The following is a 56,352-nucleotide window of genomic DNA, read 5'->3' as shown; positions in this document are numbered from 1 at the left end:
GGTGTCACGCCATGCAATTCGGCCAATGCCGCGCGCAGCTCCACGCTTTCTGAATCGCCGTATTTCCACATCTCGGTCTCAGCCATGGCTGCGATGGCGCGGGGCGAGGGGCCAAAGACGTTTTCATTGGCACCCAGCCGCGCTTTGAAGGGGCGGCCAAGGCTGCGCTCTTGTGCTTCGGGGCCCACGAAGGGGACGTTGGCGGGCAGGCTTTGGGCGAGGGGGGTGAGGCGTGCATATGTCATGCGCCAAGGTGTAGGGTTGCGCCGTTGAGAGGGCAAGGGTCGCAGCACCTGCCGCCACGTTTTGCTGGTGCCGCGCGTTGATCTGCGCTGAACTGCGCCAAACATTTAGGAGAACAGCCATGCCCCGCGTCACCACCCGGATCGAAGACCATATCGCCCATGTGACCCTCACCCGCGCCGACAAGATGAACGCCGTGGATGATAAGATGATCGAAGCGATTATTGCGGCAGGGCAGGAGGTTGCGGCCTCGGATGCCCGGGTGGTGGTGCTCTCAGGCGAGGGCAAAGGCTTTTGCGCCGGGATCGATATTGGCGGGTTGTCAGGGATGGTCGGTAAGGATCCTGAAGCGTTGATCATGCCGCGGACACATGGGGATGGGACGACGAACAAGTGGCAGGAGGTGTCGATGGTCTGGCACCGTTTGGAAATCCCGGTGATCGCGGCGCTTCACGGGGTGGTCTATGGCGCTGGGATGCAATTGGCGCTTGGCGCGGATATCCGCATAGCGGCGCCGGATAGCAAGCTTGCGGTGATGGAGATGAAATGGGGCATCGTGCCGGATATGGGCGGCATGGTTCTGTTGCCGCGTTTGGTGCGTTCGGATGTGTTGCGGCGGTTGACCTATACTGGGGCACCTGTGGAGGCCGCGCAGGCGGAGCGCTGGGGGCTGGTGACCGAGGTCGCCGATGACCCGCAGGCGGCGGCTTTGGAACTGGCGCGGGTGATTGCCGGGAAGGGGCCGAATGCCGTGCGGGCGGCCAAGCGGTTGATTGGATATGCGGAATCCGGGGCGTCGGATGCAGATGTACTCTTGTCCGAGTCGCGGGAACAGGCGGCGCTCTTGGGCAAGCCAGAGCAGATGGAGGTGATCGCGGCGGAGTTCGGCAAGCGGCCTGCGGTGTTTAAGTAGGGCTGGGGGCGTTCTGCGCAACAGCCCGGAATCAAGGCCGTAAGGCCGCCGGGCAGCGCCAGACCGCCCGGACGGGCTGGCGCTTTAGCTTTTGGAGTGCCGTCCCGGAAACCGATCGTATGCGCGGCAGGATAAACTGCCCAATTGAAATGTCGTGAGCGCCATCCCGCGGTCTGGCGCTGCCCGGCTTTCGTGAATGGCGTGGCAGCTAAACCGCCACGCCCTCAATCTCAGCCCAGTTCGGCCAGACGGTCCAGTGCGGCCTGCAACTGGTCCGCCTCTTCCTGACGCGCGGCCAGATTGGCCTGCGCTTCGGCGACAACCTCTTCCGGCGCTGAGGCCGCAAACTTGGGGTTGTTCAAACGCCCCTTCAGCCCACCGATCTCCTTGCCCAGTTTGTCGAGCGATTTTTGCAGGCGCGCCTTCTCGGCGTCGATGTCGATCAACCCGGCCAAGGGCAGGCCGAAGCTGGCCCCCGGTGCCGCGATGGACACGGTGCCTTTGGGGAAACTGTCGGCACGCTCAAGGCTCTCGACCCGCGCGAGGCGTTTGATCATCACCTCGTTGCGATCCCATGCGCCCTGTGCAGCCTCGTCCATCTCTGTCACCAGCATCGGCACCTTCAGCCCGGCGGGCACATGCATCTGCTGACGCGCAGAGCGGATGCTTTCGATCAGGCCGATCACCCAGTTCAGTTCCCGGTCCGCCTCCGCATCCAGCAGATCGGCGGTGGTGTAGGTCGGCCAATCGGTCAGGGCGAGCAATTGGTCGCGCTTGGTGGTGGTCTGCCACAGTTCTTCGGTGATGAAAGGCATGATCGGGTGCAGCAGCACCAAGCATTGCTCCAACACCCAAGCCATCGTCGCGCGGGTCTCTTCGGCCTCGGGCGCGTCGTCTTGCAACAGCGGCTTAGACAGTTCCACATACCAGTCGCAGACCTTCCCCCAGACAAAAGCGTAGAGCGCATTGGCCGCGTCGTTGAAGCGGAAGTTGCCAAGCGCCGCGTCAACCTCCTCGCGGATGCGCGCGGTCTCGCCAACGATCCATTTGTTCAGCGTGGCCTGCGGCTGCGGCATCGCGGCGGGCATGCTGGCAAAGACGTTGTTCATCTCGGCAAAGCGATGCGCGTTCCAGAGCTTGGTGCCGAAGTTGCGATAGCCCGCGATGCGCTGCGTGCTGAGTTTCAGGTCACGCCCCATCGCCGCCATCGAAGTAACGGTAAAGCGCACCGCATCCGCGCCAAACTCGTCGATCAACTCCAGCGGGTCGAGCACGTTGCCCAAAGACTTCGACATCTTCTTGCCCTTCTCGTCGCGCACCAGCGCGTGGACATAGACGGTGTCGAAGGGCTTTTGGTCGACCACGGCGTATTGCATCATCATCATCCGCGCGACCCAGAAAAAGATGATGTCGAAACCGGTGACCAGCACGGAGGTAGGGAAGTATTTCTCAAGCTCGGCGGTTTGCTCGGGCCAGCCCAGCGTGCCGATGGGCCAGAGGCCGGAGGAGAACCATGTGTCGAGAACGTCGGGGTCGCGCCAAACAAATACTTGAAGTGGATTATTGTTAGTGTCCCGTTTCGCGTTTCCAGTCCGCACAATCGCTTCATATTGACTTTCAACGACAATCACTTCGAGATCGCCGTAGCTATCGATCATATCTCCTTTTGCAGTTTCGTAGTCTGCGGCGCAGAATGCCTTCTTATCCAAGTAACTCAGCCAGACGGTCTGGTCTGTTCCTACTACGTAAGGCTCTTCAGATAGTTCTTTATTTATCTCCGGCCCATACCACACGGGGATCTGATGCCCCCACCACAGCTGACGCGAGATGCACCAGGGCTCGATGTTCTCCAGCCAATGGAAATACACCTTGCGGTCCTGCTCGGGCAGGATCGTGACTTCGCCAGAGCGCACCGCATCAATGGCGGGCTGCACGATCTTGTCGGTGGCGACGAACCACTGGTCGGTCAGCATCGGCTCGATCACCACCTTGGAGCGGTCGCCGAAGGGCTGCATGATCTTCTTGGCTTCGACCAGCGGCACGAGGTTCTCTTCTTCGGTGCGCATCTCGCCGCCTTCGCCGGGCTCGACGGGGGCCTTCTTGGCGGCGCGGCCAAGGCGCGGGTCGGTCGCCTCGGTCATCACGGCAAGGCCCTCGGCGGTCACGTCCTCGACCACGCGCTTGCGGGCCTCGAAACGATCCAAGCCGCGGTAGGCGTCCGGCACGAGGTTGATCTCGGTCGCGTCTTCGGGCGCGGCTTCGGAACCATCGGCGATGGCCTGAGCGCGGGCGGCTGCCTGATCGTAGGGCAGACCATCGGCGCGCATCCGGCCTTGGGTGTCCATCAGCGCGTAGAGCGGGATATTGTTGCGCTTGGCCACACCGTAGTCGTTGAAGTCATGCGCGCCGGTGATCTTCACCGCACCAGAGCCGAAGTTCTTGTCTGGGTATTCGTCGGTGATGATCGGGATGAGGCGGCGCTGTTCTTTCGGGCCGACCGGGATTTCGCAGAGTTTTCCGACGATTGAAGCGTAACGCTCATCTGATGGATGAACCGCGACCGCGCCGTCGCCAAGCATGGTTTCGGGCCGTGTAGTGGCGATGGAGATATAGTCGCGGGTCTCTTCGAAGAGCGTGTTCCCGTCTTCGTCTTTCTCGACGTAGGTATAGGTCTCGCCCCCGGCCAGCGGATATTTGAAGTGCCACATGTGGCCGTCGACTTCGGTGCTCTCGACCTCCAAATCCGAGATCGCCGTCTCGAAATGCGGGTCCCAGTTGACCAGCCGCTTGCCGCGGTAGATCAGCCCTTTGTTGTACATGTCCACAAAGACCTTGATCACGGCATCGTGGAAGTTGCCTTCCTCACCCTCGGGCGCACCGGGCGCGCCGGACATGGTGAAAGCGTTGCGCGACCAGTCGCAAGAGGCGCCCAAACGGCGCAGCTGGTCGATGATCGTGCCGCCGGATTTCTGCTTCTGCTCCCAGACCTTGGCGGTAAACGCCTCGCGGCCCAACTCGCGGCGGCCGGGCTGGCCGGTGGCGGCCAATTCGCGTTCCACCACCATCTGTGTGGCGATGCCCGCGTGGTCTTGGCCCGGCTGCCAGAGGGTGTCAAACCCCTGCATCCGGTGCCAGCGCACGAGGATATCTTGCAGCGTGTTGTTGAAGGCATGGCCCATGTGCAGCGAGCCGGTGACATTCGGCGGCGGGATCATCACCGAGAAATGCTCGTCGCGCTGCGCGTTCGCGCCCGCTTTGAACGCGCCTTTGGTCTCCCAATCGGCGTAGATGCGGCTTTCCGCCTCGGCGGCGTTGAAGGTCTTTTCGAGTGCCATGGTCAGTGATCCCTTTTGTTGCGCCCCGTTTAGCGGTCTGGCGCGGCGAGGGAAAGACCCCTGACAGGGCTTGGGTCATAGCTAGGGAGGGGTTAGCCGCGTCTGTCGATCTTGGTGCTCAGGTGGATCAGGCTTTCGCTGCCCTTCACGCCCCGCGTCTCGCCGATACGGTCGAGGGTCTCGTCCAGCTCCTGCGTGGTTTGGGCCGCGATCTGCACCAGCAGGTCAAAACGGCCCGAGGTGGTGTGCACGACCTGCACAGCGGGCAGGCTGCGCAGCCGGGCCAGCACGGCGGGGCCAGCGCGCAACTCAATATTAACCAGCGCCGTGGCATGAAGCGGGGCACGGGCTGCCTCGCCCAAGCGCAGAGTGTAGCCGGTGATGGCGCCGCTGCGTTCCAGCCGTTCCAGCCGCGCCTGAACGGTAGTGCGGGCAAGGCCCAGACTGCGCGCGAGATCAGCTACCGGCAATCGGGCATTGCCCTGTAGTGCCGCGATCAAAGCGCGGTCGGTGTCGTCAAGTTGTACTGCCATCTCGTCAATCCGCCGAAAGTTCGCGTCACTTTAGGCGGTTTGACACGGTGAATCGACTGAAATCGCGGGTTTACTGGAGAAAAGCAAACAAGAGGCCCCCATGCAGCATATCGCCCCCCTTTCCGACAGCCCCGCCGCCTATCTGGCGAAACACAGCCCCGACGCGCCGGTGCTGTTCCTCGCTCCTTCGGTGCTGCAAGCCACGGCGCGGCGCTTTCAGGCGGATTTCGACGGGTTGGTGACCTATGCGGTTAAAGCCAATGACCGGCCCGAGGTGCTCTCGAACCTTGTCGCGGCGGGGATCACCACCTTCGATGTGGCCTCTCCGGCGGAGATGGCGGCGGTCCGGGCGGTCTGCCCGCAGGCGGTGCTGCATTACAACAACCCTGTCCGCTCGGCGGCAGAGGTGCGGGCCGGGATCGCGGCGGGCGTCTATAGCTGGTCGATCGACGATATGTCGGAACTGGCCAAGCTGCGCGACGTGCCGCGCGACAATGAAGTGGCGGTGCGATTTGCCTTGCCGGTGAAGGGTGCGGCCTATGATTTCGGGTCCAAATTCGGCGCGGCCCCTGAGCAGGCGGCGGAGCTGTTGCGCGCGGTGGCTGAGATGGGGTTCACCCCGTCAATGTGTTTCCACCCCGGCACGCAGTGCAATGATCCGCAGGCTTGGGTGCAATATGTCCATGCGGCGGCGGATATTCTGCATGCGGCGGGTGTCTCGATCAAACGGATGAATATCGGCGGTGGGTTTGCTGTAGATCGCGGCTTTGACGCGCCCGATCATCGGGCGGTTTTCGCCGCGGTGAAGTTGGCACTTGCCGAGAGTTTTGGGACGGATGCGCCCTCGCTGCTTTGCGAGCCGGGGCGCGCGATGGTTGCCGATGCCGCTGTGCTGGCGACCCGTATCAAGGGGATGCGCAACGCCGGGCGGAGGGTGTTCTTGAACGACGGTATCTATGGCGGTCTGCCCGATCTGCGCGACATGGGCCTGTCTGGGCTGGTGGATGTGGTCGGCCCTGAGGGGGCGCTGCGCCAAGGGGCGCCGACACCGCGCGTGGTCTTTGGCCCCACTTGCGATTCGTTGGATCGCTTGCCCGACGGCCTGCCGCTGCCCGAAGATGCGCAGACGGGGGATTATCTGTTGTTCGGCGGGATGGGGGCTTATTCCATCGCCATGTCCACCGCCTTTAATGGCTATGGGCTGGCGGGCATCACGCTTGTCTCCGACCTTGGGGCTGCGCCCAAGCGCAAGGCCGCCTGAGCCTCTGGACACTGGCGGTTCGCCCGCTACTGTTGCGCTGGAATAGGCAGGGCAGCAGGGGCAGCGTCAGATGGAAAAGTTCGGGAAAAGCCAGCCGGTCAAACGGGTGGAAGACCACCGTTTTCTGATCGGCGATGGCCGCTACGTCGATGACATCGCCCCCCAAGGGGCACTGCACGGTGTCTTTTTCCGCGCGCCGGTGGCGCATGGGGTGATCACCGAACTGGACGTGAGCGATGCCCGGGACGCTGAGGGCGTGCATCTGGTGCTGACCTGTGCCGATCTGGAAACGGCGGGGATGAACATCGCCCTGCCGCATACGGTGGTCGACAACCGCGATGGCAGCAAGGGGGCGGCACCGCTGCGCCCGATGTTGGCGAAAGAGCGGGTGCGCTATGTGGGAGAGCCGGTTGCCCTGATCGTGGCCGACACCTTGCAACAGGCGCGTGACGCTGCCGAGTTGATCCTATTCGATGCCGATGATCTGCCCGCCAAGATGGACCTGACCCCCGGCGGCGAGACATTGCACGCCGAAGCGCCCGACAACCGCGCCTTCGACTGGGGCATGGGGGATGAGACCAAGGTTGAGGCGGCATTTGCCAAGGCTGCGCGGCGCGTGAGGCTAGAGGTGGGCGACAACCGCATCATCGTTAATTCGATGGAACCGCGCGGCTGCTATGCGGAATGGGCCGATAGCCGGTTGCATGTGGCGTTGAACGGGCAGGGCGTCTGGGCGCATAAGGGCTTTCTAACCAAGGCATTCGGTCTTTCCGAAGACGCCGTGCGCGTGACCAACCCCGATGTCGGGGGTGGTTTCGGCATGAAGGCGATGACCTACCCAGAGTACTTCTGCATCGCTCAAGCTGCGCGGGCGCTGGGCCGCCCGGTGCGTTGGATGTCAGAGCGCACCGAAGCCATGCTCACCGACAACGGCGGGCGCGATCTGGTGTCTTGGGCCGAATTCGCCTTTGACGAAAACCACAAGATCACCGCCTACCGTGTCGACACGCGCTGCAACCTCGGGGCCTATAACAGCCAGTTCGGCCAGCCGATCCAGTCGACGCTGTTCTCTAAGGTTTTGATGGGTGTTTATGACGTGCAAGACACCTATCTGCATGTCGAGGGCTATTACACCAACACCGTGCAGGTCGATGCCTATCGCGGCGCCGGGCGGCCCGAGGCGATCTATGTGCTGGAGCGGTTGATGGACCGCGCAGCCCGGGAGTTGGGCGTCGATCCGTGGGAATTGCGGCGGATCAACTTCATCAAGCCGGATCAGTTTCCCTATACCACCGCCACGGGAGAGCTTTACGACGTGGGCGATTTCGCGCGCCTCCTGACCCGGGCGGGAGAGGAGGGTGACCGTGAGGGGTTCGCGGCCCGCCGTACCGCCGACGCCAAGCGCGGCCTGCTGCGGGGGCAGGGCTTGTGTTACTATATCGAAAGCATTCTCGGCGATCCTTCCGAAGGGGCCAAAGTAGTCTTTGAGGAGAATGGCCACGTGACGATCTATGTCGGCACTCAAAGCAACGGTCAGGGGCATGAGACGGTCTATGCGCAGTTCCTGTCGGATCAGACCGGCATTCCGGCAGAGCAAATCCGCGTTGTGCAGGGGGATAGCGACTTGATCAAAAAGGGCGGTGGCACTGGCGGCTCGCGTTCGGTCACCACGCAGAACACGGCGACCTTGGCCACCGTGGCGAAGATAACCGAGGTGTTCACGGCGTTTTTGGCTGATGAACTGGGCGTTGCGGCCAGCGATATCACCTTTGACGACGAACGCTTCCGCGCCGAGGGGTCGAACGTCAGCCCCACGATGATGGAAGTGGCCGAAATGGCCCGCGCCAAGGGCCGGGATGATCTGCTGTCTCACCACGAACGCGCCAGCCTGCCGGGGCGCAGCTATCCCAACGGGGCGCATGTGGCCGAGGTAGTGATCGACCCTGAAACCGGGGTGGTGACGCTAGGTCGCTACACGGTGGTCGATGATTTTGGCAATCTGATCAACCCGATGCTGGCCGAGGGGCAGGTGCACGGCGGGGTCGCCCAAGGCATCGGTCAAGCGGTGCAGGAACGGGTGGTCTATGATGAAGACGGCCAGCTTCTGACCGCCACCTTCATGGACTACGCCATGCCCCGCGCCGCCGATCTGCCGATGATCTCGTTCACCTCTGAGCCTGTGCCCTCGACCGCCAATGCCATGGGCATGAAGGGCTGTGGTGAGGCTGGGACTGTGGGCGCGCTCGCGGCGGTATCGAACGCGGTGCAGGATGCGCTTTGGGAACGCGGTGTGCGGCAGGCGGATATGCCTTTCACCCCGCATAGGGTCTGGGAGATGCTGCAAGGTGCCGCAATCGCAGCCGAGTAAAAGCCTGTTCCAACGGCTCTTTGGGCGGTTATGGCGACGGCCTGAAAGTGACTTCGGCCCGCGCCGGGGGGCGGTGACCCATGTCATTATTCTGGATGGGACCATGTCCTCGCTCGAACTGGGGCGAGAGACTAACGCGGGCATCGCCTATGGCCTGTGCCGCGAGATGGGCAGCGCCCTGTCGATCTATTACGAACCCGGTCTACAATGGCGTGATTGGCGCAGCGCGCGCGATGTGATCATGGGGCGCGGGATCAACCGACAGATCCGCCGCGCCTATGGCTACCTCGCCTCGCGCTACCGACCCGGGGACCGGATTTTCCTGATGGGTTATTCGCGTGGCGGCTATGCCGTGCGCTCGCTCGCCGGGGTGATCGACCGTGTGGGCCTTCTGCGTGCCGAGGTCGCGACAGAGCGTAACATCCGCGATGTCTACCGTCATTACGAGGCGCAACATCTGAGCAAGGCGGGCGAACTCTTTGCGCGGGCCAACTGCCACCCCGAGGTGGCGATCGAGGCGATCGGCGTTTGGGATACGGTCAAATCGCTGGGTCTGAACGCGCCTCTGTTCTGGCGGTTCTCGCAGCCGCTGCACATGTTCCACAACCACGATCTTAGCCGCAATGTGAAGAACGGCTTTCAGGCGCTGGCGCTGAACGAAACCCGCGTCGCCTATGCCCCGGTGATGTGGACCACGCCCGAGGGCTATGCCGGGCGGCTTGAGCAGGTCTGGTTTCCGGGCACCCACGGCGATGTCGGTGGGCAGTTGGGCGGTGATGAGGCGGCGCGGCCCTTGGCCAATATCCCACTGGTCTGGCTGTTGTCGCGGATGGAAGAAAGCGGTCTGCCGCTGCCCGACGGCTGGACCACACGCTTTGATCAAGACCCCGCTGCGCCCTCCATCGGGCGCTGGCGCGGCTATGGCAAAATGCTTGTGACCCGCCGCCGCCGTCTGGTGGGCGCGGATCCGTCAGAGCGGCTACACGAAAGCGTGGATCAGCGCCGCGCAGAGGCCGCGCCACAGCCGGGGCTTCTGGCGCGGATGCAGGGGGTGATTTCCAGCCTTTAGTCGCCCTTGCGGTCCGAAGGGTGGTTGATGCCGTCGCTATAGGGCAGCGGCTCCATCTCCCATGGCAACACCCCTTCGATCGCACCGAGGTTCACGCCGCATTCATCCGGGTTCGAGCGGCGGCGGTGGTGGGTGTAGATGCCGCAGGTCTTGCAGAAGTAGTGCTGCGCCGTATGGGTGCCCCATGTGTAAAGCGTAAGGTTTTCAGCGCCTTCCAGCACGGTCACCGTCTCGGCCAGCGCCGTCACCGTAGCGGCGGCACGGCGGCGACAGAAGGAACAGGTGCAGCGCGAGGCCGTGGCCAGACCGTGCGGGAACAGGGCTTCGATCAGCACCGCCCCACAATGGCAGGAGGCGCGGCGGGTTTCTGAGGTTTCGGTCATTTGCGTCTCACTTTCGGAATGCGGCTTTGGCTCAGGTCATAGTCGGCGGCGGCATGGGGCGGATGGCCATGGGTCTGTCGCCAAAAGGCAAAACCGCCCCGGCGCAGCCAAAGCGGGAGGGTCAGAACCAGCCCTGCGATAAACCCGCCTGCATGGGCCCAATAGGCCACGCCGCCGGTGCCCGGCGTGGCACCGATCCCGCCGATGAACTGCATGCCGAACCACAGGCCCAGCATGATCCAAGCCGGGATCGCGAAGATGCGGAAAAACACGATAAAGATCACCAGTATGTCGACCTTGGCGCGGGGGAATAGCAGCAGATAGCCCCCCATGACCCCCGCAATCGCGCCCGAGGCCCCGACCATGGGCACCCACGACAGCGGCTCCGTCACGACTTGGCCCAACCCCGCCGCGATGCCACAGGCGAGGTAGAACAGCAGATAGCGCCCGTGGCCCATCTCATCCTCGACATTGTCGCCGAAGATCCACAGAAACAGCATGTTACCGGCCAAATGCATCCAGCCGCCATGCAGAAATTGCGAAGTGATGAGGCCGAAATATCCCTCCCCGTGGGTCAACCGCGCGGGCAGCAAGGCATAGGTGTAATAGAACTCCCCCAAAGCGCGCTCGTCCGCCATCAGCGACAGATAGGACAGGAACACCCCGATGTTCACCGCCATCAGCGCATAGGTGACATAGGGCGTGCGGCCCGAGGGGTTATGATCGCGGATCGGGAACATGCGGGCCAGCCTTTGCCAAGTCTTGCACCGCGTCAAGCGGCGCGGGGATTACCGCAGTTAGCTGCGCCCGCTGGGGCATCTGTCAAGCGGTGCCGAGCAAATCCCGCGCAATTCGCTCGAAAATACCCGCGCCGATGGGGATTAGATCATCGGGAAAATCGTAATCGGGATTGTGCAACGCGGCGTAATTTTCCCCCGGCCCGAGGCAGAGCATTGCCGCCTTGGCGTCCCGTCCGAACAGGCCGAAATCCTCAGAAGCGCGCATCGGCAAGTTTCTTTGCCCGTGCGACACGCCAACTGCGTCCATCGCTGCGGCGGCGATGGCATAGGCTTCGGGGTCATTGATGGAGGCGGCGAAATGGTCGGATTCCGCGAATCCAGCTGTCAGCCCGTGGGTCTCGGCGGCGCGGGCGACCTCGGCGCGTAGAGCGTCTTCGATCTCAGCCAGTGCGTCGTCGCGGGTGCTGCGCAGGGTAGCATAGAGAAACGCTTCGCCCGGGGCCACGCCAAAGGTTGGCTCGCCCATGCGCAGGTGGGTGAGGGTAACGAGGCGAAAATTGTCATCAAGCGCCCCACCCGGGCCGAGCGCCTGCAGCGCGGGGATCAACTCGGCCAAAGCAGGCGCAGGCGATCTGCCATCTTCGGGGCTGGCGGCATGGGCGGTCTTGCCGCTGAGGGTCAGGGCGATGCCCTTGGAGGCGCAATTGATCAGGGCGGGGGCTGTATCCACATGGCCAAAGGGGCGGCCCGGTTCGACATGGATAGCAAAGGCATAATCGGCGGCGATCTCGGCGTAGGCCGGGTCGTCCACCACGGCGCGTGCGCCGCTGCCGTCTTCTTCGGCGGGTTGAAACATCAGCACGACGCGGCCGTGTGCCACGGGTTGCCGCGCGACCAATCGCCCAAGCGCCAGCAGCATGGTCATATGGCCATCGTGCCCGCAGACATGGCTTTTCCCCCGCACTTTCGAGACCCACGGAATGTCGTGCTCTTCGGGGATCGGCAGGGCGTCTAGCTCAGCGCGAAACAGCACCGTGGGGCCGGGGGTGCCGCTCTCGAAAACAGCAGCGACGCCATGCCCGCCCAAACCCGTCAGGATGCGGGTGGGGCTGAGTTTCTCTAATTCCGCCGCGATGGTCCGGGCGGTCTCAATCTCTTCGCCCGAGACCTCGGGATATTGGTGGAGCGCCCTGCGAAACTGCGTCAGGTCTTGGATGTCGCTGTTCGTCAGCATGGCGCTCCTCCGATTTCTGTCTTAGGCCATCATACCCAAGAGCTGTGCATTGCCGCCAGAGGCAGTGGTGTCAACACAGACGTGACGCTCGGCCCGGACACGCGCGGTGTCGGGCAGGCCGCGCAGCAGTGGGATGATTGCGCCGTTGCGGGCCGCGAGCGCTTGATCGATCTGCCGTGCGGTGGTGTCATCACCCCACCAGAGCACGCCGCCATAGGCTGGGCCGGTGGTCAGCGCATCGGGGTTGATCTGGCCCGAGGCCGTGACCGCGACACCGCCGAGCGCCCGCACGGCCTTGGCCTGCGCGGCCGCTGTTTCTGCCCCCGGTCCCATGCACAAAAGCGCGGGACGCGGCAGGGTCGACAGGCGGTTGCTCTCTCCGGTCGGTCCGGGCATCGATTGGGTTTCCAGCACGGTTGGCTGATGCGCGGGCAGGGCGGGGAGCTTGGTCTCTGCGCTGTCCCATGTGCCAGCAGCGTCCTGATGGTCAGGTGCCGAGAAACGCGGCAGGTAATTCGGTCCGCCCGCCTTTGGTCCGGTGCCCGAGAGTCCTTCGCCGCCAAAGGGTTGGCTGCCTACGATCGCACCGATTTGGTTGCGGTTAACGTAGATGTTGCCCGCCTCGATCCTTTCCGAGACATGCTGCACCCGGTCGTCGATCCGGGTGTGCAGACCAAAGGTGAGCCCATAGCCGGTGGCATTGATCGCGTCGATTACGGCGTCGAGTTCATGGCTTTTGAAGGTCGCCACATGCAGAACGGGGCCGAAGATTTCGCGCTTCATGTCAGCGATGCTGTTCACCCGGAGGATCGCGGGACCGACGAAAGTGCCGCCCTCGGGCGCTTTGAGGTCCGCGATGACGCGGCCTTCGGCGCGGGCGGCTTCGATATGCTCGACGATCCCTTTGCGCGCGGTGTCGTCGATAACAGGGCCGACATCGGTCGACAGATGCCACGGATCGCCCATGTTCAACGCCTGCATGGCGCCCGTGAGCATGCGGATCAGGTCTTCGGCGATGTCTTCCTGCACATAGAGGCAGCGCACGGCGGAGCAACGTTGGCCTGCCGATTGGAAGGCGCTTTCGACGATCGCCTGCACGGCTTGTTCAGGCAGGGCGGTGCTGTCGACGATCATGGCGTTCAACCCGCCAGTTTCGGCAATCAGCGGCGTGCCGGGCGCGCAATGTTCGGCCATAGCGGCGCGGATGCGCAGGGCGGTCGCGGTAGAGCCGGTGAAGGCCACGCCATTGATGCGCGGGTCCGACGTTAGTGCCGCGCCGACCTTGCCGCCACCGGGCAGCAGTTGCAGGGCGGAACGTGGCACGCCGGCCTCATGCAGCACTTCGACGGCGAGTTTGGCGATCAGCGGCGTTTGCTCAGCCGGTTTGGCCAGCACGGCATTGCCAGCCGCCAGCGCCGCTGTGACCTGCCCGCAGAAGATCGCCAGCGGGAAGTTCCACGGGGAGATGCAGGTGAAGATGCCCGCGGGCGGGGTATTGGTGGCTTGGCCCGCGTAGTAGCGCAGGAAGTCCACCGCCTCGCGCAACTCGGCCACGCAGTCGGGCAGACCTTTGCCAGCTTCGCGGGCGAGGATGGCGAAGATCTCGCCGTAGCGGTCCTCAAGCATATCGGCTGCGCGGAGCAGGGTTGCGCGGCGGGTGTCCAGCGGCGCGTCCCATGCGGCGGCATTGTCGAGTGCCGTGGCGACATCGGCCTCGGAGGCAGGCTGCACCGTGCCGGGGGAAGTGCCGCCGGTCGGGTTGCTGACAGTCTCTTCGGCCTCGGGGTTGACGTCGCCTGCAAGGATCGGCGCGGCGGTCCATGAGGCATCCGCAAAGGGGGCGCGAGCCTCTTCGATGGCGGCAAGCGTCGGGGTGTGGGCCAGATCGAAACCCCGCGCATTGGCGCGTTGCGGCTGGAACACGTCCGGGCCTTTCGGGATCGTCGGCGCGCTGTCTTGCAATTGGTCAAACGGGTCGGCGGCCACCACTTCGGGCGGCACGTTTTCGTCAACGATCTGATTCACGAAGCTGGAGTTCGCGCCGTTCTCAAGCAAACGCCGCACCAGATAGGCCAGCAGGTCGCGGTGCGCGCCGACGGGGGCGTAGATGCGGCAGCGGGTGCCGTGTTTCTCCATCACGATGTCATGCAGGGTCTCGCCCATGCCGTGCAGGCGTTGGAACTCATAGGCCTCGGGGTCGTCGGCCATATGCAGCACGGCGGCGACGGTATGGGCGTTGTGCGTGGCAAACTGCGGGTAGATGCGGTCGGTCATGTTCAGCAGTTTGCGGGCGCTGGCGATATAGCTCACATCGGTGGCGGCCTTGCGGGTGAAGACCGGGAAACCGTCGATGCCTTCGACTTGCGCCTGCTTGATTTCGGTGTCCCAATAGGCGCCTTTCACCAGACGGACCATGATGCGCCGATCATGGCGGGTGGCCATGTCGTAGAGCGTGTCAATTACCGTGCCCGCGCGGGGGCCATAGGCCTGTACCACGACGCCGAAACCGTCCCATCCGGCCAAGGCTGGCTCGCCCATCACGGTGTCGATGACTTCGAGCGACAGCGCCAGACGGTCGGCTTCTTCGGCGTCGATGTTAAGGCCCATGCCCGCAGATTTCGCCAGCAGCGCCAGCGCCCGCAGACGCGGCACCAGATCGCGCATCACCGCCTTTTCCTGCGCCAATTCATAGCGCGGGTGCAGGGCCGAGAGCTTGACCGAGATGCCGGGGTTCTTGCGGATATCGTCATGGGTGCAGGCATCGGCAATGGCCGAGATCGCGCGGGAATAGCTGAGGTGGTAGCGTTTGGCGTCTGCCTCGGTCCGGGCCGCTTCGCCCAGCATGTCGTAGCTGTAGGTGAAGCCCTTTTTTTCCATGCCCTTCGCGCGTTTCATCGCGGCGTGGATGTCTTCGCCCAGAACAAACTGGCGGCCCATCTCGCGCATGGCGCGGCTGACGGCGGTACGGATCACCGGCTCGCCCAGACGTTTGATCGCGGCGCGCAGGTGGCGCACCGGGCCGGGTTGGTCGTCATCTAGCACGCGACCCGTCAGCATCAGCGCCCATGTGGAGGCGTTCACGAGGCTGGAGGTCGAATGGCCCATGTGGCGGCCCCAGTCCGAAGGGGCGATTTTGTCTTCGATCAGCGCGTCGATGGTCTCGGCATCCGGGACCCGCAGCAACGCCTCGGCAAGACACATCAGCGCCACACCTTCGTCGGTGCTGAGACCGTATTCAGCGAGGAAGACTTCCATCATCCCCGGCGCGGAGGTGCCGCGAATGTCACGGACAAGACCCGCCGCATTGGCAGTGATCTCGGCGCGATCTTCGGCAGAAAGATTGGCCTGTGCCTTGAGCTCGGTCAGCAGCGCATCCGGGTCGGCATAGGTGCGCGCGTCGATGGTTTGGCGAAGGGCGGGGGCGTGATCGAGGGGCATGGCAAGCTCCAGTTGATGTTTGACCCAGAATACCCGATGATCGGCGGGATATTCGACTGAAGATTGACCATACTTCAGTCGATCTGACCGAAGTATGGGGCAATCACATGGCAAATGAACTTTTTGATCTGGACCGGTTTGACAGCGCGATTCTATCGGTGTTGGCCGAGGATGGCCGCATCAGCATCACCGACCTTGCCCGCCGCATCGGCCTGTCGAAATCCCCCACCCAAGCGCGCCTGCGCCGGTTGGAGGAAAGCGGCGTGATCCTCGGCTACCGCGCGCTTTTGGATCCGATCCGGTTGGGGCTCGACCATGTGGCCTTTGTCGAGGTCCGGTTGAACGACACGCGCGAGGCGGCACTGCGGGCCTTCAACGTCGCCGTCGCCAAGGTGCCAGAGATCGAACAGGCGCATATGATCGCAAGCCATTTCGACTACCTGATCAAGGTTCGCACACGGAACATGTCGGAATATCGGCGCTTTCTGGGGGAGGTTATTTCGACCCTGCCGCATGTGGCCAGCACCTCGACCTATGTGGCGATGGAGGCGGTGAAAGAAACCATGCTGGCCGATACGGCCTAAACCGTGGGCCGGGGCATTCCCCCATTTACACCGCCCGCGCGATGCTTATTGTGCGCCCCGATGCGGGCGTGATGGAATGGTAGACATACCAGACTTAAAATCTGTTGGGGCGTAGCCCCGTGTGGGTTCGAGTCCCACCGCCCGCACCACCTTTTTCAAAGACTTGGCTTGCTTGGGCCAGCGTCGCAGGTTCCGCCATCTGCGTGGCGCCGGGGATGAAAACGGTAAAGATCGTGCCTTGGCCAAGCGTGCTTTTGACCGTGATGTCGCCGCCATGTGCAAGCGCCAGTTTCTTGCAGATTGCCAGCCCCAGACCTGTGCCGCCTTCGGCGCGGTCGTCGGCGTCTTCGATCTGGGTGAAGGCTTCGAAAATGCGGTCGAAGTCCTGCGCGGCGATGCCGACGCCATTGTCTTCAACCTCAAAAACGAACCCGCCTGCATGCGGGCGGGCGCGTAGGTGTATGTCGCGCGCCTTGGAGAATTTCAGCGCATTGCCGACGATATGGCCGAGCAGCTGCAGGCTGCGTCGGCGGTCGGCGGTAACGGTGAGCGGGGGGGTGTCGATATGCAGCCTGGCCGTCTTGTCATGCGCCGCCCCATGGTGCTGCTCGACCACTTCCTCCAACAATATGCGCGTATCAAAGGGGGTTTTGTCCAGCGCGAGGTCGTTCAATTCCATATTTGTGTAATCGAGGATGTCGTTGATAATGGTCAGCAATTGCCCGCCCGCAAATTTGATGCGCTGACCGTAGAGTTCCGCCTGATCGCCCATCTTGGTGAAATGCTCTGATGCCGGTTTCTCCTCCGGTTCGAGCTTGGCAAGGTTGTGACGCTTGAGTTCCGACAGGAAGCTGGCGTAGCCGATGACGATGGTCAGCGGGGTGCGCAATTCGTGGCTGAGAACGCTCATAAATTCCGATTTCGCGCGGCTGGCGCTTTCGGCGGCATCGCGGGCCTGACGCAGTTCCTCGACGCTTTCGTTGCGGGTCCGGTTTTCAACCACATAGCTGAAAAGCGCGGCCAGCGCGATGATGGCGGCGGTTCCGGCGATGATCAGCGCGATGAGCCGGTATTCGACAGGATTGGCATAGAGAGGCTGCGCGGCGAGCGGCGTCACCTGAAAGGCGGCCATCCCGGTGAAATGCAATAGGATAATGGCCAAGGCCAAGAGCCCGGTCATCCACAACACGCTGCCCTTTCCACCACGGCCGGCGGCCCCGAGCGCAAGGGTAGCGAGGGTCACCGCAATGATCACAGAGGCGGCCAGATAGCCCATGTCCCATTGGATGGTGCCCTGCACACGGTAGGCGATCATGCCGGTGTAATGCATGGCCGAGATTGCCAAGCCGAAGATCGTCCCCCCCAAAACCGTGGCGCGGCGCGATTTTAACAGACCCGCGATGACGACACCCAAGATCGATCCAACGATGGCGATGATCAGGGACAGGAAAGTCAGGGAGAAATGGAAGGTTGCTGGCGCGTCGAGCTGATAGGCGAGGATCGCGATGAAATGGGTGCACCAGATCGTGACCCCGGCGGTCATCGCGGTCAAATAGCACCAGATCATTGCCTGTGCGCGCGGCTGCTCAAGCACATGCTGATAAAGCCGCGACACCACCCAGCTGCCAAAGATACAAAGCAGCGCCGCCAGCAGCACGAGTCCGAGGTCGTGATCTTGATGAATACTGTGGGCGACCCGGAACATCTTAATCCTATCAAATACTAAGATTTAGTTAATTGCTGGCCGAATAGGGCTAAAATAAGGCCCCCGCAAGTTCACACTGTGCTTCTGTTTTAACCCGCTCTTAAGGGCATGGCGTTAAGTCTCAGCCATGATCGGTATTGCGTCGGGCTGAGGAAAAGGCGGGGGTATGGTAGATTTAAACGAGCGGGTGAAACCATCTAACCCTTTGCGTCAATTTGTTTTTCGGCTGCGGCGCCGCGTTGGGCAGCTGACTGGGCGGGCGCGGCAGCGTCGTGCGTTTGGACGAGGAAGGCAGTGCGAAAACAGGCAGGTTTTCCGCAAGGACTCGGCTGGTTCAGCGGCGCCGCTTACCTTGGGGCAATTCCCGCTTATCTCCATCGTTTTCGCGGCAGAGCGGCACATGTTTAGGCACAACCAAGATGGCGTCGCAGGCGGGGCGGCGCCCAAGGCGCGGCGCTGCGGGGGGCTTTTCCCCACTTTCTGTCACGCGGCGCTGACGGGGGCTGAAGGTGCGCGCATCCTTTCCAACGTCAACGTCAACGTCGATATGACTGAGATCGAAGTGGACTTTGCGCCGGACGGGCGCGTGCGCCACGCGAATGAAGCGGCCTGCGGCGTCACCTACGGGCTGGGGGATTGTCTGAACGGGCAGCATATCTACGATCTTTTTGGCCCAAGGATTTGCGATGGGGCTGAGATCCGCGAACTTTGGACGCAGGTCCTGCGGGGGCAGTGTCCGCAGGGGCGTTTTCAGATGCATCCGGGAGAGGACACAGCCCGGATCGTCGACGGACAGTTCAGCGCGGCGTGCGGCCCTGATGGGCGGGTTCAAACCATCCGGTTTCGGGGCGTGGAAGCCGCGGCGAACGATGTGGGACCGGTGCGCGCGTTGGGGAAGGGGGCTTCGCGGCGCGCCATGGGCAGCTAGCCGCGAATGCCCATCAGCGCATAAAGAAACAGCGGCGACTTACGCGGCGCCGCTGATCTGTCGGTTTCTATCAATCCCGCTTGCCGGCGAAGCGTTTGGCCCAGCTTTCGCGGTCCTCATCGCTGATCTTGGCAAAAAGCACCTCGGGCACGTCAAAGCCATGACCGGGGGCTAGTTTGCCCAAGGCCGCTGGCACATCATCGGGCCAAGGCATGTCTTCGACCTTCATCGCCTCGAGCATCGAGGCCGAAGCCGCAGGGATGAATGGGGCCGATAGCACCGCATAGAGCGGGATCAGGTTCAGCGCCAGCCGCACCTGCGCCGCCGCTTTGTCGGGGTCCGTCTTGAAGGTGGTCCAGGGCGCTTGGGCCTGCAGGTATTCGTTGCCTGCCGCCCAGATACCGCGCAGTTCGGCGGCGGATTTGCGGACTTCCATCGCCTCCATCAGCGTCTCGTAACGCGCGACGCGGGCGGTGATGTCTTCGATCAAGGCGTGCTCCGCCGCACCGTATTCCCCGGCCTCCGGCACGGCTTCGCCGAATTTGGAGCGGCAGAATTTGGTGATGCGGCTGACGAAGTTGCCCAGCACGTCTGCCAAATCTTTGTTCACCGAGGCTTGGAAGTTTTCCCATGTAAATTCGGCATCCGAAGTCTCGGGCGCGTGGCTGAGCAGCCACCAGCGCCAATAATCCGCGGGCAGGATCTCCAACGCCTGATCCATGAAGACCCCGCGCCCGCGCGAGGTGGAGAACTGGCCGCCGTCATAATTCAAGTAGTTGAAGGATTTGATGTAATCCACCAGCTTCCACGGCTCGCCCGAGCCCTTGATCGTGGCCGGAAAGCTGAGCGTGTGGAAGGGCACGTTGTCCTTGCCCATGAACTGGGTATAGCGCACGTCATCCGCGCCCTTGTCGGTGCGCCACCAGCTTTCCCAGTCCGACCCTTTGCCCGTATCGACCCATTCCTGCGCGCAGGCGATATATTCGATCGGCGCGTCGAACCAGACGTAGAAGACCTTGCCCTCCATGCCCGGCCAATCCTGATCGCCGCGTTTGACCGGCACGCCCCAGCTCAGGTCGCGGGTAATGCCGCGGTCTTGCAGCCCGTCGCCGTCATGCAGCCATTTCTTGGCGATGGAGGTGGTCAGCACGGGCCAATCGGTCTTGGAGTTAATCCAATCGTCCAGCTCATCCTTCAGCTTGCTCTGGCGCAGGAACAGATGCTTGGTCTCGCGCATCTCAAGATCAGTCGCGCCCGAGATGGTAGAGCGCGGGTTGATCAGGTCTTCGGGGTCGAGCTGCTTGGTGCAGTTGTCACATTGATCGCCGCGCGCGTCCTCAAACCCGCAGTTGGGGCAGGTGCCTTCGACATAGCGGTCGGGCAAGAAGCGGCCATCGGTGGGGGAATAAATCTGGCGCTGCGAAACTTCTTCGATCAGCCCCTGATCCGCCAGTGCGCCTGCGAAATGCTGTGTCAGCTTGCGGTTTTGCGGGCTGGAAGAACGGCCAAAGTGGTCGAACGACAGGCCAAAGCCTTCGGCGATGCGGGCCTGTGTTTCATACATCTCGGCGCAGTATTCTTCGACCGGTTTGCCCGCCTTGGCGGCGGCGAGTTCGGCGGGGGTGCCGTGTTCGTCGGTGGCGCAGAGGAACAGAACATCCTGCCCCCGGCCACGCTGGTAGCGCGCGTAAAGGTCCGCAGGCAGTTGGCTGCCCACAAGGTTACCCAGATGTTTGATCCCGTTGATATAGGGGATGGCGGAGGTGATGAGGTGGCGTGTCATATCAATATTCCCGGTGCTTGGCGCAGCCTTATCGCAAGGGCTGCGCTGTTGCCAGCAAAAGACGGGAATAGTCTAGTTCCGGTCCCGTGTACGGCCTAAGAGCCGCCCGATGAGGAAGGTGGTGCGCGGGGCATAAACGTAGGGCGTGCGGTCGGTCCGTGTGGGGCGGGCGCGCATCCGGGCTAGGCCAAAGACCACCAGCACCCCATGCGCCGCCGCGATCATCGCGAACAACGCCGATGCACCGAAACCGTCGATCAGCACAGAGGCAAGGTAGGGCGCGCCGATGGCGCCCACGGCGAAAAAGAACATCAAGGCGGCAGACAGTTCGACACGCTCGTCAGAGCTTGCGAAATCATGGGCATGGGCGGCAGAGACGGAATAGATCGGGAATGTCGTGGCCCCGAAGAGCCCTGCCGAAAGCATGATCCCCGCCGTGCCATATCCCGCGCCCATCACCGTGACAGCACAGCCGCCCATCGCAGCGACCGACAGCCAGATCAAAACCCAGCGGCGGTCGTATTTATCGGCCAGCATCCCCATCGGATATTGCGCCAGCGCGCCGCCCAAGACGAAGGCGGCGAGGAACCATGCGATCTGTGTGGCGCTAAGCCCCACCTCTTGCCCGTAGATCGGCCCGACCATCCGGAACGACGCGCTAGAGACCGCCGCTACCACAACACCCGCCGCCGCCAAAGGCGAACGGTCAAAGGCGAGGCGCGGGCGCAGCCTTGGTTGGTTGGGCGTCTCGGGTGGGCGGACTTTGGTCAGCGTCAGGGGCAACAGTGCGGCACAGCAGCCTATGGCGAGCAGATTATACGAGACATATGACGCCGGGGCGAGCACGCCGACGATCAGTTGTGCGGCGAGCGAACCGCTCATGTCGACCACCCGGTAAACCCCCATGGTGCGCCCGCGCGTCTCATTGGTGACCTTGGCCTGCATCCACGCCTCGATCACCGTATAGCAGCCCGCCACGCACATGCCTGAAGCCACCCGCATCAGCCCCCATGCGTAGGGGTCCACTACCATCATATGCGCCATCAACCCGATCGACCCGGCGGCGGTGAAGGCGGCAAAGGCCCGGCTGTGGCCGACGCTGCCCATCAAACGCGGTGCCCACCAGCAGCCGATGAAAAACCCCAGAAAATGCGCCGAGCCGAGCATACCGATTTCCTGACGGCTAAACCCAAGCTGCACGCCAGAAAGCACATCAATTGGCCCCACACCCCCGGTGGAGAGTTGCAAAAGGATGACCGAGAAAAAGAGGGCGGCGAAGGAAATGAGCAGGCGCATGAGGGCACATTGCGTCCATTGCTGCCCGAACGGAAGCGCGAATGCGCCGGGTCCGCATTTTTGCCGGGACCGTGGGATTGGCGCTTGGCAATTGCCCTTGCGAAGGCCGGGCAGGCGGCTAGGTTGCGGGCAAATCACAAGCGAGGACCACAAGATGAAGATGAACAAGCTCGGCTCAAGCGATATCGAGGTCTCGCATTTCTGTCTGGGCTCCATGACATGGGGCACCCAGAACACCGCCGAAGAGGGCCACGCGCAGATCGACCGCGCGCTCGACGCCGGGATCAACTTCATGGACACGGCCGAGATGTATCCGGTGAACCTGATCAGCGCCGAGACGGTGGGCCGGACAGAAGAGATCATCGGCCAGTGGTTTGCCCGCGACAAGCGCCGCGATGAGGTTGTCTTGGCCAGCAAACACTCCGGCGAGGGGATGCAACATGCCCGCAATGGTGCTCCGATTTCATCCGACACGATCCCCGGTGCCATCGAAGGCTCGCTGAAGCGGTTGCGGACGGATTATATCGACCTGTACCAATTTCACTGGCCCAACCGCGGTAGCTATATGTTCCGCAAGAATTGGACCTTTGACCCGTCCGGTCAGAACCGGGCCGAGACCATTGCTCATATGGAAGACGCCCTCGGCGCGCTCCAGAGCGAGGTCGAGCGCGGCACGATCCGCGCCTTTGGTCTGAGCAACGAAAGCGCTTGGGGGCTGACGCAATGGGCTGCCGTGGCCGAGCGTTCGGGCGGGCCGCGCCCGATCTCGGTGCAGAACGAATATTCGCTGATGTGCCGTTTGGCGGATACGGATGTGTCGGAAACATGTGTGAACGAACAGATCGACATGCTGTCTTTCTCACCCCTCGCCGCAGGGTTGCTGACCGGGAAATATCAGGGTGGCAAAGTGCCCGCTGGATCGCGTCTGTCGCTGAACGAAGACCTGGGCGGCCGCGTCACACCCCGCGCCTTTGAGGCGGTTGCCGCCTACCTTGATGTGGCGCAGAAACATGGGCTCGACCCGGTGCAGATGGCGCTGGCATGGTGCGCGACGCGGCCCTTCATGGGCTCGGTGATCTTTGGCGCGACCAGCCTAGAGCAGCTTGATGTGGCGCTCGGCGGGTCCGACCTGACCCTGAGCGATGAGGTGATGGCCGACCTTGATGCGGCGCATAAATCCCATCCGATGCCCTATTGATGGGCCGTTTCGCATCTTCTGGGGCGCGCCGTGTCGCTGTGCTTATGCTGCTCGGCGCACTGGCCGCCTGCAACCGCAGCGCACCGCCGCCCGCGCAGACCGGCTTTCGCAATGCCGAGGCGCTGATCGGGGCCACCAGCCGCTATGACGCGGCGCAGTTTGGCGGCGATTGGCAGGTCCGGGCGGCCTTTCCCAAAGATGCCAATCTGCGCGCAGTGACCTTTTCGCCGCAGGGGCCAACGCTGATCGAGCACCGCCAATCCTGTAATGCGGCTGGGGTCTGCACCGACCGCCGTGATCTTTGGGCGCTGAGCGAAGAGGGCCCGGCGCGCTATACCATGCGCGCCGCCGTGGGTGGGGCCGAGCGCGCATTCTGGGTGCTTTGGGTCGATGAGGGGTTCCGCACCGCCGTCATCGGCAGCCCCGAAGGGGGGTACGGCTGGATTCTTGACCGTCGGGCGACAGGCGGCGAAGACCGGATCACCGCGGCGCAAGAGATTTTAGATTTCAACGGCTACGACCTCAGCGCCTTGCAAATGAGGCGCTGACCACGACGGCGCTGGCACTGCCGCCCGGCTTCGGCCTATAGGCTGTTATGGACAGTATTTTCGCGCCCGATCTGTGGATCCTCGTCACCCTTGCCGCCGCCACGTTTCAAACCGGGCGCTTCATGCTGCAAAAGCATTTGGCGACCGATACGCTGTCGGCGGGCGGGGCGACGTTTTCGCGGTTTCTCTACTCCGCGCCCTTCATCGCGCTGCTGCTGCCGCTCTATCTGGGCCTTAGCGGGCAGGCGCTGCCCGCGCTAGGGCCGGGGTTCTGGCTTTATGGATTGATGGGCGGCACGGCGCAGATCATGGCAACGGTCTGCGTGGTGCTTTTGTTCAAGCAGCGCAATTTTGCTGTGGGCATCACCTTTAAGAAGACCGAAGTGATCCAGACCGTGCTGATGGGCTGGATCGTGCTGGGCGAAGGTGTCTCTGGCGCGGGGTTCGCGGCCATTGCACTTGGGGTTGTTGGCCTGCTGCTTCTGTCCGGCGGGGCCGAGGCCAAGGGGCTGCGGTTGGCCGATCTGCGCAACCGCGCGGCGGGGCTGGGGATCGCTTCGGGGTTTTTGTTCGCCATTTCGGCGGTCTGCTATCGCGGCGCGTCATTGGCCGTGGTCTCTGACGATCCGCTGCTGCGCGCGGGCGTGACGCTGGCGGCGGTGGTGCTGATGCAGACGCTGATCATGGCTGTCTGGCTGCGGCAGCGCGAACCGGGACAGATGCGCCGGGTTTGGGCGGCGCGGCGGGTGGCGGTCTGGATTGGGCTGACCTCGATGGGTGGCTCGCTGTGCTGGTTCATCGCCTTCACCCTGCAAAACGCGGCCTATGTGAAGGCTTTGGGGCAGGTGGAGCTGATGCTGAGCATCGCCGCCTCGACCCTCTTCTTCCGCGAAAGGATCTCGCGCCGGGAATGGGCGGGGATGGCCGTGCTGGCGCTGTCGATCCTGGCGCTGGTGATGGCGACTTAGCCCGTCATCGGGCGGCCATGGAGACGCAGGAACAGGCTCTCTTCGTCGTTGTTTTTGAAAAACGGGACCGAGGCGGGCGGATTGGTATCGCGTGCGCGGGCGGCGACTTCGGCCAGCACGACCTCGGTGATGAAGGGCATGTCAAACGACCGCGCCCGGCTGAGCGGCACCCATTGCAGATGCGAAAGCTCATCACAGGCGGCATCGAAATCATCCGGATCGCTGGCGATGTCTTCGGCGTCGACCAAAAAGAACCGCGCATCAAAGCGGCGCGGACGGCCCGGAGGTGTCAGTGCGCGAAACACGAATTGCAGGGCAGAGGCGTCGGGCAGATGGCCAGTGGCGGCGAAGGTTTTCCAATCGGCGGGCACGTCGCCCTCCCACGCGCCCTTGCGGCCCAGCACCAGCCCGGTTTCCTCCCACAACTCACGGATGGCCGCGACGGCGATGGCATGTGCCAAGGACGGTTCTGCATCGTCGCAGAGCCTGCCGTGACAGAGTTCATTCACCGGGGCGGCCAGCGGCACGCGCGCATCGGCTGCGTCCACCGCTCCACCGGGAAAAACGAACTTATTGGGCATGAATGCCGCCTTGGCCCCACGTTGCCCCATCAGGATATGCGGGGTCACATGGCGGTCGCGCAGCACGATCACCGTGGCGGCGTTGCGGATTTTGGTCTTGTCGATGGTCATGCGGCGATGCTCCGGCGGTCAGGGGCCGAAGGGCGGGCCGCGCTAGGTGGTGCCGCCGAAGCCGCCCATCCTTTTGGCCCATTGAAAGCCGATCATGGCCCCCTTCAGTCTGGGCAGAAGGTAGAGGGACAGCGCCGTGCAGCCAACCGCAAAAATGGTGAACAGGGTCAAAGGCTCGGGCCGCCAGACCACAAAGGCGATGTGCAGCCCCGGTGCCAGCAGGTGACCGACGAGCAGAATGGTCAGATAGGCCGGGCCGTCATCGGCGCGGTGGTGGTGGAACTCTTGGCGGCAGACGGCGCAGTCGTCATTCACCTTAAGATAGCCGCGCAACAACTGCCCGCCCCCGCAAGAGGGGCATTTGCCGCGCCAACCGCGCAGCATGGCGGGCAGGCGGGGCCGCTCTTCGCCGTCTTGGGTCTCTACGGTGTCGGGAGAGAGTTGCTGTGTCTGTGACATGGAAGCGATCCTTTGGTTGAGGGGTAGATGCAACCTGAGGCATGAAATGAAAAGCCCCGAGGCTGCCGTTGCGGCGCCATGTCGCGCAGGCTGGGGCTGTGGCGCATTTCTGAAAAAAGTTCGGAAACCTGCGACGGAAGTTCCAGCGGCATCCGTTTGACCCTGTGATCGCGGCGCAAAAGCGTGAGACGGTCTTTAAAAAACGAGGAGTATCAAGATGACCATTCGTACAAACATGAAGATCGCAGCCCTCAGCGGATTGTTGGCCATCGGTGCCGTCGCCGCCACCGCGCAGCAAAGCGGGCAGGACCGGTTCCAGCAGCTTGACGCTGACGGCAACGGTGAGATCACACAGGCAGAGTTTCAGGCCCATGCCGAGGCGCGTTTTGCCGAGGTTGACGCCGATGGCGACGGTTTCGTGACTGGCGAAGAACTGAAAGCCGCAGGCGATGCGCGCCGGGCCGAGCGTTCGGCCAAGATGCTGGAGCGCTTCGACACCGACGGCAACGGCAGCCTCGACGCCTCTGAGTTGGAAGCCATGGGTGACAAGCGCGGCGACAAACGTGACGGCAAAAAGGATGGCAAGCGCGGTGACAAAGGCGGCGAGCGCATGATCGAGCGTATGGACACCAATGACGACGGCAAGCTGTCGATGGAAGAAATGACGCAGCGCCACGACCCCGCCAAGATGTTCGAGCGTCTGGACAAGGACGAGAACGGCAGCATCAGCGCCGAAGAGTTCGAAGCGGCCAAGAAAATGCATGGCAAGCGGCACGGCAAGGGCCACAAGATGGACCATGACAAGCCGCAGCGCGACTAATTGATGCGCCGGGCGCGCTTGATCATGGCGCGCCCGGGCCTTAGCGATGGACGGGATGCAGGATTTGTCCGACGAGCACCACGATGCGGATGCCGAGTTGTTGCAGCGCTACGCCAGCGGCGATGCGGCAGCGGCGCGGCTGTTGACGGCCCGGCTGGTGCCGCGCATTCACGGCCATGCGCTGCGGGTGCTCGGCGACCGTGCCGAGGCAGAGGATGTGGCCCAAGAAGCGATGCTGCGGCTGTGGCGTCAGGCGCCAAAGTGGCGCGCAGGTGAGGCCAAGGTCACCACATGGCTTTATCGCGTCGTGGCCAACCTTTGCACTGACCGTCTGCGCCGTCGTGGCGCGGGGGCGGCAGGGCTTGATGACGTGGCCGAGCCGGTCGATCCGACGCCGGGTGCCGCACAGAAGATGCAGCAGGCCGCCCGTGTGGATGCGCTGCAACAGGCGCTGGCCAGCCTGCCCGACCGGCAGCGTCAGGCGGTGGTGCTGCGCCACATTGACGGTATGGCAAACCCCGAAATTGCCGAAGTCTTGGGCATTGGGGTCGAAGCGGTGGAGAGCCTGACCGCACGGGGCAAACGGGCGTTGGCCGCGCAGCTATCTGCGCAACGGGACGCATTGGGGTTTGAAAATGAATGACTTTGACGACGCATTAAGTGATGGGGCATTGAGTGACGCCGCACTGGAAAATTTCTTTGCCGCAGCCCGGGCCAATCCGCCACAGGTCTCTGCCGATCTGCAAGCGCGGGTTCTGGCCGATGCCGAAGCGCATATGCCCAAAGCAGCGCGCCAGCCGTGGCACCAAGCACTTTGGCATCTTTTGGGCGGTGCGGCGGGGCTAAGCGGTCTTGCCACTGCCGCGGCGGTTGGGGTTTGGGTCGGCGTCGCCCCGCCCGAGGGCATGCCGGATCTCGCCGGGCAATTCGTCTCTGGCACATGGACGGCCGAGACATTGGACACGGGCGAAGCCGATACAGGCACCGAACTGGGTGGTTTTGGCTGGGACATGGAGGAAAGTTGAGATGACACAGGTTCCCACACCACGGCGCAGGCGACTGACGCGCTTGGCGCTTGGTCTGTCGCTGGCGCTGAACGTGATGATCCTCGGCGCGCTTGGCGGGGCGATGTGGCGTCATGGCGGGCCGGGGCCGCGCGGCGATGGCGATCTGCCGGGGCTGCGCAGCTATGCTTCGCCCTATGTGCAGGCGCTGCCGCCCGAAGCGCGGCGCGATCTGCACGGCAAGATGCGCAGCAGCGGCAAGGCGCATCACCTCGACCGGGCGGCACGGCGCGCGCTTTATGACGAGATGCTTGCCGCGCTGCGGGCAGAGCCGTTTCAGGCGGATGTGGCCGCAGCGGTGCTCGCCGCGCAAGGAGAGGCGGCGGCCAGTGTTCAAACCGTGGCCCATAACGCATGGCTGGCCGAGGTCAGCGCGATGGATACCGTCGCCCGCAAGGCCTATGCCGACAAGCTGCAAGAGCGGTTGCAAGCCGGGCGCGCCCGCAAAAAGGACAAGCGCGAGAGCAAGGCTGAGCGTTAATCGGGCAGGGCGCCCCCGGGCGCGCGGTCTTGCCCTTTGCGGGGCGGCGGGCTAGGCCGAGGGCGAATGAAATCGGCAGGCGGCGGCAGGCGTGCGGCCCCATTGCCCCTCAGAAAGCCCGGCCGATGACCGATACCCCCCAGACGATGCACAGCGGCGCGGAAACCGTGCTGGCCAGGGCCAAAGCCTCTCCCGCGCGGCGCGGGGTGGGGCTTTTGTCGCTGGCGGGGCTGGGGCTGTTGCTGATCTATTCCGCGCTCACCCGTTCGCCCGATCCGGGGTGGCAGATCGCGCTGGCGCTGGTGGGGCTGGGCTTCATCGGCATTGCCGAATTGATGCGCCGCTCAACCGCCAGCGGCGTGGAACTCACCAATAAGGCGCTGCGCGATGCCGATGGCCGGGTGATCGTCCGCATCGACGAAATCGCCCGCATTGATCAGGGGGCTTTCGCGGTCAAACCCTCAAACGGTTTCCTGCTCAAGACCAACCGCCGCGTGGCGCGGGGCTGGCGCTTGGGCCTGTGGTGGAGCCTTGGCCGCCGTATTGGTGTTGGTGGCATGACCCCGGCCAACGAGACCAAGCTGATCGCCGAGATCATCCGCGCCAAACTGGCCGAGCGTGACGCGGCTTAACCGTCTGACCAGACCGTGCGCGGCGCATAGCGCGGACGGGTGAAGACGAAGTTATAGATATCGCGGCGCTCGAGCCCGGTTTTGAACAGTGGCTCGAAATCGCGCCATGTCTCGACCAAGGTGACACGTTCGTTGTTGGGCATCACCGGCAGCTTGTCATGCCAATCGCGCACGTCATCGCTGGTCAGAGGGGTGGGGGTGCCGCGCACCTGCGACCAATCCGTATGGTAGCGGTTGTTGGCCTCATCATACCAAATTGAGCTGACCCGCATGTCGGTTTGCCCTGCGCCACGGGTGAGATATTCGAAAAGTTGCTGCATTCCTTGCAGGTAGTCTGGGTCAATCGCCTGCGTCTCCCGCGAGATGGCATCGCCCACGGTATAGGCCGCCGTCTGGTTGAGGTTGTACATGCGGAAGGTGTCAAAGGTCGAATACATGGCCAGATAGGCCCAGAACATCAACGGCAGCATGATCACCGTTTCAACGGCGATCGAGCCGTCTTCGCGCCTTTTGAACCGGGCCAGCAGAGAGATGAGCGCACGCATCAGTTCGGCTCCTGTACGAAGGCCGCGCTGGAGACCATGGAAACACGGCCCGCGCCGTCTTTCTGAAGGGCATAGCCAAGGCCGGTGGTCGGAAAGAAGGGTTTGAACCGGGCACAGGCGCGCAGCAGCATCAACTGATGCTCCACCCCGAGGGTCCAGCCGCGCACCGGTTTGGGGTCTTCGGAGGTGTCGACGCAATCGGGTGACTGATCGAAAGTCGCAAAATTGCGCGGATCCACTTGGATCATCTCAAGACGCAGGACTTCGCTGCAGTCTTCCAAGTAGATCGCGGATTCACAGATTTTGTCCTTGATGGTCTGATGCGTCATCGGCGTGTTGGTGTTTAGCCGGACATAGCGCACCGTCATGTCCAAGCCCCGATCAAGGAGCATGTGGCGGATGGCGTAAAAGCTCATTTCGACCGACATAAGCAGACAGCCAAACAGCAGCGGCGACAGGATGGCGAATTCTATCAGCATCGCCGATCCGTCCTCATCGCCGCGAAACCGACGCCATGCTTTGATGCTGCGTTGTATCATTGCGTCAGCCTCAACTGGTTGATTTGGCGGGCGATGGCCTCAAAGGCGCTGACGATCTCGACCCCTTCGACGCGGAAGAAATGGCTGTCGGAAGAGGCGCAGTTTTTCATGACCGACGCGCCATGGTCGGTCACCTCAAAGCCGATCGACCAGATCACGATGCCCTTGGCCTTTGCCGCGTCGCATATGTTGTCCAGCAGGGCGTCGGCCCGCGAGGCGGTGTATTTGGTGTAATACCAGCGGTATTGCTCGCTTGAGCGGACATTGCGGTTGAGCCACCAATAAAAGGGGTAATCGCTCCAGTGGCGGTAGTGGTCTATGTTGGCATAGACCTGCGGGTTGATCCGGCGGGTGGTCACGTTCACGCCGTCGGTCATCAGGATCACTGTCTTAAGCGTCTCGATATCATCATAGGCCGCCGGGCGATCTTGAAATGCAGCCTCGCCGCCGATGGCCTGATTGATCGCCCGGAAGGACGGGTCAAGCAGGGCCACGCCCCATTTCATCCCCAGATGGATGGCGGTGTTCGCGCGGGGCTGGAAATTTGAGATACGGGCCTTCAGCGCGGCGGCGTTCTGCGAAAAGGCGGCCACCTCTTCATAGCTTTGTTTCGGGCAGCCGGGGTTGTAGATGTTGTCATAGCGCCCGGTGTTCTCGCTGTCATAGCCGTTCCAGCTATATCCCGCCTCGAAGTGCTGCATATGCTCATAGCTGCGGGTCTGGCTGATGGCGGTGAGATCAAATTCGCTGTCGTCAAAGTCGACGCAGTGCGAAAAGGAGTGCAGTTGGGTGACGTTCAGCTCATTCATGATGTCCTGCCCGACGTTCACCTGCGCGGTATAGGGCACCACCGAGATTGAGATCAGATCGGCGTTCTCGGGTTTGATCACCGTGTCGATGAAGGCATCGCTAGTGTTCTCCACCTGACAGGAGATTCCCATCGGCAACGTGATGTGCCATATTTGAGGCATGAGACGCCATGACATCTGCCTTTACCTTGGCCCCGCCGACCGTACTGAGCTTCAAGCCCTGATCAGCAACCGCAACACTGCGCGCAAGCTTGTCTGGCGGGCCGAGATCGTCCTGGCCACAGCGGACGGTCATGGCACGTTCGAGATTATGCGACGCGCGGGCACGTCGAAACCCACGGTCTGGCGCTGGCAGCAGCGGTATCTCGATGAGGGCGTGGCCGGTCTCAAGCGTGACAAGACGCGACCCTCGCGGGTGCCGCCTTTGCCCGTGGAAACAAGGCTGAAGGTGATCGCCAAGACGGTGCAGGAAACCCCGCCCAATGCAACGCACTGGAGCCGCGCGCTAATGGCCGAAGCCATGGGCATCTCGCCGTCGAGCGTCGGCCGCATCTGGGCAGAAGCTGGCTTGAAGCCGCATCTCACGAAGGGGTTCAAGGTCTCGAACGACCCAAAGTTCGAGGAGAAGGTCACCGATATCGTCGGGCTCTACCTCGACCCGCCAGACCGTGCCGTGGTGCTCTGCGTCGATGAGAAATCCCAGATCCAGGCGCTGGATCGCACCCAGCCCGGACTGCCGCTCAAGAAGGGCCGTGCCGCGACCGTAACGCACGATTACAAACGCCATGGCACGACCACGCTGTTTGCTGCGCTGGATGTGAAATCAGGCACCGTCATTGGCGATTGCATGCCACGCCATCGTGCGCAGGAGTTCCTGAAATTCCTCCGACAGATCGACAAGGCTGTGCCCACGCGGCGCGATGTGCATCTGGTGCTCGACAACTACGCCACCCACAAGACGCCTGAGGTAAAGGCCTGGCTCGAAAAGCATCCGCGCTTCAAGCTGCACTTCACGCCCACCAGCGCGTCATGGCTGAACCTGGTGGAGCGCTTCTTTGCCGAGATCACATCAAGGCGCATCCGGCGCGGCAGCTATTCCAGCGTCGATGATCTTGAGGCCGCGATCTACGACTATCTGGCCCACCACAACGAGAAGCCAAGGCCCTTCAAATGGACCAAAACCGCAGAGGATATCCTCACCCGGGAACGTCGCGCGCTGGACAAGCTCGATGAAACTCGCGGAAACAGGTAGGAAGTGTCAGACTCAGAGCACTAGCATCGTGCAGGTTGGCCATCTTGCCGTTCTCCCGCATCGAGCCGGAGATATCGAGCACCATGGAAATCTCGACCTTGCTGACCTTCTCCTCGGCCTGAGATTTGGCGGGCACCCGCAGGCTGTCTTGGCCGAATTTGCTCATGAACATGGTGTTCAGGGTATGGGAGGCATCGACCGTGACGCGGCGGTAGTTTAGCCCTTCTTCGACCGTGACGCTTGAGACATATTCGGCCAGCCCTGCCTTGTCGAAATAGTCGCGGGCCACAGCTTCGGGGCTGAGCGTCTGATCAAGGTCAGCTGCCGCCAGTACGGCGCGGTCGGCCACGGCCTGCACCCGAGAGCGTTCACGTTCATGGCGCATCAGGTCCACCCCGACACCGCCCAAAAGGATCATCAAAAGGATCATCAGAATGGCGAAAAGCGTGACCAACCCGTCTTCTTCCCGCGCAAAACGCCGAAGCAGCGCGGGCAGGGGCCGCGGGGAACGTTCCGAACTGTGAGATGTCTTGCGCATCGTCATCAACCTTTCTTCCTGTGGCGTCCTGCGGGCACCAAAGGGAATGGGCGGCATTTGCCTTGCCCTTGTTGTGCTGCGGGAAAGTGTCCAGAGTTTGGCGCATCTGGGGCAATAGACAGCGTTCCGGGCAGGTTTTCATGGAAATGGCCCACCTAGCACTGGCTGATTTCCACCGAACGGGGAGGGCGTGTTTCCCGGCCCTACCCACGGTTGATAAAGTTTTGCAAATCGCGCTGAATTAGGTCGCACCCCGTCATGAGGCGTCCTACGGTGCGGCAGCATGCCCCTAGGGCAGCCAGATGAGTCGCGCCCCGCAACAGAGGTAACGCGGCCAGACAAGAAGAGGAGAGACCGATGAATCCAGCCAATGAGCCGAGTTTCCGCGACAGTGTGGACCTGATGTTCAACCGCGCGGTCGCGCTGATGGATTTGCCACCCGGTCTTGAAGAGAAAATCCGCGTTTGTAACGCCACCTACACGGTGCGTTTCGGCGTCCGCCTGCGGGGCCGTATGCATACTTTCACCGGCTACCGCTCGGTGCATTCGGAACATATGGAGCCCGTAAAGGGCGGCATCCGCTACTCCATGGCCGTGAACCAGAACGAGGTCGAAGCGCTGGCGGCGCTGATGACCTATAAATGCGCCTTGGTCGAAGCGCCCTTTGGCGGGTCCAAGGGCGGGCTTTGCATTGATCCGCGCGACTACGACGAGCATGAGCTAGAGTTGATCACCCGGCGTTTTGCCTATGAGCTGATCAAACGCGACATGATTAACCCCGCGCAGAACGTGCCCGCCCCCGACATGGGCACTGGCGAGCGTGAGATGGCGTGGATCGCGGATCAGTACAAACGCATGAACACCACCGACATCAACGGTGTCGCCTGTGTCACCGGCAAGCCGATCAACGCGGGTGGCATCCAAGGCCGGACCGAGGCGACGGGCCGGGGCGTGCAATATGCCTTGCAAGCCTTCTTCCGTGATCCCGAGGGGCTGAAGAAAGCCGGTCTGAGCGGTAAGCTTGAGGGCAAGCGGGTCATCATTCAGGGTCTCGGCAATGTGGGCTATCACGCCGCCAAGTTCCTGAGCGAAGAGGATGGCGCAAAGATCACCGCGATCATCGAACGCGATGGCGCGCTGCACAGCGAAGACGGGCTGAACGTCGAAGCCGTGCACAAGTGGATCGAAAAGCACGGCAGCATCAAAGGCTACGCTGATGCGAAGTTTGAGGAAGATGGCGCCAAGTTTTTGGAAGCAGAATGCGATATCTTGATCCCTGCCGCGCTTGAAGGTGTCATCAACCTCAGCAATGCCGAGCGTATCCAAGCGCCGCTGATCATCGAGGCCGCCAACGGCCCTGTGACCGCCGGGGCGGATGAGGTGCTGCGCAAAAAGGGCACGGTTATCGTGCCGGATATGTATGCCAACGCGGGCGGTGTGACGGTCTCGTACTTCGAGTGGGTCAAGAACCTTAGCCACATCCGCTTTGGCCGTATGCAGCGCCGCGCCGAGGAATCGCGTCACCAACTGGTGGTGGACGAGCTTGAGCGGCTGAGCGCGGATAAGGAACTGGGTTGGACGCTGAGCCCGAACTTCAAAGAGAAGTACCTGCGCGGTGCGGGGGAGTTGGAGCTGGTCCGCTCCGGTCTCGATGACACGATGCGCACGGCCTATGAAGCGATGGCCAATGTCTGGCACAGCCGCGACGATGTCGACGATCTGCGCACGGCGGCCTATCTCGTCTCGATCGAAAAGGTCGCGGCGAGCTATCACGCCAAGGGGCTTTGAGGGGGCGTATTTCCCCTTAAGTGAACGAAAAAGGGGCGCAGTGCGCCCCTTTTTGCTGACCGGGCCCACGATGGGGGCACAGGGCGCTTTCGGTCATTGATACTTGCGCCCCAAGTTGCTTGACTGCGGCAAGACCGGGGGAGGCGAATGATGCGATTTTCAGGACTGCGGGTGTTGCGCGAAGGTTTGACCGGCAATCGCGGTTGGACAGCGCAATGGCGCGATCCAGAGCCGCAGGCGGAATATGACGCCATCATCATCGGCGGCGGCGGCCATGGGCTGAGCACGGCCTATTACCTCGCCAAGAACCACGGGATGACCAATATCGCGGTGCTTGAGAAAGGCTACCTCGGCGGGGGCAACGTGGGGCGCAACACGACGATCGTGCGCGGCAATTACTTTCTGCCGGGCAATTCCGAGTTCTACAGCCATTCGCTGAAGCTCTGGGAAGGGCTGGCGGAGGAATTGAACTACAACGTCATGTTCAGCCAGCGCGGGGTGATCACCCTGTTTCACTCCGACGCGCAGCGCGATGCTTCGGCCCGGCGGGGCAATGCGATGATCAATCAGGGCGACGATGCGGAATTGCTCGACCGCGACGGCCTGCGCAAACTGCTGCCCTATCTGGATTACGACAATGGCCGTTTTCCCATCCACGGCGGGCTGCTGCACCGGCGCGGCGGCACCGCGCGGCATGATGCGGTGGCATGGGGCTATGCGCGCGGCGCGGACCGGCGCGGCGTCGATCTGATCCAGCAATGCGAGGTCACCGGCATCGACATCGAGAATGGCAAGGTGCGCGGCGTAGAGACCACGCGCGGGCCGATCCGGGCCAAGAAGGTGGCGATTGTGACAGCGGGGCGCTCGGGCCAAGTCGCCGCGATGGCCGGGATGCGCCTGCCGATTGAGAGCCATGTATTGCAAGCCTTCGTTACCGAGGGGCTGAAGCCGGTGATCGACCATGTGGTGAGCTTCGGCATGGGGCATTTTTATATCAGCCAGTCGGACAAGGGCGGGTTGGTCTTTGGCGGCGATCTGGATTTCTACGCCTCCTACGCGCAGCGCGGCAATCTGCCAATGATGGAACATGTCATGGAGGCGGGCATGACCCTGATGCCGATGATCGGCAAGGCCCGCGTGCTGCGCTCTTGGGGTGGGATCATGGACATGACCCCCGATGGCAGCCCGATCATCGACAAGACTGATACGCAAGGTTTGTTCATCGATTGCGGCTGGTGTTACGGCGGCTTCAAAGCGGTGCCGGCCTCGGGCTTTGCGCTGGCGCATCTGATGGCCACCGGGCAACACCATGAGACGGCGGCGGGCCTTAGGCTCGACCGTTTCCGCTCGGGCGAAGGTCTGATGGATGAAGAGGCCACCGGGTCTCAGCACAACTTGCATTGAGGGAGGGCGACCATGCGGATTGAATGCCCCATCTGCGGCAGCCGGGACCGGCGAGAGTTTTATTATCGCGGCGACGCCATCGCCTTGGCGCGGCCAGCACCCGAGGCCGGGGATGATATCTGGGACGGCTACCTCCACCTGCGCGACAACCCGGCAGGGCAGACGCGCGACCTGTGGCAGCATGAGGGTGGTTGCGGCGCGTGGCTCGTCGTCACCCGTGATACGGTGACCCATGTGGTGCAGGCCGTGGAACTGGCATCGGACGTGAAAAGGGCGATGGCATGAGGATCGCAGGGCGCGGATTGATCGACCGAGACACGCCGGTCAGCTTTACCTTCGACGGGCGGCGCTATGATGGCTTTGCGGGCGATACGGTCGCCTCGGCCATGCTGGCGAACGGGCAGCGGCTGATGGGGCGGTCGTTCAAATATCACCGCCCGCGCGGGGTGCTCAGCGCGGACAGCGAAGAGCCGAACGCGCTGGTGACCACAGGTGTCGGTCCCGCGTCAGAGCCTAACGTTCGCGCCACGATGCAAGAGATTTACGAGGGGCTGGCGGTGCGCAGCCAGAACGCTTGGCCGAGCCTCGATTTTGATCTCATGGCGGTGAACGATTTGGCGTCGCCGTTCCTCGGGGCGGGGTTCTACTACAAGACCTTCATGTGGCCGCGCAAATTCTGGAAGCACGTTTATGAGCCGGTGATCCGCCGTGCCGCGGGGCTCGGGCGGCTGAGCGGTCAGCCCAACGCCGACGCCTATGAGAAAGCCTATGCCTTTTGCGATCTCTTGGTGATCGGTGCAGGACCGGCGGGTCTGATGGCGGCGCTGAGCGCGGCGCGGGCTGGGGCCGATGTGATCCTCGCCGACGAAGACGCGCTGATGGGCGGGCGGCTGAATGCCGAGAACGAAAGCATCGGCGGCCAACCAGGTCACACATGGGCGGCGGGCGTGGTGGCGGAACTCGCGGCGATGGACAATGTGCGGCTGATGCCCCGCACGACGGTCACCGGGGCCTATGACGGCGGCATGTTCGGCGCGCTCGAACGGGTCAACCAACACCGCGCGCGGCGCGGCGAGGGTGCGCCGCTGGAATGTTTCTGGCGCATCGCGGCCAAGCAATCGATCCTTGCGGCAGGCGCGTTGGAGCGCCCGGTGGCATTCGCCAATAACGACCGCCCCGGGATCATGACGGCTGGCGCCGTGCGGGCCTATCTGAACCGCTGGGGCGTCGCGCCGGGCAAGCAGGTCGCGGTTTTCGGCAACAACGACGACGCCCACCGCACGGCCCGCGATCTGGCAGCGGCAGGGGTGCATGTCGCCGCGTTGATTGACAGCCGCGAGGGGGTCAGCATTGAAGGCGCGGATTTCCCGGTGCTGCGCAGTGCCGTAGTCTGCAACGCTTCGGGCCGCAAGGAATTGGAGGCCGTGACCATCCGCACAGCGGGCGGAGAGCATAAGATACAGGCTGACTGTCTGGCCATGTCGGGCGGCTGGAATCCTTCGGTGCATCTGACCTGCCATCTGGGTGGGCGACCCATTTGGGATCCAGCGATCCACTCTTTCGTACCGAGCCCCGGCGCGGTGCCGGGGATGCATGTGGCGGGGGCCTGCAACGGCACCTTCTCGACCCACGGCTGCCTTGCGGCGGGGGTGGCGGCGGCAGGGGACGCGCTAGAGGCTTTGGGCCGCAAGCCAGAGCCCATGGACCTGCCGCAGGCCGATGACGCGCCCTTCCACCTTGCCCCGCTTTGGGCGGTGCCGGGCAAGGGCCGGGCGTGGCTGGATTTTCAGAACGATGTCTGTGTGAAAGACGTGCAGCAGGCGGCGGCAGAGAACTTCCGCTCGGTCGAGCATATGAAGCGCTACACGACCCAAGGCATGGCCCCCGATCAGGGCAAGAACTCCAACGTGGCGGCGCTGGCGGTGTTGGCAGATGCCACCGGGCGCGGCATTGCCGAGACGGGCACGACCACCTTCCGCCCGCCCTATACCCCGGTTGCGATTGCAGCGATGGGCGCGGGCGGGCAGGGCAAGGGCTTTGCGCCCGAGCGGCTGACCACCAGCCATGCGGCCAGCCTTGCCATGAACGCCCCGATGGTGGAGGCGGGGCTGTGGTATCGCCCCAGCTATTTCCCACGCGGGCAGGAACGCAACTGGCGGCAGTCCTGTGACCGGGAGGTCGGTTTTGTGCGCAACACGGTTGGGGTCTGCGATGTCTCGACCCTGGGCAAGATTGACATTCAAGGACCGGACGCGGCCAAGTTTCTCGATCTGGTTTATACGAATAAGTTCAGCACCTTGAAGGTCGGCAAAGTGCGCTATGGTCTGATGCTGCGCGAGGATGGTTTCGTCATGGACGATGGCACCTGCGCGCGGTTGGGCGAGTCGCATTTCCTGATGACCACCACCACGGGTGCAGCAGGCGAAGTGATGCGGCATCTGGAATTCGTCACCCAATGTCTGCACCCTGAGTGGCAGGTGCATCTGACCTCGGTTACCGAACATTGGGCGCAGTTTGCCGTGGCGGGGCCGAAGGCGCGCGACTTGCTGAACGGGCTGCTGGAGCAGCCGATCGACAATGACAGTTTCCCCTTCATGGCCTGTGGTGGCGTACGGCTCGGCGGGGTGGAGGCGCGGCTGTTCCGCATCTCTTTCTCTGGCGAACCTGCCTATGAAATCGCGGTGCCCGCGCGCTATGGCGCGGCGCTGTTTGATCTGCTGGTCGCCCGGGCAGAGGCGCTGGAGGGCGGGGCCTATGGGATGGAGGCGCTCAACGTGTTGCGGCTGGAAAAGGGCCATATCACACACGCGGAGATCGATGGGCGCGCCACGGTGGGCGACATCGGCATGGAGCGGATGGTGTCGGACGCCAAGGATTGCATCGGCAAGACCATGTCCGAACGCCCCGGCCTGCGCGATCCGGAGCGGGGGCAGTTGGTGGGGCTGCGGCCCGTGGGCGCGGTGAAGCAGTTGACGGCGGGGGCGTTTTTGTTTGAGGCCGGGGCCGAGGCGCGCCGCGAGAATGCGCAGGGGCATACGACCTCGGTCGGCTTTTCGCCGGATATCGGCACCTTTATCGGGCTGGGCTTTGTCACGCGTGGCCGTCAGCGGCACGGAGAGGTGATGCGCATGGTCGATCATCTGCGCGAGATTGAGGCGGAGGTGGAGATCTGCGCCCCAGTCTTTGTCGACCCCGAAGGAGGGCGCGCCCGTGGTTGAGTTGAAAGCACAAACGCCCTTTGGCGACCTGCTCCCGTTAAAGATTGGCGGCATGACGGTGGCGGCCTGTGACATGGGTCAGTTGACCGTCCTGGGCGCTTTCGATCGTGCGGGCCTGTCAGAGGCGCTTGAGGCGACCCATGGCCTCGCCTTGCCCGACCCGCTACGCAGCACCGCCAAAGGCGATGCCCGCTGCCTGTGGTTTGGTCGGGATGAAGTGCTGCTCGTCGGTGTTGCGCCGGGCGAGGCGCTGACGAAACATGCGGCCCTCGTCGATGTCTCAGACGGATGGGCGGTGGCGGAATTGCAGGGACCGGGGGCCGAGGATGTGCTGGCGCGATTGGCCCCGGTGGATCTGCGCGACGCGGCGTTCAAACCCGGTCAGACCCTGCGCAGCCAGTTGCGCGACATGCCTGCCTCGATCACCCGCACTGAGACCGGCTTCCTGCTGATGGTCTATCGGTCGATGGCCGCCACTTTGGTGCGGGAGTTGCGCCGCGCTATGGAAGCGGTGGCATCGCGGCGCTAGGTTGTCCGGCGGGGGCCCGAATCCCCGTTTGGCAAACAACGGAGCATAGACATGAACAAAACGATTTTGGCCGCTTTGGCCGCGATGAGCATGGCGGTCTCGGGCCCGGCGCTGGCGGCCTCGAAAAAAGAAGACAGCTGTATGCATCAGGCCGCCGTGGTCGCCGCGGTGCAGCAGGCGCGGCTTGACCGGGTGAAGGAACGCGAAGTGCCCGCCGCCGTGAAGGCCAAGGCGACATGGCCCGAGAGCTTTAACACTGCGATCCCGTTGGTGACCCCTTGGGTTTATGAGATGAAGATGCGCGATGTGAAAAAGAACGATCTTTCCGCTGCATGGAAAGAAATGTGCCTCGCGCAGTAAGCTAACAAACACAATGCCGGGCAGGGGCGCTGCCCGGCGTGGAAGGGCGCTTTGCCGCCCGTGGCTGACCTGCCTCCTCTGGACTCTGATCCGCCCCGCCCGGTATATGAAGTCATGAGCCTGCCCCCTGGATTTTTGGAAGAACTGCGTGACCGCGCCAGCCTGTCTCAGGTGGTGGGGCGTAAGGTCATATGGGACAACCGAAAGTCCAATCAGGGCAAAGGCGACATGTGGGCGCCGTGCCCTTTCCATCAGGAAAAATCCGCCAGCTTTCACGTCGATGACCGCAAAGGCTTCTACTACTGCTTTGGTTGTCACGCGAAAGGGGACGCGATCTCTTTCGTGCGCGAGACCGAGAATGTGAGCTTCATGGAGGCGGTAGAGATTATCGCCCGCGAAGTCGGCATGCCGGTGCCCAAGCAAGACCCGCGCGCGCAGGCTAAGGCTGACAAACGCACGCAACTGGCCGAGGTGATGGAGCAGGCGGTGCAGTGGTTCCGCCTGCAATTGCGCACCGGGGCTGCGGGGGCGGCGCGGGACTATTTGGCCAAGCGCGGGTTGTCGGAACAGGCGCAGGCCCATTGGGAGATTGGCTTTGCGCCGAACAGTTGGCAGGGTCTATGGGATGCGCTCAAATCTAAGGGCGTCGCGGATGAGTTGATCCTTGGGGCGGGGCTGGCGAAACCCTCGTCCAAGGGGGGAAAACCCTATGACACTTTTCGCGGGCGCATTATGTTCCCGATCCGCGATGCGCGGGGGCGGGCGATCGCTTTTGGCGGTCGCGCGATGGACCCCGAGGATAAGGCGAAATACCTCAACTCTCCTGAGACAGAACTCTTCGACAAGGGCCGCAGCCTTTACAATGTGAAAGACGCCCGCGCCGCCGCAGGGCGGGGGCAGGCGTTGATCGTGGCCGAAGGTTATATGGATGTGATCGCCCTGCATGGGGCGGGGTTTGAAGGGGCCGTGGCCCCGCTTGGCACCGCGATTACCGAGAATCAGTTGCAGATGCTGTGGCGGATCGCGCCCGAGCCGATTATTACACTGGATGGCGACGCGGCGGGCCAGCGTGCTGCGCTTCGATTGATCGATCTGGCCCTCCCGCTGTTGGAGGCCGGGCAGAGCTTGCGTTTCGCGGTGATGCCCGAGGGGCAAGACCCCGACGATCTGCTGCGGGCCCAAGGGGCCGGGGCCTTGCAAAAGCTCTTGGACAGCGCCCTGCCCATGGTGCGTCTGCTGTGGCAGCGCGAGACCGAGGGCAAGGTCTTTGACAGCCCCGAACGAAAAGCGGCGCTGGATAAAAGTCTGCGCGAAAAGATTAAACTTATCCGCGATCCGTCGATCCGCAGTCACTATGGGCAAGAGATCAAAGACCTCCGGTGGGACCTGTTCCGCCCGCAAAAACAGCGCCCTGATTTTCGTCCCGTGGGCGGCAGGGGCTCGGGCAAGGGCGGGGGCAAAGGGGGCAAGGGTGCTCCATGGGGCGCGCCGCTGGCACCTTTGGCGAGTACGAAAGCCTCGGCCCTCGTGGCGATGAGCGATGAACAGGTGGGCATGCATCTGCGCGAGGCGGTGATCCTCGTGGCCCTCGTCGACTGCCCGCAATTGGTTGAGACTTTCGAGACCGGGTTGGAGGCGATGCGCTGCGACGATCCCGACCACGCCCGGCTGCGCGATCTGCTGCTGCGCTTTGGCCATGCAGGTCAAGAGACGCTGCGCGATGAGATTTCCTATGCCATCGGCTGGGAGACACTTGAAAACATGAAGGGGCAACGCCACGTTGCCATCACGCCCTGCATTCGCAATCCCGGCAACGTGGACATGACCCGCCTGACTGTGGCCGAGGAACTGGCCAAGCTGGATGCCGCCCGTGGGCTGAACGAAGAGATTGCCGAAGCCGTCGAAGACCTCAGCGGCCCGGCAGACGAGGGGGTAACCTGGCGCCTGAGCGAAGCGGCCCGCGCCGCCGACCTTGCCCGCCGCAGCGCGCAGGAAGAAAGCAACGGGGAATTCGACGTGGGCGACAACGGCATGACCATGGACCGCGATGAACGCAGCGCACTGGATGCGCTCTTGGGAACGATTAAATATGAGAAGTCGAAGGGTCGCGGATGAGGCATCAGCGTGGCCCATTTGCAGGACTTTTTGAAAATGCTGGGCAACGGGTTTAAGAATCACCAATAACCCCGCATGATTCGGAAAACCGAATCGTCTGCGGATGATTCGCGCTGACGCGCTGAAGGAGCATGAGATGGCTGCCAAAGATACGAATGACGACGCAAAGAGCAACGATTCAGAGGCTGGCCACTCGCTCGACATGAGCCAAGCCGCCGTGAAGAAGATGATCGGCGAGGCCCGCGAGAAGGGCTATATCACCTATGATCAGCTCAACACGGTGCTGCCGCCCGATCAGGTAAGCTCAGAACAGATCGAAGACGTGATGTCGATGCTGTCGGAAATGGGCATCAACATCATCGAAGACGAAGAGGCCGAAGAGGAAGAGAACAAAGGCTCGACCGAAGTCACGACCACCGAGTCCAACCGTGATGTGGCGCTGTCCTCTGGCACCTCTGAAAAACTCGACCGCACCGATGACCCGGTCCGCATGTACCTGCGCGAGATGGGCAGCGTTGAGTTGCTTAGCCGTGAGGGCGAGATCGCCATCGCCAAGCGGATCGAGGCCGGCCGCAACACGATGATCGCCGGGCTCTGCGAAAGCCCGCTGACGTTTCAGGCGATTACCATCTGGCGCGACGAACTTCTGTCCGAAGACATTCTGCTGCGCGACGTGATCGATCTTGAGGCGACCTTTGGCACCCAGATGGGCGATGAGGAAGAGACCACACCCGTCGTCGCCCCCACCGCTGGGACCGAAACCAAAAGCGAAGACTCGAAACCCGAGTACGACGCCGACGGCAACCCGATCTCTTCCGACGACGACGACGATGAGGACGAACAGGCCAACATGAGCCTTGCGGCCATGGAAGCGGCGCTGAAACCTCAGGTCCTCGAAGCGCTCGACATCATTGCGGATGACTACGAAAAGCTCAGCGCGATGCAGGACAGCCGCATCTCGGCCACGCTGAACGAAGACGGGTCTTTCACCAAAGATCAGGAGGCAATGTACCAAAAGCTGCGGTCCGAGATCGTGCTGTTGGTGAACGAACTGCACCTGCACAACAACCGTATCGAAGCCCTGATCGACCAGCTTTACGGCATCAACCGTCGCATCATGCAGATCGACAGCGCGATGGTAAAGCTTGCCGACCAAGCGCGCATCAACCGCAAGGAGTTCGTCGACAACTACCGTGGCTACGAGCTTGATCCCAACTGGATGGAGCGGATGGCCGAGAAGTCCGGTCGCGGTTGGCAGATGTTTATCGAACGCTCTAGCGACAAGGTCGAAGAATTGCGCGCTGACATGGCGCAGGTCGGTCAGTATGTCGGTCTTGATATCTCTGAATTCCGCCGCATCGTGCAGCAGGTCCAGAAAGGCGAAAAAGAAGCCCGTCAGGCCAAGAAGGAAATGGTCGAAGCGAACCTGCGCCTCGTCATCTCCATCGCCAAGAAGTACACGAACCGCGGCTTGCAATTCCTTGATCTTATTCAGGAAGGTAACATCGGCCTGATGAAGGCCGTGGATAAGTTCGAGTACCGCCGCGGCTACAAGTTCTCCACCTATGCGACGTGGTGGATCCGTCAGGCGATCACCCGTTCGATCGCGGATCAGGCGCGCACCATCCGTATTCCAGTGCATATGATCGAGACGATCAACAAGCTGGTTCGGACCGGTCGCCAGATGCTGCACGAGATTGGCCGCGAGCCAACGCCAGAGGAACTGGCCGAAAAGCTGCAAATGCCGCTTGAGAAGGTCCGCAAGGTGATGAAGATTGCCAAGGAGCCGATCAGCCTTGAGACGCCCATCGGCGATGAGGAAGACAGCCAACTGGGCGATTTCATTGAGGACAAGAATGCCGTGCTGCCGCTCGACAGCGCCATTCAGGAAAACCTCAAGGAAACCACCACCCGCGTGCTGTCATCGCTCACCCCGCGTGAGGAACGTGTCCTTCGGATGCGTTTCGGGATCGGCATGAACACCGACCACACGCTCGAAGAAGTCGGTCAGCAGTTCTCGGTCACCCGCGAACGTATTCGCCAGATCGAAGCCAAGGCACTGCGCAAGCTCAAACACCCGAGCCGCTCGCGCAAGCTGCGCAGCTTCCTTGATCAATAAAACGATGCGCGGCCCCGGTGGCCGCGCTTCCTTTTGCGGGGTGGGCCTTTGACCTGCCGCGCGCGCCGCTTACATCAGTGGGATATCCCAAGGAGGATCCCATGATGCGCAAAACTCTCCTTACCCTTCTGTGCTTGGTGCTGCCGCTGCAAGCCGCCGCGCAGGCTTATCGGGCCGAGAATTGGTTGGTCGTCGTGCCCCTCACCGCGCGTGATTTTGAGGTGATCGAAGACCACGGTGCAGGCGCGCGTCACGTCTGGTGCGCAGCGGCAGAATTTGCGCAGGATGTTTTGGGCCTGCCGCGCAGTGAGCGGCTTTTCATCAAAACGCCCCGTGGGCCGTCGCTCAGCGGTGTGGGCCGAACCGGCGTTGTTTTCACCACCGATCCCGAGCGGGTGAACGGCGATATCCGGCAGTCCTATTCCGTCACTCTGCGTCGCGCGGGAGAGAACCTGCCCAGCCACCATGCGCGTCAGTTCTGTTCGGACCACCTGATTGAGTTGGAAGATTTCTAGAGCCAAAATCTGACCCAGACCGTTGTCTGCGCGGCACCTCGGGCCTATCCTGCGTGGGATGTTGCGGTGGATCAATCTCATGCGTCTCGTTCTTGCCAGCCTGTTTCTGACCCTCGGCGTCAGCCAAGCCGCTGCCCTTTGCGACGCAGTCAGCACCACGGTTTTGAGCTGTACGACCGGCAGGGGCACCAAGCAGTTGGATGTCTGTATCACCGGGGATCGCGTGACCTACCGCTTTGGCCCTTACGCCGCGCCTGACCTGAGGTTGAGCGCTCCGATCAAGGAGGTCGCGCATCAGCCTTGGCCGGGGATTGGTCGCGCCATTTGGGAGAGCACGACCTTTCGCAACGGCGCGTTTTCCTATGAGGTCTACGGCGCATACGACAAGATTGATCAAACCAGCAATGGCGGTGTGACAGTGACCGAGCAGGGCCGCGAGATCGCAGCACTTACCTGCGACAGCGGTACGGCGGAACTGGGGCTCTTTGCGCTCAGCGATGCGAAACAGGCTGCGGGCCAATGCTGGGATGCCGACGCGCGAAATTGGGGAGCCTGCTAAGATGCAGACTATATTTACCGTCGAAACGCGCGGGCAGGCGCTCTACGAATTCACCGATGATGTGGCCCGATGGCTTGCCGGGCAGGGGGATGGGCTGCTGACGCTCCTTGTGCGGCACACCTCTGCCTCGCTGTTGATCCAAGAGAACGCCGATCCAGACGTGCAGCGCGACCTCTTGGCCTATTTCGCGCGGCTGGTGCCGCCTGCGGATGCGCCGCAAATGGGCTATCTGACGCATCTGTTGGAAGGGGCGGATGACATGCCTGCGCATATCAAAGCCTCGGTTCTGCCCGTCAGCCTCAGCATCCCCGTGGGGCGGGGGCGGATGATGCTGGGGACATGGCAGGGCATCTATCTGTTCGAGCATCGCAATACCCCTCATCACCGCCAAATCGCGGCGCATTTCCGGCCCGACTGACGCCGGACCGGACAGGGCTCAGCCCGTCGGCATCAGATGGATTTCACGCACCGCCGCCCGCGCAGGTGCTTCGAGGGCATGCATGACGGCATTTGCCACGTCCTCGGGTTGCAGCTTGTCGGGTTTGGCCTCATCGAAAAAGGCCGTATCGACCATGCCGGGGGACACCACCATGCAGCGGCCACCCCATTCGGCCATCTCATCCGCCAGATTGCCCGCGAAACCGTGGATGAACCATTTGGTGGCGCTATAAATTGAGCCTTGGATATGGCGCCGACCTGCGGCAGAGCCGGTAACGACATATTGCCCGGTCGTTTTGCGCAGATGCGGCATGGCGGCATGAGCGGTATAGAGCGCGCCCATGATATTGAGGTCCACCATCGCCTTCCAATCCTGCGGATCGCCCTTTTCGGTGCCCGCCGGGCTGGTGCCACGTCCGGCATTGGCGAATGCCGCATCGACCCCGCCAAAGTGATCGGCGAGCTTGTCGAGCGCCTGTTTCTGCGTGTCGTAATCGGTGGCGTCGCCCACGAGCACCAGCGCCTGATCTCCGATCTCATCGGCGAGGGCGTTCAGTTTCTCTTCGCTGCGGGCGAACAGGCCGATGTTCCAGCCCGCCATGGCTGCGGCTCGCGCGGTGGCCGCGCCGATCCCGCTGGAGGCACCGGTGAGGAAAAGTGTCTTGGTCATAGCATGCTCCGTTTATGTCCTTGGCTGACCAACGCGGGGGCATGGCGTTGGGTCCATGACACATTTTTGAACGCAACATCTAGCTGTGGAAATCTTCTCTACCCAAAACCTCGCGGCTCCCCTATAAGTTTTGACAAGAGGGCCGCGCGCCCCACAAGTGAGGCAGGATGAAGAGGGGGACGGCCCATGCGCTGCCCGTTTTGCGGAAATATCGACACCCAAGTGAAAGACAGCCGCCCGGCCGAGGATCACGTCTCGATCCGGCGCAGACGGTTCTGTCCGGCTTGCGGGGGACGCTTTACCACTTATGAACGGGTGCAACTGCGCGATCTTGTGGTGATCAAAACCTCTGGCAAACGCGAAGACTTTGACCGCGACAAGCTGGAACGCTCGATCCGCATCTCCATGCAAAAACGCCCCATTGATCCGGAACGTATCGATCAGATGATTTCCGGCATCGTGCGCCGATTGGAAAGCATGGGCGAGACCGACATTAGTTCCAAACACATCGGCGAGATCGTGATGGAAGCGCTGGCTCGGATCGACACAGTTGCCTATGTGCGTTTCGCCTCAGTTTACAAGAACTTCCAAGCCGCGGATGATTTCGATAAATTCGTTCAAGAACTGCGGCCCGACGCTCTGCCGGAAGAGTGACCGGCGATCGGGTGAGCGACGCGCGGTTCATGGCGCTTGCGCTGTCCTTGGGGCGGCGCGGGCAGGGCAATGTCTGGCCCAACCCGGCGGTCGGCTGTGTCATCGTGCAAGGCGCTCGGATCGTTGGGCGCGGTTGGACCCAGCCCGGCGGGCGCCCCCATGCAGAGCCGCAGGCGCTGGCGCAGGCGGGCGCTGCGGCGCGCGGGGCGACGGTCTATGTCACGCTTGAGCCCTGTTCCCACCACGGTAAGACAGCGCCTTGCGCGCAGGCGCTGATCGACGCAGGCGTGGCCCGCGTGGTGATCGCGACCCAAGATGACGATGCGCGGGTCAACGGGCGCGGCATCGCGATGTTGCGGGATGCCGGGATCGAGGTCTCAGTCGGGCTGCACGAAGACGCGGCCCGCGCGGATAACGCGGGTTTCTTTTGCCGTACCGATCTGGGCCGTCCGATGCTGACGCTGAAGCTGGCCAATTCCTTTGACGGGCGCATCGCTACTGGCACGGGTGAGAGCCAATGGATCACCGACGCCCCGGCGCGGCGGTTGACCCATGCCATGCGCGCGCGGCACGACGCGGTGATGGTCGGGGCAGGCACCGCGCGCAAGGATGACCCCAGCCTCACGGTGCGCGGTCTTGGCGTCGCCCAGCAACCGGCGCGCGTTGTCGTCTCACGCAGGCTCGACCTGCCGCTGATGGGACAATTGGCGCGGACGGCGGCAGAGGTGCCGTTGATCCTCTGCCATGGCACGGATGCCGATCCGGCCTTGGTCAAAGCGTGGTCCGATCTGGGGGCCACGATGCTGCCCTGCGCCGCGCGGGGGGCGCAATTGAACCCCACTGATGTGTTGCGGCAACTGGCGGGCCATGGGCTCACCCGTATCTTCTGCGAGGGCGGCAGCGCCTTGGCCGCCTCGCTCATCGAGGCGGATTTGGTCGACCGGCTGGTGGGCTTCACCGCCGGGTTGGTGATCGGGGCCGAAGGTCTGCCGGGGATCGGAGCGCTCGGTCTTTCGCGACTGGCCGAGGCGCCGCGCTTTGCCCTACAGTCGAGCCAGCAGATCGGACCGGACCTGCTGCACGTTTGGCGTCGGAACGCGGCCGACTAAACGCTACCGCCGCCAGAGGTGGCTCTGGCTGGCAAAGACCCCTTGAAGTTTCGACAGCAGCCGGTTGCCCAGTCCGGCGCGGGGCAGGCTGCCGGAGGCCAGCCGTTCGACCACCACTTCGACGGGGCAGGGCAGGCCGCTTAGCGGATCGCGGTAGCGCGGGTAATCAATGAGGGTGGCATGGACCAGCCCTTCCAACGTCGGTTGCGCCCGGCGGCGGGGCGGCACATCGCCCCGGTCTTCGGTCAGCCCCCAGCCTGCGTAGAAAGGCGCGCCCAAGGTCACGACCGGCACGCGGCGCAGGAGGGCTTCGAACCCCAAGAGCGAGGTCATGGTCCAAACCGCGTCGACTCGGCCCAGCAGGGCCATCGGGTCGGCGTGGTGGAGGATAAGATCGGCGTCGCCTGCATCGGTCGTACCTTTGCGCAGGCCCGCTTCGACATCGGGGTGGGGTTTGTAGAGGATCACGGCATCCGGGTTGGCGGCACGGGCGGCGGCCAGCAGGGCCGCGTTGCTGCGCACGGTGTCTGTGCCCGTGAGGATCGAAGCGTCATCTTCCACCTGACCGGGCACAAGGATGCGGCGTCCCGTTGGCAGATCGGGCGCGGCGCCGCCAAGGTTGTATTTGCTCAGCCCCGCGCCGGTGAGCCTGTCGATCAGCGCGCGGGCGCGGGCCAGTTGATCGGGGCGCAGCTCGGCGCGTTTTTCGATCCATTTCTCCAGACGGCTTGGCCCTTGGGGGTCGTAGTAGATGCCCAGATCATCGCAGACCAGCGAAAGGGGCGGGACCAGTTCGGCCCCCAGCCCGCGTGAGCGCAGAAACCCGTCTTCAACCCGCAACGCACCTTGGGGCGCGGTCTCTGCCTTGCTGGCCCAGACCATGGCGCGGCGGGGCGGCTTGGGGGCTTCTGCCGGGCCTTTGCGGAAGCGAAGCGGCGTTGACGCGCCAAAGAACTGCTGCAATGGGCGACGCTTCCACAGGCGCATGCCCCAAGCGTCCCAACCGGGGTGATCCTCCCGCCACGCGCGGGCCTGCGCTGTGAGCGCGGCGAGAGCCGTCTCGAAACTGCCGAGCCGGTCGCGGTAGGGGTCGTACCACGTGGGATAGAGGATCATCGCCGCCGCAAAGAGCTGCGCGCGGCTAAGGCGGCGCTGGCGGCGCTGGCGGCGTTGGACGGGGAATTCATCCTCCGTCAGCCCCCAGCCCGCGTAGAAAGGCTGGCCAAAGACGCGCGGCCTGTGCCCGGCAAAGATCGCCTCGAACCCCATTTGCGAGGAGACGGTATAGACGCCGACAGCGCCTTCGAACAACGCCAAAGGGCTGATGGGATCGGTCCGCAGGGTGATCCGGTCGTTGGTATCCTCGGGGCCGAAATGCCCCGCGCGATAGCCCCGCACCGTCTCGGGGTGGCTTTTGATGATCACCCGCGCGCCGGGGTGTTCCTCTTGCGCGAAGACGAGCATTTCCAGAAACCGTGCGCGATCCGCCCCCGAGGCGGTAACCGAAGCGTCGCCGCGGGTCTGGTCGATCACCAGCACATAGCCCGGTTCAGGCGCAGGGGTGCCGAGGTCAAAGCCCGCGTATTTGGTCAGATGCGCCTCGGCCATCTGCGCCATGCCGCCCCGCGCGCGGTCCAGTAGGGCGGTGTTGTCCAGCGGATGATGGGCAAGAAGTTCTTCAAGGTCAGAAGGTTGGGCGGGGTCGAAATGCGCGCCCCGGCTGTCGATCAGCAGGCCCAAGGGCGGTTCTCCGGCGCGGCCCGGGTGGAGAGAGCGCAGCCAAGCGTCCTCCACACGGATCACCGGCACGCCGCGTTTTGCCGCCACGGCCAGCCCACGGTGCGCGGTGGGGGAGTTGCCCCAGACCGCCACGGCATCATCGGGACCGGGTAGGCCGATGCGCAGGGAATGGCCCGACAGCTGCAAAATGCGCCGCACCCGCCGCTGCGTCAGAAACCCGCCGTTATATACGAAAAGCCGCCGGCTCCTTTCGGGACCGGCGGCGGGGTATTGGTATGGGTCAGCTTCAAAGGCCACCGGCGTGGATCAGCCGCTGGTGAGCGATGAGATGCTGCCGGCCGACCCTGCCGTGCCTGTGATGGCCGAGATCACCTTGCTCCACTGGGTGAAGGGCGCCTCGGTGACATAGATCGTGTCACCGTCACGGATCACGAAGTCTCGGGCCATGAACATGCCGTTGGGTTTGGTCAGGTCAGTCACATAGACCAAGCGCTGCGCGCCTGTCAGGTCACTGCGCCCCAGCACCTGCTCGGCGACTTCTTCAGGCTCATTGCGGAAGACGAAAACGCCGGTGGGATCAGCCGAGATCGGGCTCAGCCCGCCGACCTGCGCGATACCTTCCAAAAGCGAGAGGTTCTGCGATTCAAAGGGCACGCGGGCCTGACCTCCGGTGGCGCCAAGGGCGGTGAAAGAACGTGTGTCTTCCTCGACCAGAATGCGGTCGCCGGGGCGCAGCGCGATGTCGAGTTCGGGGTGATCATAAAGATCTTGGAACCAGATTTTGCCCCGCTGCGCGCCGCGGATCACGGTGACCTGCGCGATTTCGGGAATGATGGTCACACCGCCTGCACGGGCCAACATGGCGGCAAGTGTGCGGGTGGGGCGCTCGATGGGATAGACGCCCTGCGCGCCGATGGAGCCAATCAGCGACACGGTCGAGCCATCCCCTGCCGCGCGGCGCACTTCGACCTGCGGATCGGGAGTCTGTTCGCCCAATTTTTGGGTGATGATGCGGCGGATGGCCTCGGGCGTGTTGCCCGCAGCGCGGATGCGGCCCGCGTAGGGAATAAAGATAAAGCCTGCGCCATCGACCTGCACTTCTTCGAGCAGGGTGGCCGGCGCGCCTTCGACGCCCAAAAGCGGGTCATCCACGTTCTCATACACGGTGATGCCAAGGATGTCGCCCGGTTGGATCGTGTCAGAGCCGACCCGGCCTGCGTTTTTAAAGCTTTCGGAAAAGCCAAGCGCGGGGGCCACGGCGGTGGCACGGGTGACGCGGTCGTTCACGCTGACGACAAAGGCATCGCCCTCGCGTTGAACGGAGCCTGCATAGATTTGCCGCTTGTTCGGCCCGACCTGTGGCAAACCACAAGATGAGATGACGGCCACTGCCGCCAGTGCTGCGACGGGACGCGCCCACCGGAAAGATACGGATTTCACTGCCCGGTCTCCTCGACCTGAAATATCTGCCTCGAAATCGCCAATTGTTTTGGCGTATTACTTTGCAACTTAGCGCAGCCTAACAAAAAAATCTACAGGCCGGAATGGGTTAACTCAGGTGACGACCCGCAACTGTTGCCGAGGGGCCGCGGTGCCCTGTTCCAGCGCGTCATATGGATCGTCGGGCGCGAGCATCATATCGACCACTTGGCGCAGCAATTGCCGCCGCCCCCGCGCGGCATAGAACCCGCCCGGAACCTGAGAAGTTTCAAGGAGATAGCGGCGGTAGTCCTTATAGGCGCGGTTGTCGGGGCGGCTGGCCGTGGCAAAGAAATCCGGCAAAGGCTGGTCCGACACGAATTCTGGCTGGGAATAGACCGCCCGGCCAAAGACCTTGAGGGGGATGCCGCGCCAAAGCACCTGTTGCCCGGCGGTAGAGTTCACCGTGACCGCGCTGCGGGTGTCGTTCAAAAGCTGTGCCAGCTTGCCGCCGCGGACAAAATGCACCCGGTCTGAAACGCCGAAGGCACGTGCCAGCCGTTTGACATCGCGCCGCACGGGGACGCGGCCATCCTCCAACGGATGCGCCTTGATGACGAGGTGGTGGTGCTGCGGCGCGCCCTTGGCAAAGCCTTCGATCACCAACTCTAGGAAATCGGCCATCGTGTCGAAGGGTGAATGCTTTTGGAAAGAGGAATCATGCTCAAGTTGCAGCAGCGCCAGATGATAGGGAAAGCCGCCCAGCCGGATTTTTAGCGTCGCCAGCAAACGGTCGGCGGCCAGCACCGGCATCAGCAGCAGGCGCTTGAGGTAGAGGCGGAATTCCTTGGTCACCGGCAGGCTGCGGTGGGGTTTGAAATTGCGGTAGTCGCCGTTTCGGAACATCACGAACCAATGGTAAAGCGCGCCGTAAAAGATGTGGTGCCGCATGTCGCCCCAGTGGCCGGGGGGCAGGGGGGCTTCCATGTCCGAGCGCGCCAGCGCCGCCTGCATCTGCGGAATGGTCATCTCCATCAGGCGCGAGTTGCCGTTTGATCCGCCGCGCTCATAGGTGACCCAATAGGGCCGCATATAGCCTTCCTCGAAAACATGCACGGTGATGCCGCGGCGCTTGGCTTCGGCCACTGCTTCGGCGTGGATGGGGCGTGTATCGCCGTAAAGCACGATGTCGGTGACCTGCTTTTCGTCCAGTAGGGTGGCGAAAACGCTCGGCCAATCCTCAACCGTGCCGCGATAGGGGATGTAGGTCGAGGGATGAAACCAAAAGGCCCGGTCGCCAGCGTTAAACCCCACGCGCCAGACCTCTGCGCCCGCACGGCGCAGCATCTTGCCTAGGCTGTTAAAGAAGGGACCATGTGGGCCCTGCAAAAACAGGAAGGTTCTGGTTGGGGTGTCGGTCACGGTCATGCTGGTCCTAAATCGTCGTGATTTGGCTTTAACCACCATATAATAGGGGCGACAATGTGGCGTGACCCGCTCTTGCCTGTGACGGTGCGCGGGTTTACCACTGCGCCGAACCACTAAAGGAGCCTATCCCATGTTCACCGGCATTATCACAGACGTTGGCAGCGTGACCAAGCTGGAGCAGGAAGGCGACCTGCGCGCGCGCATTCAGACCGGCTATGACATCAGCAGCATCGACATGGGGGCGTCTATCGCAAGCGATGGGGTCTGCCTGACGGTCGTGGGGCTGGGCGATGATTGGTACGAGGTGCAGATCAGCGCCGAGACGGTGGCCAAGACGAACCTTGGCCAGCATTGGGCCGAGGGGCGCCGCGTGAACCTTGAACGCGCGTTGAAGGTGGGCGATGAGTTGGGCGGGCATATCGTCTCGGGCCATGTCGATGGCGTGGCCGAGATTATTGAGATGAAAGACGAGGGCGACAGCACCCGCGTGACGCTTCGCGCGCCGAAAGAATTGGCGCGGTTCATCGCGCCTAAGGGGTCTGTGGCGCTGAATGGCACCTCGCTGACGGTGAATGACGTCGATAGCTGTGATTTCGGCATCAATTTCATTCCGCATACCAAAGAGGTGACCACTTGGGGCGATGCCAAGGTTGGTGATCTGGTCAACCTCGAAATCGACACGCTGGCGCGCTACGTGGCGCGCCTGAACGAGATGTGACGCGGCGCCCTTCGGGGCGCGCTCTGGCCAAGCGGCGCAGGTCAGTTTAAGAGCCGGGCAACAGATAGATGGAACACAGCCGATGCAATTTGACACACCCGGACCGGTCGAGACAGGGCTGAGCGATGCGATCTCGCCCATCGAAGAGATCATCGAAGACGCACGCCAAGGCCGTATGTTCATTTTGGTGGACCACGAGGACCGCGAGAACGAAGGCGATCTGGTGATCCCGGCGCAGTTTGCCGATGCTGCGGCGATCAACTTCATGGCAACCCACGGGCGCGGGCTGATCTGCTTGCCGATGACGGCGGAGCGGGTCGATCACCTTGGCCTGCCGATGATGGCGGTGAACAACTCTTCCCGGCATGAGACGGCCTTTACCGTCAGCATCGAAGCGCGGGAGGGTGTCAGCACCGGTATCTCTGCCGCCGACCGTGCGCTGACCGTGGCCGTGGCGATCTCGGAACAATCCGGTTCGGCGGATATCGCCACCCCCGGCCATGTCTTCCCCCTACGCGCCCGCGATGGTGGCGTGCTGGTGCGGGCAGGGCATACCGAAGCGGCGGTGGATATTTCGCGACTTGCCGGGCTGCACCCTTCGGGCGTGATCTGCGAGATCATGAAAGACGATGGCGAAATGGCGCGTCTGCCCGATCTGGTGGCGTTTGCGGCCGAACATGGCCTCAAAATCGGCACGATCAGCGATCTGATCACCTATCGCCACAAACACGACAACCTGCTGGTTGAGCGGGACAGCCGCACCGTCACCTCGGCCTATGGCGGCGAGTGGCAGATGCGGGTGTTCTCCGATCAGATCACCGGGACCGACCATGTGGTGCTGACCAAGGGCGATATCTCAACCCCCGAGCCGGTGCTGATCCGGACCCATGCGATCAACGCGCTGGAAGACATTCTGGGCCTTGGCCCCAGCCCGGCGGATGAATTGCCCCGCGCGATGCAGATCATCGCCGATGAAGGGCGGGGGGCCGTGGTGCTGTTCCGCGACCCTTACCCGCGTCTGCGGCTGGATGCAGAAGACGATGAGCGCCCGCGCACGATCAAACGCACCGGGCTGGGCGCGCAGATCCTGTCGTCGATGGGGCTGCATGAGTTGGTCCTGCTGACCGACAATCCCGACACGCGCTATCTGGGCCTTGATGCCTATGCGCTGGAAATCGTGGGCACCCGGCCCATCACCACGGAGTAATCGCCATGGCTTCCGCCGAAGAACACACCATCCTGCCGCGCCCCAGCTTTGACGAACCGGTGAAGCTGCTGATCGTCGTTTCGCCCTATTATTCGGACATTGCGAACGGCATGCTGACCGGCGCCAAGGCCGAGCTTGAGGCCGCCGGTGCGACCTATGAGGTTATCGAGATGCCCGGCGCGTTGGAGATTCCCACCGCCATCGGCATTTCCGACCGAGGCAGCAATTTTGACGGCTATGTCGCGCTTGGCTGCGTGATCCGTGGCGAGACGACGCATTATGAAACCGTCTGCAACGACAGCAGCCGTGCCTTGCAACTGCTTGGTCTGCAAGGGCTTTGCATCGGCAATGGCATTCTGACGGTCGAGAACAAGAAGCAGGCCGAAGTCCGCGCCGACCCCGAGGGGCAAAACAAAGGCGGTGGTGCGGCGGCTGCGGCCTTGCATCTTATCGCACTCGCTCGTAAATGGGGCCGCCAGAGCAAGGGCATCGGGTTCAAGCCATTCGGGCAGGACACTTTGATGGCCGGCGACACGGATGGATCAAACCTCGCATGACCAGCAACGCGCTTTCGGGCAATCAGAAACGTAAGATGAAGTCGGCCTCGCGGCTCTATGCCGTGCAGGCGCTGTTCCAGATGGAACATTCCGCGCAGACGGTCGATGTCGTGCGTCACGAGTTCATCGACCACCGTTTCGGCGCCGTCTATGAGGGTGACGAAATGCAGGAGGGGGATGTCGATCACTTCTCTCGCGTGCTTGAAGATGCGGTGAACTATCAGGCACCGATCGACCAGATGGCCAACCGTGCAATCGTAGCTAAATGGGCCATCGCCCGGATCGACCCTACCCTGCGCGCGCTGTTCCGCGCCGCGGGTGCCGAGCTCCGGCATGACGATACGCCGCCGCGTGTGGTGATCAAGGAATACGTCGACGTGGCCCATTCGTTCTTCCCCGATGGACGCGAGCCGAGCTTTGTGAACGCCGTGCTTGACCACATGGCGCGAGAGGCCCGCCCCGAAGCGTTTTAAGCGCGAGGGAAAGTGGCCCCGAGGGGCCATCAACCACATCATAATCTTGGGAAAAGTGACGGGAACCGCGCCTGCCGCTGCTGTTTTATATTCCCGAGGACCTGTATGTACAGGTGGGCGCCAGGTAACCGAACCAGGGCTCGGACAGAGCCAGCTCCCTCGGATTTGCTTAAGGCCACTGGAATGTAACGTTCACGAACAGGGCAGAACCCGTCGACCCTCGATGTAGGGTCCATGGGGGGCTGCGGCAAGGGGGCGAAGGTGGATTTGCAAAACTTCTGCGCTCCGCTCAGTCCTCAGAAGGGATAAAGCCATAGCGGCGTAACTCTTCCGGCAGCAGCACGTAGATTTCATCGGGCGGGGTGACCAGCGCATGCTGCATCACCAGCGGGTCTACCCCCATGTCATCCAGATAGCGCATCACCTCTCCTTGGCCGCGTTGGATATCCTCAACGGCGACAAAGGCGGGCAGGATCGTGCTTTCGCCAAAGTAGTGCTGATGCACCCCGACCGAGGCGCTGTCGGGGACCGTGCGTGCCTCGCCTGCGGCCAGCAGGTAGGGGCAGGCGGAATAGCAGATGTCGCCGTCCCGCAGCGCGGTGTCAAACCCTTCGCGGCGCAGGTAGCGGCCCAGTTCCAGTGCATCGCGGACCGACCCGCCGGGGGAGTTGAGATAGATTTCCTCAGGCGCGGGGGAAAGCTCGGCCAGTTGCTTGGTGATCCGCTCTGCATCGCCTGCTTCGATGGTGCCTTCCAGCAATGCGGCGCGACCGCCAGAGACAGGCGTCAGGATCAGCCGGTCGGGCAGGGCGGTATCGGGCATCGGCTGGCCGGGATTTGGCGCGCGTTCGGGGCGAAAGCGGCGGGTCTGGTCGCCGGGGCGGATGGGTTCGGTCAGTTCCGGTGCGCGCGGGCCAAAGCCGGGCAGGCGCAGCCCTTCGCCCAAATCGCCCCAGAACAGCAGCACCGCGAGG

General features: G+C 62.9%; 52 protein-coding genes, 1 tRNA gene, 1 other RNA gene and 1 pseudogene (2 of these 55 cut by a window edge). 33 read left to right on the top strand and 22 right to left on the bottom strand.

All coding sequences use genetic code 11. The features are described 5' to 3' along the window. Positions 1–245, bottom strand: partial view of a pyridoxal phosphate-dependent aminotransferase gene (locus tag T8A63_RS12605; protein ID WP_322344006.1) — the start only. Its footprint begins 859 nt before the window's first position; 245 of the gene's 1,104 nt are visible here — the first part of the coding sequence; it begins with the start codon at positions 243–245; the stop codon falls past the left edge of the window. Between the two features lie 119 nt (positions 246–364). Between T8A63_RS12605 and T8A63_RS12600 the strand changes: the two genes are divergently transcribed. Then, positions 365–1,156: a crotonase/enoyl-CoA hydratase family protein gene (locus tag T8A63_RS12600; protein ID WP_322344005.1), complete on the top strand. Its 792-nt coding sequence runs from the start codon at positions 365–367 to the stop codon at positions 1,154–1,156. A gap of 230 nt (positions 1,157–1,386) precedes the next feature. Here the strand turns inward: T8A63_RS12600 and T8A63_RS12595 are convergent, their stop codons facing one another. Further along, the gene (locus T8A63_RS12595) at positions 1,387–4,491 is read right to left on the bottom strand and encodes a valine--tRNA ligase (protein WP_322344004.1); all 3,105 of its coding nucleotides are present in this window, start codon (positions 4,489–4,491) and stop codon (positions 1,387–1,389) included. A gap of 92 nt (positions 4,492–4,583) precedes the next feature. Then, complete coding sequence (locus T8A63_RS12590; RefSeq protein WP_322344003.1) at positions 4,584–5,024, bottom strand: Lrp/AsnC family transcriptional regulator; 441 nt, start codon at positions 5,022–5,024, stop codon at positions 4,584–4,586. Between the two features lie 100 nt (positions 5,025–5,124). Between T8A63_RS12590 and T8A63_RS12585 the strand changes: the two genes are divergently transcribed. From T8A63_RS12585 to T8A63_RS12575, 3 genes are all read left to right on the top strand, one after another. After that, positions 5,125–6,285 carry a type III PLP-dependent enzyme gene (locus T8A63_RS12585; RefSeq protein WP_322344002.1) on the top strand — a complete coding sequence of 387 codons (1,161 nt, stop codon included), beginning with the start codon at positions 5,125–5,127 and terminating at the stop codon, positions 6,283–6,285. 70 nt (positions 6,286–6,355) lie between these two features. After that, positions 6,356–8,653 carry a xanthine dehydrogenase family protein molybdopterin-binding subunit gene (locus T8A63_RS12580; RefSeq protein WP_322344001.1) on the top strand — a complete coding sequence of 766 codons (2,298 nt, stop codon included), beginning with the start codon at positions 6,356–6,358 and terminating at the stop codon, positions 8,651–8,653. A gap of 73 nt (positions 8,654–8,726) precedes the next feature. After that, the gene (locus T8A63_RS12575; protein ID WP_322344000.1) at positions 8,727–9,722 is read left to right on the top strand and encodes a DUF2235 domain-containing protein; all 996 of its coding nucleotides are present in this window, start codon (positions 8,727–8,729) and stop codon (positions 9,720–9,722) included. Here the strand turns inward: T8A63_RS12575 and T8A63_RS12570 are convergent. From T8A63_RS12570 to putA, 4 genes are all read right to left on the bottom strand, one after another. Continuing rightward, positions 9,719–10,105 carry a GFA family protein gene (locus T8A63_RS12570; RefSeq protein ID WP_300056140.1) on the bottom strand — a complete coding sequence of 129 codons (387 nt, stop codon included), beginning with the start codon at positions 10,103–10,105 and terminating at the stop codon, positions 9,719–9,721. The two genes, T8A63_RS12575 and T8A63_RS12570, sit on opposite strands and share 4 nt — an antisense overlap. Beyond that, positions 10,102–10,845 carry a rhomboid family intramembrane serine protease gene (locus T8A63_RS12565; protein WP_322343999.1) on the bottom strand — a complete coding sequence of 248 codons (744 nt, stop codon included), beginning with the start codon at positions 10,843–10,845 and terminating at the stop codon, positions 10,102–10,104. Before T8A63_RS12565 ends, T8A63_RS12570 begins: the two co-directional genes overlap by 4 nt. Before the next feature lie 82 nt (positions 10,846–10,927). Further along, positions 10,928–12,079, bottom strand: a complete 1,152-nt coding sequence (locus tag T8A63_RS12560) for an amidohydrolase (protein WP_322343998.1) — start codon at positions 12,077–12,079, stop codon at positions 10,928–10,930. Positions 12,080–12,100: 21 nt separating this feature from the next. Beyond that, positions 12,101–15,517, bottom strand: a complete 3,417-nt coding sequence (gene putA / locus T8A63_RS12555; RefSeq protein ID WP_322343997.1) for a bifunctional proline dehydrogenase/L-glutamate gamma-semialdehyde dehydrogenase PutA — start codon at positions 15,515–15,517, stop codon at positions 12,101–12,103. A 107-nt stretch (positions 15,518–15,624) separates the two neighbouring features. Between putA and T8A63_RS12550 the strand changes: the two genes are divergently transcribed. Both T8A63_RS12550 and T8A63_RS12545 read left to right on the top strand, forming a co-directional pair. Further along, positions 15,625–16,101, top strand: a complete 477-nt coding sequence (locus T8A63_RS12550; protein WP_067939519.1) for an Lrp/AsnC family transcriptional regulator — start codon at positions 15,625–15,627, stop codon at positions 16,099–16,101. Between the two features lie 62 nt (positions 16,102–16,163). Continuing rightward, positions 16,164–16,250: transfer RNA gene (locus tag T8A63_RS12545), tRNA-Leu, on the top strand. Positions 16,251–16,372: 122 nt separating this feature from the next. Here T8A63_RS12545 and T8A63_RS12540 read toward each other — a convergent pair. Continuing rightward, positions 16,373–17,644, bottom strand: a pseudogene (locus T8A63_RS12540) (MHYT domain-containing protein); the annotation flags it as partial. Positions 17,645–18,206: 562 nt separating this feature from the next. On the opposite strand from T8A63_RS12540, the gene T8A63_RS12535 reads away from it, so the two are divergent. Next, positions 18,207–18,734, top strand: coding sequence for a PAS domain-containing protein (locus tag T8A63_RS12535; protein WP_322343996.1), 528 nt, complete (start codon positions 18,207–18,209; stop codon positions 18,732–18,734). A gap of 70 nt (positions 18,735–18,804) precedes the next feature. Here the strand turns inward: T8A63_RS12535 and metG are convergent, their stop codons facing one another. Together metG and T8A63_RS12525 are read right to left on the bottom strand one after the other, a co-directional pair. Continuing rightward, the gene (metG, locus tag T8A63_RS12530) at positions 18,805–20,517 is read right to left on the bottom strand and encodes a methionine--tRNA ligase (protein ID WP_322343995.1); all 1,713 of its coding nucleotides are present in this window, start codon (positions 20,515–20,517) and stop codon (positions 18,805–18,807) included. Between the two features lie 72 nt (positions 20,518–20,589). After that, a complete protein-coding gene (locus T8A63_RS12525; protein ID WP_067937828.1) occupies positions 20,590–21,813 on the bottom strand; it encodes an MFS transporter in 1,224 nt (407 codons plus the stop codon). Between the two features lie 154 nt (positions 21,814–21,967). Between T8A63_RS12525 and T8A63_RS12520 the strand changes: the two genes are divergently transcribed. The 3 genes from T8A63_RS12520 to T8A63_RS12510 are packed head-to-tail and all read left to right on the top strand — an operon-like array spanning position 21,968 to position 24,527. Next, positions 21,968–23,011 (top strand): aldo/keto reductase, encoded by a 1,044-nt coding sequence (locus T8A63_RS12520; RefSeq protein WP_322343994.1) that lies wholly within the window; start codon positions 21,968–21,970, stop codon positions 23,009–23,011. Then, on the top strand, positions 23,011–23,559 hold the full coding sequence (locus T8A63_RS12515) for a lipocalin family protein (protein ID WP_322343993.1): 549 nt from the start codon (positions 23,011–23,013) through the stop codon (positions 23,557–23,559). Before T8A63_RS12520 ends, T8A63_RS12515 begins: the two co-directional genes overlap by 1 nt. A gap of 47 nt (positions 23,560–23,606) precedes the next feature. After that, positions 23,607–24,527: a DMT family transporter gene (locus tag T8A63_RS12510; RefSeq protein ID WP_322343992.1), complete on the top strand. Its 921-nt coding sequence runs from the start codon at positions 23,607–23,609 to the stop codon at positions 24,525–24,527. Here T8A63_RS12510 and T8A63_RS12505 read toward each other — a convergent pair. Then, entirely contained in the window at positions 24,524–25,219 is a 696-nt protein-coding gene (locus tag T8A63_RS12505; RefSeq protein WP_322343991.1) for an NUDIX hydrolase, read from the bottom strand. The genes T8A63_RS12510 and T8A63_RS12505 overlap by 4 nt on opposite strands. A gap of 42 nt (positions 25,220–25,261) precedes the next feature. Continuing rightward, entirely contained in the window at positions 25,262–25,678 is a 417-nt protein-coding gene (locus tag T8A63_RS12500; RefSeq protein ID WP_322343990.1) for a DUF983 domain-containing protein, read from the bottom strand. A 217-nt stretch (positions 25,679–25,895) separates the two neighbouring features. On the opposite strand from T8A63_RS12500, the gene T8A63_RS12495 reads away from it, so the two are divergent. From T8A63_RS12495 to T8A63_RS12475, 5 genes are all read left to right on the top strand, one after another. Further along, positions 25,896–26,498 carry an EF-hand domain-containing protein gene (locus T8A63_RS12495; RefSeq protein ID WP_300056114.1) on the top strand — a complete coding sequence of 201 codons (603 nt, stop codon included), beginning with the start codon at positions 25,896–25,898 and terminating at the stop codon, positions 26,496–26,498. 55 nt (positions 26,499–26,553) lie between these two features. Beyond that, a complete protein-coding gene (locus T8A63_RS12490; RefSeq protein ID WP_322343989.1) occupies positions 26,554–27,141 on the top strand; it encodes an RNA polymerase sigma factor in 588 nt (195 codons plus the stop codon). Further along, the gene (locus T8A63_RS12485) at positions 27,134–27,523 is read left to right on the top strand and encodes a hypothetical protein (RefSeq protein ID WP_300056111.1); all 390 of its coding nucleotides are present in this window, start codon (positions 27,134–27,136) and stop codon (positions 27,521–27,523) included. Before T8A63_RS12490 ends, T8A63_RS12485 begins: the two co-directional genes overlap by 8 nt. 1 nt (position 27,524) lies before the next feature. After that, the gene (locus T8A63_RS12480) at positions 27,525–28,043 is read left to right on the top strand and encodes a periplasmic heavy metal sensor (protein WP_322343988.1); all 519 of its coding nucleotides are present in this window, start codon (positions 27,525–27,527) and stop codon (positions 28,041–28,043) included. Between the two features lie 125 nt (positions 28,044–28,168). After that, complete coding sequence (locus T8A63_RS12475; protein WP_322343987.1) at positions 28,169–28,675, top strand: hypothetical protein; 507 nt, start codon at positions 28,169–28,171, stop codon at positions 28,673–28,675. On the opposite strand, the gene T8A63_RS12470 is transcribed toward T8A63_RS12475, so the two are convergent. The 3 genes from T8A63_RS12470 to T8A63_RS12460 are packed head-to-tail and all read right to left on the bottom strand — an operon-like array spanning position 28,672 to position 30,745. Further along, the gene (locus tag T8A63_RS12470; protein WP_322343986.1) at positions 28,672–29,220 is read right to left on the bottom strand and encodes a TadE/TadG family type IV pilus assembly protein; all 549 of its coding nucleotides are present in this window, start codon (positions 29,218–29,220) and stop codon (positions 28,672–28,674) included. The genes T8A63_RS12475 and T8A63_RS12470 overlap by 4 nt on opposite strands. Next, positions 29,220–29,759, bottom strand: coding sequence for a TadE/TadG family type IV pilus assembly protein (locus T8A63_RS12465; RefSeq protein ID WP_067937899.1), 540 nt, complete (start codon positions 29,757–29,759; stop codon positions 29,220–29,222). The genes T8A63_RS12470 and T8A63_RS12465 overlap by 1 nt, the downstream gene beginning before the upstream one ends. Beyond that, positions 29,756–30,745 carry a hypothetical protein gene (locus tag T8A63_RS12460; protein ID WP_322343985.1) on the bottom strand — a complete coding sequence of 330 codons (990 nt, stop codon included), beginning with the start codon at positions 30,743–30,745 and terminating at the stop codon, positions 29,756–29,758. The genes T8A63_RS12465 and T8A63_RS12460 overlap by 4 nt, the downstream gene beginning before the upstream one ends. Here T8A63_RS12460 and T8A63_RS12455 point away from each other — a divergent pair. Then, positions 30,729–31,820 (top strand): IS630 family transposase, encoded by a 1,092-nt coding sequence (locus T8A63_RS12455; RefSeq protein ID WP_067931132.1) that lies wholly within the window; start codon positions 30,729–30,731, stop codon positions 31,818–31,820. The two genes, T8A63_RS12460 and T8A63_RS12455, sit on opposite strands and share 17 nt — an antisense overlap. Here T8A63_RS12455 and T8A63_RS12450 read toward each other — a convergent pair. Beyond that, positions 31,765–32,358 (bottom strand): Tad domain-containing protein, encoded by a 594-nt coding sequence (locus tag T8A63_RS12450; RefSeq protein WP_322343984.1) that lies wholly within the window; start codon positions 32,356–32,358, stop codon positions 31,765–31,767. The two genes, T8A63_RS12455 and T8A63_RS12450, sit on opposite strands and share 56 nt — an antisense overlap. A 357-nt stretch (positions 32,359–32,715) precedes the next feature. On the opposite strand from T8A63_RS12450, the gene T8A63_RS12445 reads away from it, so the two are divergent. The 11 genes from T8A63_RS12445 (at position 32,716) to T8A63_RS12395 (ending at position 45,383) form a co-directional block, all read left to right on the top strand. Beyond that, positions 32,716–34,146 (top strand): Glu/Leu/Phe/Val dehydrogenase, encoded by a 1,431-nt coding sequence (locus T8A63_RS12445; RefSeq protein ID WP_322343983.1) that lies wholly within the window; start codon positions 32,716–32,718, stop codon positions 34,144–34,146. Positions 34,147–34,296: 150 nt separating this feature from the next. Beyond that, the gene (locus tag T8A63_RS12440) at positions 34,297–35,550 is read left to right on the top strand and encodes a sarcosine oxidase subunit beta family protein (RefSeq protein WP_322343982.1); all 1,254 of its coding nucleotides are present in this window, start codon (positions 34,297–34,299) and stop codon (positions 35,548–35,550) included. Positions 35,551–35,562: 12 nt separating this feature from the next. After that, entirely contained in the window at positions 35,563–35,835 is a 273-nt protein-coding gene (locus tag T8A63_RS12435; protein WP_300056101.1) for a sarcosine oxidase subunit delta, read from the top strand. Continuing rightward, positions 35,832–38,768, top strand: a complete 2,937-nt coding sequence (locus tag T8A63_RS12430) for a sarcosine oxidase subunit alpha family protein (RefSeq protein ID WP_322343981.1) — start codon at positions 35,832–35,834, stop codon at positions 38,766–38,768. The genes T8A63_RS12435 and T8A63_RS12430 overlap by 4 nt, the downstream gene beginning before the upstream one ends. Further along, a complete protein-coding gene (locus tag T8A63_RS12425) occupies positions 38,761–39,297 on the top strand; it encodes a sarcosine oxidase subunit gamma (protein ID WP_322343980.1) in 537 nt (178 codons plus the stop codon). The genes T8A63_RS12430 and T8A63_RS12425 overlap by 8 nt, the downstream gene beginning before the upstream one ends. A 51-nt stretch (positions 39,298–39,348) precedes the next feature. Next, on the top strand, positions 39,349–39,657 hold the full coding sequence (locus tag T8A63_RS12420; RefSeq protein ID WP_300056095.1) for a hypothetical protein: 309 nt from the start codon (positions 39,349–39,351) through the stop codon (positions 39,655–39,657). Positions 39,658–39,771: 114 nt separating this feature from the next. Further along, complete coding sequence (dnaG, locus tag T8A63_RS12415; protein WP_322343979.1) at positions 39,772–41,772, top strand: DNA primase; 2,001 nt, start codon at positions 39,772–39,774, stop codon at positions 41,770–41,772. A 136-nt stretch (positions 41,773–41,908) separates the two neighbouring features. Then, positions 41,909–43,891, top strand: coding sequence for an RNA polymerase sigma factor RpoD (gene rpoD, locus T8A63_RS12410; protein ID WP_322343978.1), 1,983 nt, complete (start codon positions 41,909–41,911; stop codon positions 43,889–43,891). 101 nt (positions 43,892–43,992) lie between these two features. Next, a complete protein-coding gene (locus tag T8A63_RS12405; RefSeq protein WP_300056489.1) occupies positions 43,993–44,406 on the top strand; it encodes a hypothetical protein in 414 nt (137 codons plus the stop codon). Between the two features lie 79 nt (positions 44,407–44,485). Continuing rightward, entirely contained in the window at positions 44,486–44,965 is a 480-nt protein-coding gene (locus T8A63_RS12400; protein ID WP_322343977.1) for a hypothetical protein, read from the top strand. A 1-nt stretch (position 44,966) separates the two neighbouring features. Next, entirely contained in the window at positions 44,967–45,383 is a 417-nt protein-coding gene (locus T8A63_RS12395; RefSeq protein WP_322343976.1) for a secondary thiamine-phosphate synthase enzyme YjbQ, read from the top strand. A gap of 18 nt (positions 45,384–45,401) precedes the next feature. Here the strand turns inward: T8A63_RS12395 and T8A63_RS12390 are convergent, their stop codons facing one another. Beyond that, a complete protein-coding gene (locus T8A63_RS12390) occupies positions 45,402–46,073 on the bottom strand; it encodes an SDR family oxidoreductase (protein WP_322343975.1) in 672 nt (223 codons plus the stop codon). Between the two features lie 186 nt (positions 46,074–46,259). Here T8A63_RS12390 and nrdR point away from each other — a divergent pair, with 186 nt between their 5' ends. After that, positions 46,260–46,727: a transcriptional regulator NrdR gene (gene nrdR / locus T8A63_RS12385; RefSeq protein WP_067264800.1), complete on the top strand. Its 468-nt coding sequence runs from the start codon at positions 46,260–46,262 to the stop codon at positions 46,725–46,727. A gap of 29 nt (positions 46,728–46,756) precedes the next feature. Next, positions 46,757–47,836 carry a bifunctional diaminohydroxyphosphoribosylaminopyrimidine deaminase/5-amino-6-(5-phosphoribosylamino)uracil reductase RibD gene (gene ribD, locus T8A63_RS12380; RefSeq protein ID WP_322345721.1) on the top strand — a complete coding sequence of 360 codons (1,080 nt, stop codon included), beginning with the start codon at positions 46,757–46,759 and terminating at the stop codon, positions 47,834–47,836. A gap of 3 nt (positions 47,837–47,839) precedes the next feature. Here the strand turns inward: ribD and T8A63_RS12375 are convergent, their stop codons facing one another. The 3 genes from T8A63_RS12375 to T8A63_RS12365 all read right to left on the bottom strand — a co-directional run bounded on the left by T8A63_RS12375 (position 47,840) and on the right by T8A63_RS12365 (position 52,423). Then, a complete protein-coding gene (locus tag T8A63_RS12375; protein WP_322343974.1) occupies positions 47,840–49,873 on the bottom strand; it encodes a capsular polysaccharide biosynthesis protein in 2,034 nt (677 codons plus the stop codon). A gap of 9 nt (positions 49,874–49,882) precedes the next feature. Then, a complete protein-coding gene (locus T8A63_RS12370) occupies positions 49,883–51,016 on the bottom strand; it encodes a polysaccharide biosynthesis/export family protein (RefSeq protein WP_322343973.1) in 1,134 nt (377 codons plus the stop codon). 114 nt (positions 51,017–51,130) lie between these two features. Continuing rightward, complete coding sequence (locus T8A63_RS12365) at positions 51,131–52,423, bottom strand: capsular biosynthesis protein (protein WP_322343972.1); 1,293 nt, start codon at positions 52,421–52,423, stop codon at positions 51,131–51,133. 130 nt (positions 52,424–52,553) lie between these two features. On the opposite strand from T8A63_RS12365, the gene T8A63_RS12360 reads away from it, so the two are divergent. The 4 genes from T8A63_RS12360 to nusB all read left to right on the top strand — a co-directional run bounded on the left by T8A63_RS12360 (position 52,554) and on the right by nusB (position 55,378). Further along, positions 52,554–53,141, top strand: coding sequence for a riboflavin synthase (locus tag T8A63_RS12360; protein WP_322343971.1), 588 nt, complete (start codon positions 52,554–52,556; stop codon positions 53,139–53,141). 82 nt (positions 53,142–53,223) lie between these two features. Next, the gene (gene ribB, locus T8A63_RS12355; protein ID WP_322343970.1) at positions 53,224–54,348 is read left to right on the top strand and encodes a 3,4-dihydroxy-2-butanone-4-phosphate synthase; all 1,125 of its coding nucleotides are present in this window, start codon (positions 53,224–53,226) and stop codon (positions 54,346–54,348) included. Positions 54,349–54,353: 5 nt separating this feature from the next. Beyond that, positions 54,354–54,905: a 6,7-dimethyl-8-ribityllumazine synthase gene (locus tag T8A63_RS12350; protein WP_300056505.1), complete on the top strand. Its 552-nt coding sequence runs from the start codon at positions 54,354–54,356 to the stop codon at positions 54,903–54,905. After that, entirely contained in the window at positions 54,902–55,378 is a 477-nt protein-coding gene (nusB, locus tag T8A63_RS12345; RefSeq protein WP_322343969.1) for a transcription antitermination factor NusB, read from the top strand. Before T8A63_RS12350 ends, nusB begins: the two co-directional genes overlap by 4 nt. A 58-nt stretch (positions 55,379–55,436) precedes the next feature. Here nusB and ssrS read toward each other — a convergent pair. Both ssrS and T8A63_RS12335 read right to left on the bottom strand, forming a co-directional pair. Continuing rightward, positions 55,437–55,591: non-coding RNA, 6S RNA (gene ssrS / locus T8A63_RS12340), on the bottom strand. Between the two features lie 76 nt (positions 55,592–55,667). Then, positions 55,668–56,352 carry the 3' portion of a hypothetical protein gene (locus T8A63_RS12335; RefSeq protein WP_322343968.1) on the bottom strand. Its footprint extends 92 nt past the window's final position, so the window shows 685 of its 777 coding nt (coding positions 93–777); its start codon lies beyond the right edge, outside the window; its stop codon occupies positions 55,668–55,670.

Source organism: Sulfitobacter sp. OXR-159 (genome assembly GCF_034377145.1).
Taxonomy (GTDB): Bacteria; Pseudomonadota; Alphaproteobacteria; order Rhodobacterales; family Rhodobacteraceae; genus Sulfitobacter.
This window is presented reverse-complemented; position numbering and strand designations above follow the sequence as displayed.

Coding starts and splice junctions, on each gene's coding strand:
- T8A63_RS12600 (WP_322344005.1), top strand. CDS start 365: ATGCCCCGCGTCACCACCCGGATCGAAGACCATATCGCCCATGTGACC.
- T8A63_RS12595 (WP_322344004.1), bottom strand. CDS start 4,491: ATGGCACTCGAAAAGACCTTCAACGCCGCCGAGGCGGAAAGCCGCATC.
- T8A63_RS12590 (WP_322344003.1), bottom strand. CDS start 5,024: ATGGCAGTACAACTTGACGACACCGACCGCGCTTTGATCGCGGCACTA.
- T8A63_RS12585 (WP_322344002.1), top strand. CDS start 5,125: ATGCAGCATATCGCCCCCCTTTCCGACAGCCCCGCCGCCTATCTGGCG.
- T8A63_RS12580 (WP_322344001.1), top strand. CDS start 6,356: ATGGAAAAGTTCGGGAAAAGCCAGCCGGTCAAACGGGTGGAAGACCAC.
- T8A63_RS12570 (WP_300056140.1), bottom strand. CDS start 10,105: ATGACCGAAACCTCAGAAACCCGCCGCGCCTCCTGCCATTGTGGGGCG.
- T8A63_RS12565 (WP_322343999.1), bottom strand. CDS start 10,845: ATGTTCCCGATCCGCGATCATAACCCCTCGGGCCGCACGCCCTATGTC.
- T8A63_RS12560 (WP_322343998.1), bottom strand. CDS start 12,079: ATGCTGACGAACAGCGACATCCAAGACCTGACGCAGTTTCGCAGGGCG.
- putA (WP_322343997.1), bottom strand. CDS start 15,517: ATGCCCCTCGATCACGCCCCCGCCCTTCGCCAAACCATCGACGCGCGC.
- T8A63_RS12550 (WP_067939519.1), top strand. CDS start 15,625: ATGGCAAATGAACTTTTTGATCTGGACCGGTTTGACAGCGCGATTCTA.
- T8A63_RS12535 (WP_322343996.1), top strand. CDS start 18,207: ATGTTTAGGCACAACCAAGATGGCGTCGCAGGCGGGGCGGCGCCCAAG.
- metG (WP_322343995.1), bottom strand. CDS start 20,517: ATGACACGCCACCTCATCACCTCCGCCATCCCCTATATCAACGGGATC.
- T8A63_RS12525 (WP_067937828.1), bottom strand. CDS start 21,813: ATGCGCCTGCTCATTTCCTTCGCCGCCCTCTTTTTCTCGGTCATCCTT.
- T8A63_RS12520 (WP_322343994.1), top strand. CDS start 21,968: ATGAAGATGAACAAGCTCGGCTCAAGCGATATCGAGGTCTCGCATTTC.
- T8A63_RS12515 (WP_322343993.1), top strand. CDS start 23,011: ATGGGCCGTTTCGCATCTTCTGGGGCGCGCCGTGTCGCTGTGCTTATG.
- T8A63_RS12510 (WP_322343992.1), top strand. CDS start 23,607: ATGGACAGTATTTTCGCGCCCGATCTGTGGATCCTCGTCACCCTTGCC.
- T8A63_RS12505 (WP_322343991.1), bottom strand. CDS start 25,219: ATGACCATCGACAAGACCAAAATCCGCAACGCCGCCACGGTGATCGTG.
- T8A63_RS12500 (WP_322343990.1), bottom strand. CDS start 25,678: ATGTCACAGACACAGCAACTCTCTCCCGACACCGTAGAGACCCAAGAC.
- T8A63_RS12495 (WP_300056114.1), top strand. CDS start 25,896: ATGACCATTCGTACAAACATGAAGATCGCAGCCCTCAGCGGATTGTTG.
- T8A63_RS12490 (WP_322343989.1), top strand. CDS start 26,554: ATGCAGGATTTGTCCGACGAGCACCACGATGCGGATGCCGAGTTGTTG.
- T8A63_RS12485 (WP_300056111.1), top strand. CDS start 27,134: ATGAATGACTTTGACGACGCATTAAGTGATGGGGCATTGAGTGACGCC.
- T8A63_RS12480 (WP_322343988.1), top strand. CDS start 27,525: ATGACACAGGTTCCCACACCACGGCGCAGGCGACTGACGCGCTTGGCG.
- T8A63_RS12475 (WP_322343987.1), top strand. CDS start 28,169: ATGACCGATACCCCCCAGACGATGCACAGCGGCGCGGAAACCGTGCTG.
- T8A63_RS12470 (WP_322343986.1), bottom strand. CDS start 29,220: ATGCGTGCGCTCATCTCTCTGCTGGCCCGGTTCAAAAGGCGCGAAGAC.
- T8A63_RS12465 (WP_067937899.1), bottom strand. CDS start 29,759: ATGATACAACGCAGCATCAAAGCATGGCGTCGGTTTCGCGGCGATGAG.
- T8A63_RS12455 (WP_067931132.1), top strand. CDS start 30,729: ATGAGACGCCATGACATCTGCCTTTACCTTGGCCCCGCCGACCGTACT.
- T8A63_RS12460 (WP_322343985.1), bottom strand. CDS start 30,745: ATGTCATGGCGTCTCATGCCTCAAATATGGCACATCACGTTGCCGATG.
- T8A63_RS12450 (WP_322343984.1), bottom strand. CDS start 32,358: ATGCGCAAGACATCTCACAGTTCGGAACGTTCCCCGCGGCCCCTGCCC.
- T8A63_RS12445 (WP_322343983.1), top strand. CDS start 32,716: ATGAATCCAGCCAATGAGCCGAGTTTCCGCGACAGTGTGGACCTGATG.
- T8A63_RS12440 (WP_322343982.1), top strand. CDS start 34,297: ATGCGATTTTCAGGACTGCGGGTGTTGCGCGAAGGTTTGACCGGCAAT.
- T8A63_RS12435 (WP_300056101.1), top strand. CDS start 35,563: ATGCGGATTGAATGCCCCATCTGCGGCAGCCGGGACCGGCGAGAGTTT.
- T8A63_RS12430 (WP_322343981.1), top strand. CDS start 35,832: ATGAGGATCGCAGGGCGCGGATTGATCGACCGAGACACGCCGGTCAGC.
- T8A63_RS12420 (WP_300056095.1), top strand. CDS start 39,349: ATGAACAAAACGATTTTGGCCGCTTTGGCCGCGATGAGCATGGCGGTC.
- dnaG (WP_322343979.1), top strand. CDS start 39,772: ATGAGCCTGCCCCCTGGATTTTTGGAAGAACTGCGTGACCGCGCCAGC.
- rpoD (WP_322343978.1), top strand. CDS start 41,909: ATGGCTGCCAAAGATACGAATGACGACGCAAAGAGCAACGATTCAGAG.
- T8A63_RS12405 (WP_300056489.1), top strand. CDS start 43,993: ATGATGCGCAAAACTCTCCTTACCCTTCTGTGCTTGGTGCTGCCGCTG.
- T8A63_RS12400 (WP_322343977.1), top strand. CDS start 44,486: ATGCGTCTCGTTCTTGCCAGCCTGTTTCTGACCCTCGGCGTCAGCCAA.
- T8A63_RS12395 (WP_322343976.1), top strand. CDS start 44,967: ATGCAGACTATATTTACCGTCGAAACGCGCGGGCAGGCGCTCTACGAA.
- T8A63_RS12390 (WP_322343975.1), bottom strand. CDS start 46,073: ATGACCAAGACACTTTTCCTCACCGGTGCCTCCAGCGGGATCGGCGCG.
- nrdR (WP_067264800.1), top strand. CDS start 46,260: ATGCGCTGCCCGTTTTGCGGAAATATCGACACCCAAGTGAAAGACAGC.
- ribD (WP_322345721.1), top strand. CDS start 46,757: ATGGCGCTTGCGCTGTCCTTGGGGCGGCGCGGGCAGGGCAATGTCTGG.
- T8A63_RS12365 (WP_322343972.1), bottom strand. CDS start 52,423: ATGACCGTGACCGACACCCCAACCAGAACCTTCCTGTTTTTGCAGGGC.
- T8A63_RS12360 (WP_322343971.1), top strand. CDS start 52,554: ATGTTCACCGGCATTATCACAGACGTTGGCAGCGTGACCAAGCTGGAG.
- ribB (WP_322343970.1), top strand. CDS start 53,224: ATGCAATTTGACACACCCGGACCGGTCGAGACAGGGCTGAGCGATGCG.
- T8A63_RS12350 (WP_300056505.1), top strand. CDS start 54,354: ATGGCTTCCGCCGAAGAACACACCATCCTGCCGCGCCCCAGCTTTGAC.
- nusB (WP_322343969.1), top strand. CDS start 54,902: ATGACCAGCAACGCGCTTTCGGGCAATCAGAAACGTAAGATGAAGTCG.